Annotated in this window: 58 protein-coding genes (2 of these 58 running past the window's edge); 21 read left to right on the top strand and 37 right to left on the bottom strand. The window is 65.0% G+C overall.

Going from position 1 to position 55896, the window contains the following annotated elements:
* Together P5704_012095 and yrfG are read right to left on the bottom strand one after the other, a co-directional pair.
* On the bottom strand, positions 1–1970 hold the 5' portion of the coding sequence (locus P5704_012095) for a PAS domain-containing protein (GenBank protein ID WOF76828.1). Its footprint begins 592 nt before the window's first position; only the first 1970 of its 2562 coding nucleotides appear in the window; its start codon is at positions 1968–1970; its stop codon lies beyond the left edge, outside the window.
* A gap of 169 nt (positions 1971–2139) precedes the next feature.
* A complete protein-coding gene (gene yrfG / locus P5704_012090; GenBank protein WOF76827.1) occupies positions 2140–2820 on the bottom strand; it encodes a GMP/IMP nucleotidase in 681 nt (226 codons plus the stop codon).
* 118 nt (positions 2821–2938) lie between these two features.
* Here yrfG and nudE point away from each other — a divergent pair, with 118 nt between their 5' ends.
* Positions 2939–3505: an ADP compounds hydrolase NudE gene (gene nudE / locus P5704_012085; protein ID WOF76826.1), complete on the top strand. Its 567-nt coding sequence runs from the start codon at positions 2939–2941 to the stop codon at positions 3503–3505.
* Positions 3502–4344, top strand: coding sequence for a 3'(2'),5'-bisphosphate nucleotidase CysQ (gene cysQ / locus P5704_012080; protein WOF76825.1), 843 nt, complete (start codon positions 3502–3504; stop codon positions 4342–4344). Before nudE ends, cysQ begins: the two co-directional genes overlap by 4 nt.
* A gap of 103 nt (positions 4345–4447) precedes the next feature.
* Here cysQ and P5704_012075 read toward each other — a convergent pair whose 3' ends face one another.
* Positions 4448–4900 (bottom strand): thioesterase domain-containing protein, encoded by a 453-nt coding sequence (locus P5704_012075; protein ID WOF76824.1) that lies wholly within the window; start codon positions 4898–4900, stop codon positions 4448–4450.
* Positions 4901–5083: 183 nt separating this feature from the next.
* Entirely contained in the window at positions 5084–5485 is a 402-nt protein-coding gene (locus tag P5704_012070; GenBank protein WOF76823.1) for a YkgJ family cysteine cluster protein, read from the bottom strand.
* A 203-nt stretch (positions 5486–5688) separates the two neighbouring features.
* On the opposite strand from P5704_012070, the gene P5704_012065 reads away from it, so the two are divergent.
* The 5 genes from P5704_012065 to P5704_012045 all read left to right on the top strand — a co-directional run bounded on the left by P5704_012065 (position 5689) and on the right by P5704_012045 (position 10835).
* Entirely contained in the window at positions 5689–8139 is a 2451-nt protein-coding gene (locus P5704_012065; protein ID WOF76822.1) for a glycogen/starch/alpha-glucan phosphorylase, read from the top strand.
* A 183-nt stretch (positions 8140–8322) separates the two neighbouring features.
* Positions 8323–9333 (top strand): class 1 fructose-bisphosphatase, encoded by a 1011-nt coding sequence (locus P5704_012060; protein ID WOF76821.1) that lies wholly within the window; start codon positions 8323–8325, stop codon positions 9331–9333.
* A gap of 3 nt (positions 9334–9336) precedes the next feature.
* Positions 9337–9939, top strand: coding sequence for a DUF924 family protein (locus tag P5704_012055; protein ID WOF76820.1), 603 nt, complete (start codon positions 9337–9339; stop codon positions 9937–9939).
* Between the two features lie 77 nt (positions 9940–10016).
* Positions 10017–10271 (top strand): outer membrane protein assembly factor BamE, encoded by a 255-nt coding sequence (locus tag P5704_012050; protein ID WOF76819.1) that lies wholly within the window; start codon positions 10017–10019, stop codon positions 10269–10271.
* A gap of 27 nt (positions 10272–10298) precedes the next feature.
* A complete protein-coding gene (locus P5704_012045) occupies positions 10299–10835 on the top strand; it encodes a lipocalin family protein (protein WOF76818.1) in 537 nt (178 codons plus the stop codon).
* Positions 10836–10848: 13 nt separating this feature from the next.
* On the opposite strand, the gene P5704_012040 is transcribed toward P5704_012045, so the two are convergent.
* Positions 10849–11274: a hypothetical protein gene (locus P5704_012040; GenBank protein WOF76817.1), complete on the bottom strand. Its 426-nt coding sequence runs from the start codon at positions 11272–11274 to the stop codon at positions 10849–10851.
* A gap of 78 nt (positions 11275–11352) precedes the next feature.
* Here P5704_012040 and pip point away from each other — a divergent pair, with 78 nt between their 5' ends.
* Entirely contained in the window at positions 11353–12324 is a 972-nt protein-coding gene (pip, locus tag P5704_012035; GenBank protein WOF76816.1) for a prolyl aminopeptidase, read from the top strand.
* Positions 12325–12339: 15 nt separating this feature from the next.
* The gene (dtd, locus tag P5704_012030) at positions 12340–12777 is read left to right on the top strand and encodes a D-aminoacyl-tRNA deacylase (protein ID WOF76815.1); all 438 of its coding nucleotides are present in this window, start codon (positions 12340–12342) and stop codon (positions 12775–12777) included.
* 10 nt (positions 12778–12787) lie between these two features.
* On the opposite strand, the gene P5704_012025 is transcribed toward dtd, so the two are convergent.
* The 10 genes from P5704_012025 to ubiE form a co-directional block, all read right to left on the bottom strand.
* Complete coding sequence (locus tag P5704_012025; protein ID WOF76814.1) at positions 12788–13207, bottom strand: UPF0158 family protein; 420 nt, start codon at positions 13205–13207, stop codon at positions 12788–12790.
* A gap of 171 nt (positions 13208–13378) precedes the next feature.
* On the bottom strand, positions 13379–14086 hold the full coding sequence (locus tag P5704_012020) for a 16S rRNA (uracil(1498)-N(3))-methyltransferase (GenBank protein WOF76813.1): 708 nt from the start codon (positions 14084–14086) through the stop codon (positions 13379–13381).
* Entirely contained in the window at positions 14083–14886 is an 804-nt protein-coding gene (gene tatC, locus P5704_012015) for a twin-arginine translocase subunit TatC (protein WOF76812.1), read from the bottom strand. Before tatC ends, P5704_012020 begins: the two co-directional genes overlap by 4 nt.
* Positions 14883–15305: a Sec-independent protein translocase protein TatB gene (gene tatB, locus P5704_012010; protein ID WOF76811.1), complete on the bottom strand. Its 423-nt coding sequence runs from the start codon at positions 15303–15305 to the stop codon at positions 14883–14885. Before tatB ends, tatC begins: the two co-directional genes overlap by 4 nt.
* Before the next feature lie 71 nt (positions 15306–15376).
* Positions 15377–15610: a twin-arginine translocase TatA/TatE family subunit gene (tatA, locus tag P5704_012005; GenBank protein WOF76810.1), complete on the bottom strand. Its 234-nt coding sequence runs from the start codon at positions 15608–15610 to the stop codon at positions 15377–15379.
* 20 nt (positions 15611–15630) lie between these two features.
* A complete protein-coding gene (locus P5704_012000) occupies positions 15631–15963 on the bottom strand; it encodes a phosphoribosyl-ATP diphosphatase (GenBank protein WOF76809.1) in 333 nt (110 codons plus the stop codon).
* Complete coding sequence (gene hisI, locus P5704_011995; protein WOF76808.1) at positions 15956–16351, bottom strand: phosphoribosyl-AMP cyclohydrolase; 396 nt, start codon at positions 16349–16351, stop codon at positions 15956–15958. Before hisI ends, P5704_012000 begins: the two co-directional genes overlap by 8 nt.
* A 49-nt stretch (positions 16352–16400) precedes the next feature.
* Entirely contained in the window at positions 16401–18011 is a 1611-nt protein-coding gene (gene ubiB / locus P5704_011990; protein WOF76807.1) for a ubiquinone biosynthesis regulatory protein kinase UbiB, read from the bottom strand.
* On the bottom strand, positions 18008–18631 hold the full coding sequence (locus P5704_011985) for an SCP2 sterol-binding domain-containing protein (GenBank protein ID WOF76806.1): 624 nt from the start codon (positions 18629–18631) through the stop codon (positions 18008–18010). Before P5704_011985 ends, ubiB begins: the two co-directional genes overlap by 4 nt.
* A complete protein-coding gene (gene ubiE / locus P5704_011980) occupies positions 18631–19401 on the bottom strand; it encodes a bifunctional demethylmenaquinone methyltransferase/2-methoxy-6-polyprenyl-1,4-benzoquinol methylase UbiE (protein ID WOF76805.1) in 771 nt (256 codons plus the stop codon). The genes P5704_011985 and ubiE overlap by 1 nt, the downstream gene beginning before the upstream one ends.
* A gap of 182 nt (positions 19402–19583) precedes the next feature.
* Between ubiE and P5704_011975 the strand changes: the two genes are divergently transcribed.
* The gene (locus tag P5704_011975) at positions 19584–19859 is read left to right on the top strand and encodes a polyhydroxyalkanoic acid system family protein (protein ID WOF76804.1); all 276 of its coding nucleotides are present in this window, start codon (positions 19584–19586) and stop codon (positions 19857–19859) included.
* Positions 19860–19895: 36 nt separating this feature from the next.
* On the opposite strand, the gene P5704_011970 is transcribed toward P5704_011975, so the two are convergent.
* From P5704_011970 to P5704_011945, 6 genes are all read right to left on the bottom strand, one after another.
* A complete protein-coding gene (locus P5704_011970; protein WOF81136.1) occupies positions 19896–21827 on the bottom strand; it encodes a methyl-accepting chemotaxis protein in 1932 nt (643 codons plus the stop codon).
* Positions 21828–22110: 283 nt separating this feature from the next.
* Complete coding sequence (locus tag P5704_011965; protein ID WOF81135.1) at positions 22111–22485, bottom strand: DUF971 domain-containing protein; 375 nt, start codon at positions 22483–22485, stop codon at positions 22111–22113.
* An 84-nt stretch (positions 22486–22569) separates the two neighbouring features.
* Positions 22570–23913, bottom strand: coding sequence for an ATP-dependent protease ATPase subunit HslU (gene hslU / locus P5704_011960; GenBank protein ID WOF81134.1), 1344 nt, complete (start codon positions 23911–23913; stop codon positions 22570–22572).
* A gap of 27 nt (positions 23914–23940) precedes the next feature.
* Positions 23941–24477: an ATP-dependent protease subunit HslV gene (gene hslV / locus P5704_011955; protein WOF81133.1), complete on the bottom strand. Its 537-nt coding sequence runs from the start codon at positions 24475–24477 to the stop codon at positions 23941–23943.
* A gap of 121 nt (positions 24478–24598) precedes the next feature.
* Positions 24599–26971: an FdhF/YdeP family oxidoreductase gene (locus tag P5704_011950; protein ID WOF81132.1), complete on the bottom strand. Its 2373-nt coding sequence runs from the start codon at positions 26969–26971 to the stop codon at positions 24599–24601.
* A 91-nt stretch (positions 26972–27062) separates the two neighbouring features.
* Positions 27063–27545 carry a tRNA (cytidine(34)-2'-O)-methyltransferase gene (locus P5704_011945; GenBank protein WOF81131.1) on the bottom strand — a complete coding sequence of 161 codons (483 nt, stop codon included), beginning with the start codon at positions 27543–27545 and terminating at the stop codon, positions 27063–27065.
* On the opposite strand from P5704_011945, the gene P5704_011940 reads away from it, so the two are divergent.
* Positions 27544–27993 (top strand): hypothetical protein, encoded by a 450-nt coding sequence (locus tag P5704_011940; GenBank protein ID WOF81130.1) that lies wholly within the window; start codon positions 27544–27546, stop codon positions 27991–27993. The two genes, P5704_011945 and P5704_011940, sit on opposite strands and share 2 nt — an antisense overlap.
* A gap of 61 nt (positions 27994–28054) precedes the next feature.
* Here the strand turns inward: P5704_011940 and ntrC are convergent, their stop codons facing one another.
* The 5 genes from ntrC to glnA all read right to left on the bottom strand — a co-directional run bounded on the left by ntrC (position 28055) and on the right by glnA (position 33485).
* Entirely contained in the window at positions 28055–29491 is a 1437-nt protein-coding gene (gene ntrC, locus P5704_011935; protein WOF81129.1) for a nitrogen regulation protein NR(I), read from the bottom strand.
* Complete coding sequence (glnL, locus tag P5704_011930; GenBank protein WOF81128.1) at positions 29488–30570, bottom strand: nitrogen regulation protein NR(II); 1083 nt, start codon at positions 30568–30570, stop codon at positions 29488–29490. Before glnL ends, ntrC begins: the two co-directional genes overlap by 4 nt.
* A gap of 169 nt (positions 30571–30739) precedes the next feature.
* The gene (locus P5704_011925) at positions 30740–31369 is read right to left on the bottom strand and encodes a DUF4124 domain-containing protein (protein ID WOF81127.1); all 630 of its coding nucleotides are present in this window, start codon (positions 31367–31369) and stop codon (positions 30740–30742) included.
* A complete protein-coding gene (locus P5704_011920) occupies positions 31366–31914 on the bottom strand; it encodes a DUF4124 domain-containing protein (protein WOF81126.1) in 549 nt (182 codons plus the stop codon). The genes P5704_011925 and P5704_011920 overlap by 4 nt, the downstream gene beginning before the upstream one ends.
* 164 nt (positions 31915–32078) lie before the next feature.
* Positions 32079–33485 carry a glutamate--ammonia ligase gene (gene glnA, locus P5704_011915; GenBank protein ID WOF81125.1) on the bottom strand — a complete coding sequence of 469 codons (1407 nt, stop codon included), beginning with the start codon at positions 33483–33485 and terminating at the stop codon, positions 32079–32081.
* Between the two features lie 339 nt (positions 33486–33824).
* On the opposite strand from glnA, the gene thiI reads away from it, so the two are divergent.
* Positions 33825–35279 carry a tRNA uracil 4-sulfurtransferase ThiI gene (gene thiI / locus P5704_011910; protein WOF81124.1) on the top strand — a complete coding sequence of 485 codons (1455 nt, stop codon included), beginning with the start codon at positions 33825–33827 and terminating at the stop codon, positions 35277–35279.
* Between the two features lie 167 nt (positions 35280–35446).
* Positions 35447–37267: a translational GTPase TypA gene (gene typA, locus P5704_011905; GenBank protein ID WOF81123.1), complete on the top strand. Its 1821-nt coding sequence runs from the start codon at positions 35447–35449 to the stop codon at positions 37265–37267.
* Between the two features lie 151 nt (positions 37268–37418).
* Here typA and P5704_011900 read toward each other — a convergent pair whose 3' ends face one another.
* Entirely contained in the window at positions 37419–38732 is a 1314-nt protein-coding gene (locus P5704_011900; protein WOF81122.1) for a 2-hydroxycarboxylate transporter family protein, read from the bottom strand.
* Between the two features lie 247 nt (positions 38733–38979).
* Here P5704_011900 and dcuS point away from each other — a divergent pair, with 247 nt between their 5' ends.
* The 3 genes from dcuS (at position 38980) to P5704_011885 (ending at position 41772) form a co-directional block, all read left to right on the top strand.
* A complete protein-coding gene (gene dcuS / locus P5704_011895; GenBank protein WOF81121.1) occupies positions 38980–40587 on the top strand; it encodes a DcuS/MalK family sensor histidine kinase in 1608 nt (535 codons plus the stop codon).
* Positions 40584–41309, top strand: a complete 726-nt coding sequence (locus P5704_011890; GenBank protein WOF81120.1) for a response regulator — start codon at positions 40584–40586, stop codon at positions 41307–41309. Before dcuS ends, P5704_011890 begins: the two co-directional genes overlap by 4 nt.
* A 70-nt stretch (positions 41310–41379) precedes the next feature.
* On the top strand, positions 41380–41772 hold the full coding sequence (locus P5704_011885) for a DUF4143 domain-containing protein (GenBank protein WOF81119.1): 393 nt from the start codon (positions 41380–41382) through the stop codon (positions 41770–41772).
* A 465-nt stretch (positions 41773–42237) separates the two neighbouring features.
* Here P5704_011885 and P5704_011880 read toward each other — a convergent pair whose 3' ends face one another.
* Genes P5704_011880 through P5704_011860 form a run of 5 tightly spaced genes read right to left on the bottom strand, consistent with a single transcriptional unit; the run spans position 42238 to position 46522 of the window.
* A complete protein-coding gene (locus tag P5704_011880; GenBank protein ID WOF81118.1) occupies positions 42238–43749 on the bottom strand; it encodes a 5-methyltetrahydropteroyltriglutamate--homocysteine methyltransferase in 1512 nt (503 codons plus the stop codon).
* Between the two features lie 15 nt (positions 43750–43764).
* Complete coding sequence (locus P5704_011875; protein ID WOF81117.1) at positions 43765–45318, bottom strand: hypothetical protein; 1554 nt, start codon at positions 45316–45318, stop codon at positions 43765–43767.
* 35 nt (positions 45319–45353) lie between these two features.
* Entirely contained in the window at positions 45354–45872 is a 519-nt protein-coding gene (locus P5704_011870) for a hypothetical protein (GenBank protein ID WOF81116.1), read from the bottom strand.
* Positions 45873–45898: 26 nt separating this feature from the next.
* Positions 45899–46261 carry a DsrE family protein gene (locus P5704_011865; GenBank protein WOF81115.1) on the bottom strand — a complete coding sequence of 121 codons (363 nt, stop codon included), beginning with the start codon at positions 46259–46261 and terminating at the stop codon, positions 45899–45901.
* 21 nt (positions 46262–46282) lie between these two features.
* Positions 46283–46522, bottom strand: a complete 240-nt coding sequence (locus tag P5704_011860; GenBank protein WOF81114.1) for a sulfurtransferase TusA family protein — start codon at positions 46520–46522, stop codon at positions 46283–46285.
* A 340-nt stretch (positions 46523–46862) separates the two neighbouring features.
* On the opposite strand from P5704_011860, the gene P5704_011855 reads away from it, so the two are divergent.
* Positions 46863–47588: a TetR/AcrR family transcriptional regulator gene (locus tag P5704_011855; GenBank protein ID WOF81113.1), complete on the top strand. Its 726-nt coding sequence runs from the start codon at positions 46863–46865 to the stop codon at positions 47586–47588.
* A 42-nt stretch (positions 47589–47630) separates the two neighbouring features.
* Here the strand turns inward: P5704_011855 and P5704_011850 are convergent, their stop codons facing one another.
* The 5 genes from P5704_011850 to P5704_011830 form a co-directional block, all read right to left on the bottom strand.
* On the bottom strand, positions 47631–47837 hold the full coding sequence (locus tag P5704_011850) for a hypothetical protein (protein ID WOF81112.1): 207 nt from the start codon (positions 47835–47837) through the stop codon (positions 47631–47633).
* A 54-nt stretch (positions 47838–47891) separates the two neighbouring features.
* Positions 47892–48338 (bottom strand): DUF2147 domain-containing protein, encoded by a 447-nt coding sequence (locus P5704_011845; GenBank protein ID WOF81111.1) that lies wholly within the window; start codon positions 48336–48338, stop codon positions 47892–47894.
* 104 nt (positions 48339–48442) lie between these two features.
* Positions 48443–49393, bottom strand: a complete 951-nt coding sequence (locus tag P5704_011840) for an alpha/beta hydrolase-fold protein (protein WOF81110.1) — start codon at positions 49391–49393, stop codon at positions 48443–48445.
* On the bottom strand, positions 49390–49707 hold the full coding sequence (locus P5704_011835) for a DUF2218 domain-containing protein (GenBank protein WOF81109.1): 318 nt from the start codon (positions 49705–49707) through the stop codon (positions 49390–49392). The genes P5704_011840 and P5704_011835 overlap by 4 nt, the downstream gene beginning before the upstream one ends.
* 54 nt (positions 49708–49761) lie before the next feature.
* A complete protein-coding gene (locus P5704_011830; protein ID WOF81108.1) occupies positions 49762–51900 on the bottom strand; it encodes a TonB-dependent siderophore receptor in 2139 nt (712 codons plus the stop codon).
* Between the two features lie 172 nt (positions 51901–52072).
* Here P5704_011830 and P5704_011825 point away from each other — a divergent pair, with 172 nt between their 5' ends.
* The 4 genes from P5704_011825 to P5704_011810 form a co-directional block, all read left to right on the top strand.
* On the top strand, positions 52073–53041 hold the full coding sequence (locus P5704_011825; protein WOF81107.1) for an AraC family transcriptional regulator: 969 nt from the start codon (positions 52073–52075) through the stop codon (positions 53039–53041).
* Positions 53042–53262: 221 nt separating this feature from the next.
* Positions 53263–54027: a transporter substrate-binding domain-containing protein gene (locus P5704_011820; GenBank protein WOF81106.1), complete on the top strand. Its 765-nt coding sequence runs from the start codon at positions 53263–53265 to the stop codon at positions 54025–54027.
* Positions 54024–55364, top strand: coding sequence for a diguanylate cyclase (locus tag P5704_011815; protein WOF81105.1), 1341 nt, complete (start codon positions 54024–54026; stop codon positions 55362–55364). The genes P5704_011820 and P5704_011815 overlap by 4 nt, the downstream gene beginning before the upstream one ends.
* Before the next feature lie 15 nt (positions 55365–55379).
* A protein-coding gene (locus P5704_011810) for a transporter substrate-binding domain-containing protein (GenBank protein ID WOF81104.1) crosses the window boundary here: on the top strand, positions 55380–55896 show its 5' portion. The gene runs 215 nt beyond the window's last position; the window shows 517 of its 732 coding nt (coding positions 1–517); it begins with the start codon at positions 55380–55382; its stop codon lies beyond the right edge, outside the window.

Here is a 55896-nt window from a genome sequence, read left to right as displayed (position 1 = left end):
CTGGCCAGTACCTTGGGACTCATGCCGCAGCCACTGTCGGTCAAGCAGAGGATGACGTAGCGCCCTGCAGCCAGATCGCCCACATCGCCTTGCCTGTGCAGTTCGACATTGCGGGTCTCCAGCAGCAGGGTGCCGCCGTCGGGCATTGCATCGCGGGCGTTGATGACCAGGTTGAGCAGCGCGCTTTCCAGTTGGTTTTCGTCGCTGGAAACCGGCCACAGACCTTGCTGCAACTGATTGCGGATGTGGATGTGGCTGCCCAGCGTGCGACTGAGCAGGTCGTGCATGGACTCGATCAGCTGGTTCAGCTCGACGCGCTTGAGATTCAGCGGCTGGCGCCGGGCGAAGGCGAGCAGGCGATGGGTCAGTGCCGCGGCGCGATTGGCCGAAGTGACCGCGGCATCGATGAAACGCTGGGTTTCGCCGTGGCGGCCGGACTGGATGTAGCGCTGGATCAGGTCCAGGCCGCCGATGATGCCGGTCAGCATGTTGTTGAAGTCGTGGGCGATGCCGCCGGTCAGCTGGCCCACCGCTTCCATCTTCTGCGCCTGACGCAACGCTTCCTGCGCCTGTTCGCGGCTGGCCATCTCCTTGAGCAGGCGTTCGTAGACTTCCGCCAGGGCCTGGGTGCGCTCCTGGATGCGGCTTTCCAGCGTCTCGTTGAGTTCGCGCAGAGCCTGTTCGGCGCGCCAGCGCTCGGTGACATCCAGCGCCATGACGAAGAAGCCGAGCACGTTGCCCTGGCCGTCGCGGCGCGGCAGGTAGTGCACCAGCATGCGTCGGGACTGGCCGTCATGGTGCGGGCTATGGGCCTCGAAGGTGACGTCGCGGCCGGCGAGGGCGTCACGGATGCTCGCCTGGCGCTCGGCATAGCCGCGTTCACCGAGCACTTCGCGGGCGGTCTTGCCCAGCAGCCATTCGGTCGAGTGGCCGAACCAGTCGGAGTAGTAGCGATTGTTGAAGCGAAAGCGTTCCTCGGCGTCGACGTAGCCGATCAGTATCGGCAGCGCGTCGGTGATCATCTTGAGCTCGGCTTCGCTCTGGCGCAGGGCATCTTCGCTGGCCTGTTGTCCGGTGATGTTCATCACCGCGCCGGGGAAGCGCTGTGGCCAGCCCTGTTCGTCGCAATGACAGCGGCCGCGCGCCAGCGCCCAACGGGTGACGCCATCGTCGCTGCGCAGCCTGTAGCGCTCGTCGAGCGTGCCGCGCTCGACGATACAGCGCTCCAGCGCGGCACGCAGGCGTGGCACGTCGTCGGGGTGGACATGATCGAAGAAAGCTTCGCTGCTCAGGCCGTTCGGCCCGGACTGGGCGACCGGCAGGATGCGGGAAAGCTCCGCGCCCGCCGGGATTTCGCTGCTCTGGATGGCCCAGTCCCAGATGCCGATCAGGTCGCTGGCCTCGAGTGCCAGCTGCAGGCGCTGTTCGCTGGAACGGTGTACCTCGGCGCTGAGCTTGTAGTGCAGAGCGGTCTGCGACAGGCGGGTTTCGGTGCGCACGCGTTCGCTGGTTTCGCTGAGGCACAGCAGCAGGCCGCCGATGCCGTGCGAGGCGTTGCGAATCGGGCTCAGGGCGAGGTCGAACCAGGCTTCCACCGGAACGCCATCGCGTTCGATGACCAGTTGCTGATTGCGCAGCACCCGTGGCTCGCCGCGGCGGGCGGTGTCGCAGGCCGGTTCCAGCAGGGTCCAGGTTGCACCCCAGCGGCGGCAGGCGGGTTGGCCGAGTTCGGCCGGGTGGCGATCGCCGATCAGTGCGGCGTGGGCGTCGTTGTACAGCTGCAGCGCCTGGTCGCCCCAGAGGACGCACATCGGCAGGGGCGCTTCGAGGATGGTGTCCAGCAGCAGCCGCAGCGAAGCCGGCCAGGTGTCAGGGGTTCCGAGCGCAGTCGCGCCCCAGTCATGCCGGCGAATTCGCTCGCTCATCTCGCTGTGACTATGGGGCCAGAATTCGGCGCCTACTGCTGCCATGTTGCTTCCTATCGATCATCCGTGGGCGAACTACGAGCGGCAAGGCATGTACTGCGCACCGCTGCGCTGTTTCGATGCATGCCGGCCCGGGCTCGTCCTGAGCCGGTTCCCGCCGACGGCAACTGTTGCGTAGTGTAAAGCTTCCGAGGCTCGAAGGCAGCGCCAGCCGTCACGCTGGATCACCGTGCAGATTGCGGATCAGGTCGAGGTAATCGTCAACCGCAGCGAATTCCTCGGTGTCCTTCGGCGTGCGGCGGCTGTCCGGCTCGCGTACCGCCAGCAGATGCGCGACGCCGAAGCGCTGCGCACTGCGCAGGATCGGCAGGCTATCGTCGATGAACAAGGCGCGTGCGGGTTCGAACTCCAGGTCCTGACGCAGCGCATGCCAGAACTGCGGCTCCTCCTTCGGATAGCCATAGTCGTGGGAACTGATCAGCCGGTCGAACCAGGGCGCCAGCTCGATCTTCTCCAGCTTCAGCGACAACGAGTCGCGGTGCGCATTGGTGATCAGCACCACGCGCTTGCCGGCCTGGCGCAGGGCAGCGAGAAATTCGTCGGCACCGGGCCGCAGGGCGATCAGCTCGGCGATCTCGCGTTTCATCTCGCGGATCGGCAGGTTGAGTTCGCGGGTCCAGTAGTCCAGGCAATACCAGGTGAGCTTGCCGACGTGCTCGTTGAACAGCGGCGCCAGTTCCAGCTCGGCCATGGCGCGGCTGATGCCGTGCAGCTCGGCGTAGCGTTGTGGCAGCAGTTCGAGCCAGAAATGGTTGTCGAAATGGAGATCCAGCAGCGTGCCGTCCATGTCGAGCAGAACGGTATCGATGTCGGACCAGGGTAGGGTGGCGGTCATGTGCGGGCTCGCGTCGCGGTGTATGGACGGGTCGGTGTCGGTCAACTGGTCGCAAAGCGCTCACGGCCAGCGCAGAAAGCCGGGTTATGATAGCCGCTCGCGTTTCCAGGAGTTTCCCATGCGCCAGAAACCCACCGTGCTAGCCCGTGAGATCGTCGCCAGCAGCCGACTGTTCCGTGTCGAGGAGCTGCAGCTGCGTTTTTCCAATGGTGTCGAGCGCACCTATGAACGCCTGGTCGGCAAGGGCAGCGGCTACGGCGCGGTGATGATCGTGGCGCTGGCCGATGCGGAGAATGCGCTGCTGGTCGAGGAATACTGCGGCGGCACCGACACCTATGAGCTGTCGCTGCCCAAGGGGCTGATCGAGCCGGGCGAAGACGTGCTCGAAGCGGCCAACCGCGAGCTCAAGGAGGAGGCCGGCTTCGGTGCGCGGCGCCTGGAGCTGCTCACCGAGCTGTCGTTGTCGCCCGGTTACATGAGCCAGAAGATTCAGGTAGTGCTGGCGCGCGATCTGTATCCGGAGCAGCTGCCCGGCGACGAGCCGGAGCCGATGCGGCTCGACAAGGTCAACCTGCGCGAGCTGTCCAGTCTGGTGCAGCATCCGCAATTCAGCGAGGGGCGCGCATTGGCCGCGCTGTACCTGGCCAAGGATCTGCTGACCCAGCGTGGAGAGTTCGGCCAATGAGTCATCCCTATCTGTCGTCGGTCATCGACCTGGTGCGTCAGGCGGGCGAGGCGATCCTGCCGCACTGGCGCAGCGAGCTGGATGTCCAGACCAAGACCGATGAATCGCCGGTGACCGTCGCCGATATGGCGGCGCATCAGGTGTTGGTGGATGGCCTGATGGCGTTGGATAGCGCCATCCCGGTGCTGTCCGAGGAGGATTGCGAGGTGCCGCTGAGCGAGCGCGGCGGCTGGACGCGCTGGTGGCTGGTCGATCCGCTGGACGGCACCAAGGAGTTCATCGCCGGCAGCGAGGAGTTCACGGTCAACGTCGCGCTGATCGAGGCGGGCAAGGTGCGCTTCGGTGTGGTCGGCATTCCGGCGTCCGGCCGCTGTTACTACGGCGGCGAGGATTTCGGCGCTTGGCGCAGCGAGCTGTCCGGCGCGACTCAGCCGCTGCGCGTGCGCCAGCAGCCGGAGGGAGTGTTCACCGTGGTCGCCAGCCGGCGCCACAGCAGCCCGGCGCAGGAGCAGCTGTTGAGCCGTCTGGGCGAACGTTTTGGCGAGCTGGCGCTGGCGAATGTCGGCAGTTCGCTGAAATTCTGTCTGCTGGCCGAAGGTGCTGCGGATTGCTACCCCCGCCTGGCGCCGACCTCGCAGTGGGATACCGCGGCCGCGCAGGGGGTGCTGGAAGGTGCCGGTGGCGAGGTGCTGGAGGTCAGTGGTGCGGCGCTGCGCTATGACGCGCGGGAAGGCTATCTGAACCCGTCTTTTCTGGCGCTGCCCAGAGGCGTCGACTGGCGTGACGGACTGATCGGTATCGCGCGAGGCAGTGAAAGCAGCTTGAAGCCGGAAGCTTGAAGCTGGAAGGAAAAGCTTGGCGGATATCGGTGATGAGCCGAACGCTTTTCAGGCTTCAGGCTTCAGGCTTCAGGCTTCAGGCTTCAGGCTTCAGGCTTCAGGCTTATTTATGCAACACGAACTGCCCGGTGAAGCGAACCGCGTCACGGCCGTCGGCCGCCAGAATGCGGCTTTTCAGCTCCAGGCGCGAGCGGCCGCGGCGACGATAGATCGATTCGAAGCGCTCCCAGGCCTCGGGGCTCGGTGCCGAGCAGATGGCGATCGCGTCGTCCACCACCGGCAGCGGATACTCGATCTGCCCTTCGTGGATGACGATGTGCCCATCCTCAATGCCCGCCTCGCGCAGCCGCAGATGCAGCCAGCCCCAGCCTGCCAGCACCGAAGCGCAATACAGACTGCCGCCGAACATGCTGCTCTTGTGGTTGATGTTCGGCTGCAGCGGTACCTGCAGGCGCAACTCGTGGTTTTCCCACTGCTCGACGCGCAGCCCGAGCGAGCGGGTCAGCGGAATGTCGTGATGGAGGATGGCTTCCAGGTAGCGACTATCGCGGCTCATGCCGGGGAGGTTCCTAAACGTTACGAAGATACAGACAGACGCCAAGCATGACTCCTGAGTCACGCTTTGGCCAGTCCGTTCAGGCTATTCGTGGCGACGAATCCGAGCCACGCCGCGCTGCTGTCTGCAGTGTTCCGCATCGGTGCTGGCGGGCAGGTCGGCGTTGTCGGATGGTGCGCCGTGTCAGCCGGCGGTTTTGCTTCGATAGGCGCAATAACCAGGGCGCGGGCCGATGCGCGGATGGTTGCGGCAGGTGTCCGGGCGCTTGGCATAGACCGTGCAAAGCCGGGTCTTGCGGTCCAGATAGAGACAGTCGCCATTGGTCAGGCGGGTCAGCGTGAAGATCTCGTGCTTGTGATTGAAGTGCTCGACGATGCCTGCCTTGCTCAGGCGCTTGGCGATGTTCTTCGCCGGCTCGTCGCGCTCGAAGGCATCGACCAGCTCGAGCCGGATCAGGTCGTCGATGCGTACCTCCACCGGCAGGGTGCAGCAGGTCGCATGGCAGTCGCGGCACAGGCCGGCGCTGTAGCGCACCCAGGTTTCCAGGCGTTCCGGGTCGGCGGAGGCGATCAGTCTTGTCTTCACGGGCAGTCTTCGGTGCGTTCGGGCGCGCGGATCATAGCGAGTCGCGCGGCGATTGCCAGCGTCTTCCGACGACGGCGACCGGACGGGCGGTAGCGCAGATGTAAAGGAAACCTGCAACGCTTTTTCTGGAATGTCTAATGGAGGTGAACGGGCATGGCTGCCGCGAGTCCCTCTTGTGTGTCTTCGCTAACCGAGGTCTGTCCATGACGCAGGAAACAGCCATTGCCACCGCCGAAGAAGTTGCCGCTTTCCGTGAGCGGGTGTTGCGCAAGCTCACCTACTCGGTGGGCAAGGATCCGGAGAACGCCTCCGATTACGACTGGTTCCATGCGGTTGCCCTGGCCACCCGCGACAGCACCATCGACCGCTGGATGGATTGCACGCGCAAGGCCTACACCAGCGGTCAGAAACGGGTGTACTACCTCTCGCTGGAATTTCTCATCGGCCGCCTGCTGGTCGACAGCCTGAGCAACCTCGGCCTGTTCGACGTGGCGCGTGAAGCGCTCGCCGGGCTCGACGTGGATATCGAACGCATCCGCCTGCTGGAGCCGGATGCGGCGCTTGGCAATGGCGGTCTCGGCCGGCTCGCGGCCTGCTTCATGGAGAGCATGGCGACCCTCGGCGTGGTCTCCCACGGCTACGGCATCCGCTATGACCACGGTCTGTTCCGCCAGGCCATCGTCGATGGCTGGCAGCACGAACAGACCGAGACCTGGCTGGATTTCGGCAACCCCTGGGAGTTCGAGCGTTCCGAGGTGAAGTATCTGATCGGCTTCGGCGGCAGCGTCACGGCGGCCACCAATGAGAAAGGCGAAGTTCAGCATTTCTGGCATTGGGCCGAAGGGGTACGCGCGATTGCCTATGACACCCCCATCGTCGGTTGGCGTGGCGCCGGGGTGAACACCCTGCGCCTCTGGCGTGCGCGGCCGGAGGCGGATTTCCATCTGGCGCGCTTCAATGCCGGTGACCACATCGGTGCGGCAGCAGAAGAGGCCCGCGCCGAAAGCATTTCCCGCGTGCTCTATCCGGCCGACAGCACCGAGGCCGGGCAGGAGTTGCGCCTGCGCCAGGAATACTTCTTCGTCGCCGCCTCGCTGCAGGACCTGCTGCGCCGCCACATCAAGCAGCGCGGCTCGCTGGACAGCCTGCCCGAGTACAACGCCATCCAGCTCAACGACACCCATCCGGCGATTGCCGTGGCCGAGCTGATGCGGCTGCTGGTCGACGTGCACAGCTACGAGTGGCAGCACGCCTGGCGGCTGACCACGGCGACGCTATCGTACACCAACCACACGCTGCTGCCCGAAGCGCTGGAAACCTGGCCGGTAGGCCTGATGGAGCGCCTGCTGCCGCGGCACATGCAGATCATCTACCTGATCAACGCCCACCATCTCGACCAGCTGCGCGAACGCGGCGTCCACGATGCCGAGCTGCTGCGCTCGGTATCGCTGATCGAGGAAGACCATGGTCGCCGGGTACGCATGGGCAATCTGGCATTCCTCGGTTCGCACAGCACCAACGGCGTATCCGGGCTGCACACCCAGCTGATGCGCAAGACCGTGTTCACCGATCTGCACAGCCTTTATCCGCAGCGGATCAACAGCAAGACCAACGGCATCACCTTCCGCCGCTGGCTCTACCAGGCCAATCCGCAGCTGACCCAGCTGTTGGTGGAGCATCTCGGCGAGGCAGTGCTCGATGAGCCGGAAACCCGCCTGCGCGAGCTCGAACCCTTTGCCGAACAGGCCGCGTTTCGCCAGCGCTTCGCCGAGCAGCGGCTGGCCAACAAGCGCCATCTGGCCAATGTGATCCAGGAGCGCCTGGGCATCAGCGTAGACCCGACCGCGCTGTTCGACGTGCACGTCAAGCGCATCCACGAATACAAGCGCCAGTTGCTCAACCTGCTGCACACCGTCGCGCTGTATCAGGCCATTCGCTCCGATCCGGGCGGCAACTGGGTGCCGCGGGTGAAGATCTTCGCCGGCAAGGCGGCGGCGAGCTATCACCAGGCCAAGCTGATCATCAAGCTGACCAACGACATCGCCAACACCATCAATGCCGACCCCACCGTGCGCGGCCTGCTCAAGGTGGTGTTCCTGCCCAACTACAACGTCAGCCTGGCCGAGGACATCATCCCGGCTGCGGACCTGTCGGAGCAGATTTCCACCGCCGGCCTGGAGGCCTCGGGTACCAGCAACATGAAGTTCGCCCTCAACGGAGCGCTGACCATCGGCACGCTGGACGGCGCCAACGTGGAGATGAGCGAGCAGATCGGCCTGGAGCACATGTTCATCTTCGGTCTCACCGCGCAGCAGGTGAATGTGCGCAAGCAGGCCAACGAGTACAACGCCGAAGCCATCATCGGCGCTTCGCCGCGGCTCAGCGAAGTGCTCTCGGCGATTCGTGGCGGTGCTTTCTCGCCAGGCGATCCGGGCCGCTACACCGGGCTGGTGGATGGCATCAGCTGGCACGACACCTTCATGGTCTGCGCCGATTTCGAGGCCTACTGGCAGGCGCAGCTGGATGTCGAGGAGTGCTGGCGTGATCCGGCACGCTGGTGGCGTTCCTCCGTGCTGAACACCGCCCGCACCGGCTGGTTCTCGTCGGACCGCACCATTCGCGAGTACGCCCGGGAGATCTGGCAAGTGCTGTGATGGCGGGCGCGCCGGAGGGTCAGCCGCCGGCGCGCAGCCGCAAATGGCGAGGGCTGCCGGCCGTGCTGGCAATCTGGCTGCCGCTTCGCTGAACTCTGCAGGGGGCGGACCTGTCTGAGGGGAGTTAGTTTTCCTACGGCCTGCTAAACTGCGCGGGTTTATCCTTCCTCCGGAGTCATTTCCATGTCACGCGTAACCCTCAGTCGCTACCTCATCGAGCAGACTCGCAGTAACAACACGCCTGCCGATCTGCGTTTTCTCATCGAGGTCGTGGCACGAGCGTGCAAGGAAATCAGCCACGCGGTCTCCAAGGGCGCCCTCGGCGGCGTGCTGGGTAGCGCCGACAGCGAGAACATCCAGGGCGAAGTGCAGAAGAAGCTCGACGTGCTCTCCAACGAAATCCTGCTGGAGGCCAACGAGTGGGGCGGTCACCTGGCCGGCATGGCGTCCGAGGAAATGGACAACGCCTACCAGATTCCCGGCAAGTACCCCAAGGGCGCCTACCTGCTGGTCTTCGACCCGCTGGATGGCTCGAGCAACATCGACGTCAACGTCTCGGTCGGTACCATCTTCTCCGTATTGCGCTGCCCGGATGCCTGCTTCAGCCAGAATGACGCACTCGGAGAAGAGGCCTTCCTGCAGCCGGGCACCAAGCAGGTTGCCGCCGGCTACGCCATCTACGGCCCGCAGACCATGCTGATTCTGACCCTGGGCCACGGCGTGATGGGCTTCACCCTGGATCGTGAGCTGGGCAGCTTCGTGCTCACTCACGAGAACCTCAGCGTTCCGCAGAGCACCGCCGAATTCGCCATCAACATGTCCAACCAGCGCCACTGGGAAGAGCCGGTCAAGCGCTACGTCGGCGAGCTGCTGGCCGGCAAGGAAGGCCCGCTGGGCAAGAACTACAACATGCGCTGGATCGCCTCGATGGTGGCCGACGTGCATCGCATCCTCACCCGCGGCGGCCTGTTCATGTACCCGCGCGACAACCGCGACCCTTCCATGGCCGGCAAGCTGCGCCTGATGTACGAAGCCAACCCGATGGCGATGATCGTCGAGCAGGCCGGCGGCGCCGCCACCAACGGTACGCAGCGCATTCTGGAAATCCAGCCGGAGTCCTTGCACCAGCGCGTGCCGGTGTTCCTCGGCTCGAAGGAAGAAGTCGAGCGCGTCACCGGCTACCACCAGGGCTGACCGATGCAGGCGCCCTGGCAGGACTTGCTCCACTGGTGGTTCGGCCAGGGCACCAGCGCCAGCGAGATCGCGGCTGAAAAGCAGCAACTCTGGTTTGGCTACCGCGCAGAACAGGACGACGAGGCGCGCCAGCGCTTCGGCGCACTGGCCGAACAGGCCATGAACGGCGAGCTGCAGGATTGGGCCGAATTGCCCGAGGGCTGGCTCGCGCTGGTGTTGCTGCTCGATCAGTTGCCGCGCATGATCCATCGCGACACGCCGAAGGCGTTCGCCGGCGACGAGCGTGCCCAGCAACTGGTGCGCGATGGCCTGGCCCACGGCGGCGACATGCTGCTGGCGCCGATCCAGCGCGTATTCATCTACCTGGTGCTGGAGCACGCGGAGAATCTGGCAACCCAGGATCTGGCCGTCGCACAGTTCACCGCCTTGCGCGACATTGCCGACGAGGCGGAACAACCGCTGTACGTCGGCTTTCTCGACTATGCCGAGCGCCACCGTGAGGTGATCTCCCGCTTCGGCCGCTTCCCGCATCGCAATGCAATTCTCGGCCGCGAAACCAGCGACGCCGAGCGACTATTTCTGGAGCAGCCGGGCTCGTCCTTCTGAGCGCGGATGCCATTTCAGGCCAACGCTCCGCGGCACCGTTACCGCCGGGCCTTGAGCCTTCAAGCAAGGAGCTCGATATGCCATTGCGTCCCCCATTGCTGATTGCCTGCGCCGCCCTGCTGGCTGCCTGCAGTCCGATCACCCAGGAAAACTTCGCCAAGCTCAAGCCCGGCATGGAACGGATAGAAGTCGAGCAGCTGCTTGGCAAACCCTCCGAATGCGCCGGAGCACTGGGTATGTCGAGCTGCACCTGGGGCGAGAAGAATCGCTTCATCAGCGTCCAGTTCGCGGGCGACAAGGTGATGATGTTTTCCGGCAAGGGGCTGAAATAACCGCTGATGTAACTCAGGAGATATCCCATGCGTGCGAGTGCCGTTGCCCTGCTGTGCCTGATGCTGTTGAGCGGCTGCGCAGGAGGTGGGCGCGAACAGCCTCCTGAGACGGTCGGCGAGGTCGACCTTCAGCGCTATCAGGGAACCTGGTACGAGCTGGCGCGCTTGCCGATGTTCTTTCAGCGCAATTGCATACGCTCCGAAGCGAATTACCAGTTGCAGGCCGATGGCAGCGTGGCGGTGACCAACCGTTGCGAAACAGAAGACGGCGACTGGCAGGAAGCCAAAGGCGAAGCGGTGCCGCAGGAAGCCGGTATTACCGATCGGCTGTGGGTGCGCTTCGACAACTGGTTCAGCCGGCTCTTTCCCGGTCTGACCAAGGACCACTACTGGGTGCTCTATCTGGACGAGGGCTATAGCACTGCGCTGGTCGGCAGCCCGGATCGCAAGTATCTCTGGCTGCTTGCGCGGGACACCGAGGTCGACCAGGCGACCCGCGATCGCCTGCTCTCCGAGGCCGAGCGGCACGGTTATGACACCAGCGAACTGATCTGGCGCCAGTAATCGTTTGGCCTGCTCAGTCCCATTCCAGACGCGCCAGCTGCCATTCGCCTCGCTCCTGGCGCCACTCGAGTCTGACCTGATAATGTCCCGCCTGCTGCGGCAGGAGTGATTCGGCGCCGGCGAGCGTCACCTGTGCCTCGGTATGGCCGCGATCGGGATAGGTCGGATCGACCCAGCTGCGCTGGCTGAGGGCGATTACCCGGACATTGCGATGGCGCAGGAACATCAGCGTTGCCGTGCGCCGCGCCCATTCCCGATGGTACTGTCGCTGCGCCTGGAAATCTGCGTGCAGCAGTTCCATCAGGTCGCCGACCTGCTTGTTCTCCAGGGTCGTCTGCAACTGCTCGGCGGCCTGCTGCAGCGCCGCTTCCGGGTCGTCCCGGCCGCAGCCGGCCAGGGTCATTAATAGCGCCAGTGCCGCTATTTTCCATGCTGACATGCTCAACTCCGTGAACCTCGTTATGATGCCGCTAACGTCATGGGGGCCAGCCGGCCCGCCGCAGATCAGGAGTGTGCCATGCAGACCTTGTATCCGGAGATCAAACCCTACGCCCGACACGAGCTGGCGGTGGAAGAACCGCATGTGCTCTATGTCGACGAGAGTGGGTCGCCGGATGGTCTGCCCGTATTGTTCGTCCATGGTGGTCCCGGCGGCGGCTGCGATGCCCTCAGCCGCCGCTTCTTCGATCCGACCCTGTACCGCATCATCACCTTCGATCAGCGTGGCTGCGGACGTTCGACGCCCCATGCCAGCCTGGAGAACAACACCACCGCACATCTGATCGCCGACATGCAGCGCATCCGCGAGCATCTGGGCATCGACAAGTGGGTGCTGTTTGGTGGTTCCTGGGGCTCGACGCTCTCCCTGGCCTACGCGCAGCGCTATCCCGAGCATGTGCATGCGCTGATCCTGCGAGGGATATTCCTCTGCCGTCCGCAGGACCTCGCCTGGTTCTATCAGGAAGGCGCCAGCCGGCTCTTCCCGGACTACTGGCAGGACTTCCTCTCGCCGATTCCGCTGGAGGAACGCGACGATCTGATGCAAGCGTTCTACCGCCGTCTCACCGGCAACGACCAGATCGCCCAGATGCACGCCGCCAAGGCGTGGTCCTGCTGGGAGGGTCGCACCGCCACGCTGCGGCCGAATCACAACGTGGTCGAGCGCTTCACCGATGCGCACCGGGCGCTGTCGATGGCGCGCATCGAATGCCACTATTTCGTCAATCAGGCCTTTCTCGAGCCGGATCAGCTCTTGCGCGACATGCCGAAGATCGCCCACCTGCCGGGCATCATCGTGCACGGCCGCTACGACGCCATCTGCCCGCTGGACAATGCCTGGGCGCTGCACCAGGCGTGGCCGAACAGCGAGTTGCAGATCATCCGCGACGCCGGACACTCGGCGGCGGAACTGGGCATTACCGATGCGCTGGTACGGGCGACCGGTGAGATCGCCCATCGCCTGCTCGATCTGCCGCCGGCAGACGCCTGAGGGAGCCGCCTAGCGATGAAAGCGTTGATCCAGCGTGTCCGTCAGGCACGGGTCGAGGTCGCGGGTGAGGTGGTCGGTGCCATCGATCAGGGTTTGCTGGTGCTGGTGGGCGTCGAGCGCGAAGACGATCATGCCCGTGCCGACAAGCTGTTGCACAAGCTGCTCAACTACCGGGTCTTCAGCGATGAGCAGGGCAAAATGAATCGTTCGCTGAAGGACATCGACGGTGGTCTGCTGCTGGTATCGCAGTTCACCCTGGCGGCCGATACCCGCAGCGGGCTGCGGCCGAGTTTCTCCAGTGCCGCACCGCCGGCGCACGGCGAAGCGCTCTACGACTACCTGCTGGCTCAGGCACGCCAGCAGCATCCACAGGTGGCCTGCGGGCGTTTCGGCGCCGAGATGCAGGTGCACCTGGTCAACGACGGACCGGTGACCTTTCTCCTCGAAAGCTGACGCGTGCGACTCAGTGCCGGACCGGTTCCAGATCGTTGTCGCGCAGCCAGCTGATCGCGTACTCGCGCAGCTGTACGGTCTGGTAGTCCAGCCAGGCCTCTCTCACCGCAGGGAAATCCTCCAGCTTGAAGTCGAAGGTGCGCAACGGCTTGCGCCCCTTGAGTGCGTTGCTCAGCACCGCATGGGCGATGGGGTCGTGCTGGGTGAAGAGAAACGCCTCGCGCATTGCAACGGATTGCGCGAGTTCCAGCGGCTCGATGTGCAGATAGCGATCCTGCTGCACGTCGTATTTCTCCATGACACCGGGGGCTGGCTCGCTGGGGAAAACGGCGCGAATGGCGCCGCTTTCCAGGTCCAGGTAGTACTCGGCGCTGTCGCGTCCCTCCAGGGCGTACTCCAGACGGTACATGTCGATGGTCAATGGTCGCATGGCAAGAACGGCTCTTTTAGGGTCGTTGAGGTGTCGAGGCCGCAGCGCAGGCGCGCTGAAGCGTGAGCAGTCCTAATCTGTGACTCCCTTGCACCGGGTGGGTGCGTTACGTTCATCGGGGCGCATCGGTCAGGCGGCGAGCGGTGAAGGTGGTGCGTCAGCCGTTCAGGCTCAGAACAGCCTGGCCAGCAGGGCGCTGACCGCCGTTTCCACGCGCAGGATGCGCTCGCCCAACTGGACCGGCTGCAGGCCGGCCGCGGCGAGTTTTTCCACCTCGTAGGGTATCCAGCCGCCTTCCGGGCCGATCGCCAGGGTGACGGGCTCGGCCAGCGCCCGCGGGCAGTGGGGAAACTCGCCAGGGTGGCCGACCAGCCCGAGGGTACCGGCCGCGAGCTGAGGCAGGCGATCCTCGACGAAGGGCTTGAAACGCTTCTCGATGATGACGTCCGGCAGTACGGTGTCGCGCGCCTGTTCCAGGCCGAGGATCAGCTGCTCGTGGATGGCGGCAGGTTCGAGGAATGGCGTCTGCCAGAAGCTTTTCTCGACGCGGTAGCTGTTGAGCAGCACCAACCGCGGCACGCCCATGGCGGCCACGGTCTGCAGCACGCGGCGCAGCATCTTCGGCCGCGGCAGCGCCAGTAGCAGGGTCACCGGCAGCTTCGCCGGCGGCGGCTGGTCGAAGCTGACCTGCAGCTCTGCCTCGTGGGCGTCCAGGCGCAGGAGCTGACCGCTGCCCATCTTGCCGCCTACCTGGCCGACTCTGAGCTGCTCGCCCGCCTCGGCGCGATGGACCTGCTGCAGGTGAGTCAGGCGCCGGTCACGCAGCAACACACGGTCATCGCCGATGAAATCGGCCGTATCGAGCAGCAGCAGGTTCACGGACGCGGCGCGGGGGGCTGGTCGCTGGCTTCTGCAGGGTCTTGCTCGGCATCGCCGCGGAAGTGCTCCTCGCGCTTTCGGATCATGCTGCCGCAGATCACGCCGGCTTCGAACAGCAGCCACATGGGCACGGCCAACAGCGACTGCGAGAATACATCCGGCGGTGTCAGCACCATGCCGACGGCGAAGCAGCCGACGATCACATAGGGGCGGCTCTTGCGCAGGGTGGCAACGTCGACGATACCGACCCAGATCAGCAGAAAGGTCGCCACCGGAATCTCGAATGCCACGCCGAAGGCGAAGAACAGCGTGAGCACGAAGTCCAGGTACTGGCCGATATCCGTCATCATCGCCACGCCTTCCGGCGTCACACTGGCGAAGAAGCCGAACATGATCGGGAACACGACGAAATAGGCGAAGGCCATGCCGGCGTAGAACAGGAAGATGCTCGACACCAGCAGTGGCACGGCGATGCGCTTCTCGTGCTTGTACAGGCCGGGGGCGATGAAGCCCCAGATCTGGTGCAGGATGATCGGCATCGAGAGGAACAGCGCCACCATCAGCGTCAGCTTGAACGGCGTGAGGAACGGCGAGGCGACGCCGGTGGCGATCATGGTCGCGCCTTCGGGCAGGTAGGCGCGCAGCGGGGCGGCGACCAGCGCATAGATCTGCTGGGAGAAGTAGAACAGGCCACCGAACAGCAGGCCGATGGCCACGACGCAGCGCAGCAGGCGCTTACGCAGCTCGGTCAGGTGGGCGACCAGCGGCATTTCCTGATCGTCGATGGAAGACTGGCTCATGGTTCGGGCGATCTGTCGGGGCGGGGGGTAGCTGCAGGTTCAGCAACAGGTGTGGATGGCGGCAGTTCCGGGCTGGGGTTGGGCGTAACGGCGGCGGTACTGTTCGCAGTGTCGCTAGCCTTGTTTTCGATCGGCGGCGGCGGTGTGGCGGTGCTCGAGCTGGCGGTCGACGACGGCGGCATGATGCTTTGCTTCATTTCCCGTTCCAGGTCGAGGATGCGCTCGTTGTGCAGCTGGCGACGGATCTCGTCGGCACCGATCTCGCGCTCCACCTCGGCCTTGATGTTGCTGAAGCTGCGTTTCAGCCGGCCAACCCACAGTCCCGTGGTGCGCACCGCACCAGGCAGGCGTTCCGGACCGAGCACCATCAATGCCACCAGGCCGACCAGTAGCAGTTCGGTGAAACCGATATCGAACATCAGGACGTGCTCACATCAATAGGGAGATCGGCCGGGCAGCGAAGGTCGCCGCTCGGCCGCATGGAACGTTATCACTGGTCTTTCTTGGTCGGTTCTTCGACCTTGCGCGCCTGCGCGTCGATGGTCTGGTTCTGCTTGTCTTCGACGCCGGGCTTTTCCTCGTCGGTGCCCATGGATTTGCGGAAGCCCTTGATCGCATCACCGAGATCGGAGCCCAGGCCTTTGAGGCGCTTGGTGCCGAACAGCATGATGACGATGAGCAGGATGATCAGTAGTTGCCAGACGCTGATGCCGCCAAAACCCATGGTGTTATCTCCGATGTGTATCAGGTTTGCGGACGCGCGGCCTTTTCCGCGTGTCCGGAGAGACCGAAGCGCCGGTCCAGTTCATCCAGTACGGCCTGGGGGTGCTGGCCGAGGGCGGCGAGCATGACCAGGCTGTGGAACCAGAGGTCAGCGGTTTCGTAGATCAGGTCGCTGGCGTCGCCACTGACGGCGGCGTCCTTGGCAGCGAGTATGGTTTCCACCGATTCCTCGCCGACCTTCTCGAGAATCTTGTTCAGGCCCTTGTGGTACAGGCTGGCCACGTAGGAGCTGTCCGGCGCCGCGCCCTTGCGGGCTTCCAGCACCTCGGCCAGACGGGTCAGGGTGTCACTCATGCTTGTGCTCCGCATAGATGGCGTGCGGGTCCTTGAGGACCGGCTCGACGACCTTCCAGGCGCCGTTTTCGAACACGCGGTAGAAGCAGCTTTCGCGCCCGGTGTGACAGGCGATGCCGCCGATCTGTTCGACCATCAGGATGATCACGTCGGCGTCGCAGTCCAGGCGCAGCTCGTGCAGCCGCTGCACGTGGCCGGACTCCTCGCCCTTGCGCCACAGCCGGTTGCGCGAACGCGACCAGTAGATGGCGCGGTTTTCCTGTGCGGTCAGCGTCAGCGCTTCGCGATTCATCCAGGCCATCATCAGCACGCGGCCGGTCTTGTGGTCCTGGGCGATCGCCGGCACCAGACCGTCGGCGTTCCAGTTGATTTCGTCCAGCCAGTTCATCGGATTCTCCGCTCAATGGGCCAAGTGTGCCAGCCTGCACCAGGGATGGCTATCGGCGCACCACGATGAAGATGCCGGCCACCAGCATCACCCACGCCGGCCAGGCGGTTACGGCGGTCAGGCTGTCGGCGCTGGCGGCCAGGATCGCACCGCTGCCGAGCAATAGCGCACCGATCAGCCGCAGCGGCCAGCCGTGGTGACGCTCGCGCCAGGGCGGCGGTGGGTTGTTCGCATGCGGGTGCGCCATGCGCTCGAGCAGCTCGCGGGTCATGTTGGCCAGGTGCGGCAGTTGTTCGATCTGCGCGTGCACGTTCTTGATCAGCTGCTTGGGGCTCATGCGCTCGCGCATCCAGCGCTCGAGATAAGGCTGGCCGGTGCTCCAGAGGTCGAGATCGGGGTACAGCTCGCGGCCGAGGCCTTCGATGTTGAGCAGGGTCTTCTGCAGCAATACCAGCTGCGGCTGCACTTCCATGTTGAAGCGCCGCGCCACCTGGAACAGGCGCACCAGCAACTGGCCGAAGGAGATGTCCTTCAGCGGCTTCTCGAAGATCGGTTCGCAGACGGTGCGGATCGCCGCCTCGAATTCGTTGACCTTGGTCTCCGCCGGCACCCAGCCCGAGTCGATGTGCAGCTGCGCCACCTTGCGGTAGTCGCGCTTGAAGAAGGCCATCAGGTTGCGCGCCAGGTAATCCTGGTCCTCGGGTGTCAGGCTGCCGACGATGCCGAAATCCACCGCGATGTACTGCGGGCTCCAGGGCTGATGGGTGCTGACGAAGATGTTGCCGGGGTGCATGTCGGCATGGAAGAAACTGTCGCGGAACACCTGGGTGAAGAATATCTCCACGCCGCGCTCGGCCAGCTGGCGCATGTCGGTGTTCTGCCGTGTCAGTCCGGCCATGTCGGTCACCGGCACGCCGTAGATGCGTTCCATCACCAGCACCTGCGGGCGGCAGTAGTCCCAGTAGACCTGCGGCACGTAAAGCAGCGCCGAGCCTTCGAAGTTGCGCTTGAGCTGGCTGGCGTTGGCCGCTTCGCGCAGCAGGTCGAGCTCGTCGTAAATGGTCTTGGCGTAGTCGTCGACCACTTCCACCAGGTGCAGGCGGCGCGCGTCGATGGAAATGCGCTCGGCGGTTTTGGCCAGCATGAACAGCCAGGCCAGATCCTGGCTGATGATCGGCCGGAGGTTCGGGCGCACCACCTTGACTACCACTTCCTCGCCGGAACGCAGCTTGGCCGCATGCACCTGCGCCACCGATGCGGAGGCCAGCGGCTTGCTGTCGAAACGGGCGAAGATTTCCCCTACCGGTGCGCCCAGCTGGCGCTCGATCAGTGCTGTGGCGACGGCTGAATCGAAGGGCGGCACACGGTCCTGGAGCATCGCCAGCTCTTCGGCGATATCCAGCGGCAGCAGATCGCGACGGGTAGAGAGGATCTGCCCGAACTTGATGAAGATCGGCCCCAACCCTTCCAGTGCCAGACGCAGGCGTGCGCCGCGCGACAGCTCGCTGTGGCGTCGCGGAATCCAGCGCCAGGGCAGCAGATAGCTGGTGGCGCGCAACCACCAGGGCATCGGCAGGTCGAGAATGATGTCATCGAGGCGGTAGCGGATCACCACCAGCAGGATGCGAAACAGGCGGCGTGCGGCGGCGAACAGCTTCATTCGGGGCGATCTGGATTCAGGTTGAGGGCGAGGCGCTCGATGCGGGCTTCGAGTCGGTCGAGGGCAAGTTTCATGTCATCCAGCTCGTCGAAACGCGTCTGGGCTTCGGCTTGGCCGACCAGCGCGCGGGATTCTTCGCTGAGGTAGTCGGCAAGGTCCTGACGTAGCGAGTCAGCGCTGTCGCGTGCCCAGTCCACTGGGCTGCGCAGGCTGGAACCGAGCAGCTGTGCGCCGACCGGGCCGAGCCAGCGGGAAATTTCGTATTCCCAGTCCAGTTCCAGATCCTGCAGCACTTCGGCGAGGTTCATCAGCAGGCCGCTGTCGCCATCGATCTCGACCTCGGGGCCATGCAGCACGGCGGTCTTGTTGCGGCTGACGGCCAGGCGCAAGAGGCTGCGCGCCGGCGCACGCAGGCGGCAGTCGGCATCCGCGCCCCAGTTGCTGGCCAGGCGCAGGCCTTCGTCGTCGGCAAGGATGAACAGCCGCCAGGCCGGCGCCGTACAGTCGATCTCGATGATCCGTCCGCTCAGGCGTGCCAGTCGCGGCAATGCCGTGGGATCCAGGCGCAGGATGCGATTGATGCCACGTTCGGCACCGGCCAGCAGGGCAGCGCGCAGCATCAGGGTTTGATGCCGCGGTGCAGGGCGACGATGCCGCCGGTCATGTTGTGGTAGCTGACGCGCTCGAAACCGGCGGTCTCCATCATGCCTTTGAGCGTTTCCTGATCCGGATGCATGCGGATCGACTCGGCCAGGTAGCGATAGCTGTCGGCGTCGTTGGTGATCAGCTTGCCCATCATCGGCAGCAGGCTGAACGAGTAGGCGTCGTAGGCCTTGGAGAACAGCTGGTTGGTCGGTTTGGAGAATTCCAGTACCAGCAGGCGGCCGCCCGGCTTGAGCACGCGCAGCATGGAGGCGATGGCCTCTTCCTTGTGAGTGACGTTGCGCAGGCCGAAGGCGATGGTGACCACGTCGAAGTGGTTATCCGGGAAGGGCAGCTTCTCGGCATCGGCCTGAACGAACTTGACGTTGCCGGCCACGCCCTTGTCCAGCAGCTTGTCGCGACCGACCTTGAGCATAGAGGCGTTGATGTCGGCCAGTACCACCTCGCCGGTGGGGCCGACGATGCGCGAGAACTGGCGGGTCAGGTCACCGGTGCCGCCGGCGATGTCCAGTATGCGATTGCCGTGGCGGGCGCCGGACAGCTCGATGGTGAAGCGCTTCCACAGCCGATGCACGCCACCGGACATCAGGTCGTTCATCAGGTCGTACTTGGCGGCCACGGAGTGGAACACCTCGGCCACCTTCTGCGCCTTCTGGCTTTCCGGCACGTTCTTGTAGCCGAAATGGGTGGTCGGTTCTGCGTCATGCGCTTTGCGAGGGTCGGTCATGTCACTTTCGCCGGAAAGAATGTGCCGGCATTCTAAACCCAAAAGCAGCTGGAAGCTTGAAGCCTGAAGCTGGAAGAAAAAGCTTGAGCGGCGTGAGCCACTGCCCCGCACACCGGCTTCCAGCTTCCAGCTTCCAGCTGCTGCTATAGTGCGCGCCCTTTCGGGCGCAGTCAGGAGTTCTCATGGCCCAGATTCTCGTCGAACGTACCCACAATCTTGGCCGCGAGGCCGCACGCGAGAAGGCCGATGCACTGGCCGCACGCCTGGCTCGCGAGTTCGGCGTGAGCTGTCAGTGGCAGGGCGATGTGCTGGCGGTCAAGCGCAGCGGCGCGGACGGACGCATCGAAGTCTACGAAGACCGCGTCAAGGTGCTGCTCAATCTCGGCCTGCTGCTCTCGGCCATGGGCGGCAGCATTCAGGGGCAGATCGAGAGGGTACTGGACAAGGCCCTGGCCTGACGGCGGCGCAGGGCCACGCGGCCCTGCGCCTGGTGGTCAGAGGCGGAAGCGGCCGATCTGTTGCTGAAGCGCGTTGCCCAGCTGGGCCAGTTCGGTACTGGCGCGCGCCGTCTCGTCGCTGGCGGTGGCGGTCTGTAGGGAAATGTCGCGCACGCTTACCACGCTGCGGTTGATCTCCTCGGCTACCGCGCTCTGCTGCTCGGCAGCTGCCGCGATCTGCTGGTTCATGCTCTGGATGGTCGACACGGTACGGGCGATGACGCTCAGGGCGTCTCCGGCCCGGCGGGTCAGCTCGACCGTGCTGTCGCTCAGCTGCTGGTTGTCGCGCATCAGTTGACTTGCGCTCTGGGCACTGTTCTGCAGGGTGCCGATCAGCTTCTCGATCTCCTCGGTCGATTGCTGGGTGCGTTGCGCCAGGGCGCGCACCTCGTCGGCCACCACGGCGAAACCACGGCCGGCTTCGCCAGCCCGCGCCGCCTCGATGGCGGCGTTGAGCGCCAGCAGATTGGTCTGCTCGGCGACCGCCTTGATCACGTCCAGCACGCTGCCGATGGCATCGCTGTCGCGGCGTAGATGCTCCATCGCCTCGCCGGTGTTGGCGACCTGCATCGCCATGCGCTCGATCTGGGCGACGGCATCGCCTGCCAGCTTCTCGCCCTGCACCGCCTGCTGGTCGGCCTCGGCGGTGGCCTGCGCAGCATCGACCGCGTTGCGCGCCACTTCCTGAACGGTGGCGGCCATCTCGTTCACCGCCGTAGCCACCTGATCGGTCTCCTGGCGCTGATCGTTGACCCCGGCGCTGGTCTGCTCGGTGACGGCGGACAGCTCCTCGGCAGCGGCGGCGATCTGCGTCGAGCTGTCGCCGATGCTGCCGATCAGCTTACGCAGGCTCTGGCGCATGTCCTGCATGGCGCTTTCCAGCTGGCCCAGCTCGTCACGGCGATGCGCGTTGTCCTGGCCGGAGAGGTCGCCGTCGGCGATGCGTCGGGCCATGGCCAGGGTGTGGCGCAACGGCAGGATGATCTGTCGGGCAATGAACCAGGCCGCGAGCACGCCGAGCAGTGCACTGGCGAGGGCGGTCAGCATCGTCTGGATGCGTGCCTGCTGCGTTTCGCCGAGCATCTTGGTCTGCTGGTTGTGGTAGAGCTTACCGTTGATCTCGAGCAGCCCGCCGATCTCAGTGGACAGCGCCGTGCGGGCCTGGATGGTCGCGTCCATGCCGACCTTGAAGGTTTCGATCGCCGCACGGTAGCGCTGCAAGGCGCTGGCCATGCGGTCGAGGTGGCTGTGCTGATCGGCGGGTAGCAAACCACGCAGCAGATCGGCCTGTTCGCGCGAGCGATCGAGACCGGCATAGGCGAGCTGCGCAGACTCTTCGGTGTGCTGGAAGATGTAGCCACGCACCAGGTAGCGGCTCTCCAGCACACGCCGGGTGAGTTCCGCGAGGGTGCGGGCTTGCTGCACGACGAGAGGATCGTCGGCGGACTGTTCGAGCGCCTGGTAGATCTGATTTTCCAGTTCGCCGAGTGCCTTCAAGGCCTCGCCGGCGCTGCTGACCATCACGCCCCGACTCTGCTCGCGGCTTTCGCGGGCCTGCTTCAGCTCCTGGAAGCTGCGCTCGATCCGCTCGGCATGCTGGAGCGCGGCGGCGATGTCGCGCTGATCTTCGGCGGCGGTCAGGGTGGTGCGGATGTCCTGCAGGTGGTCGCGGACCTCGGCTATCTTGCCGGTCACCTGCTGGGCGTGGGCGTCGCTGCCGCTTTGTTCGAACAGCGTGCGTGCGGTATCCACGGCATAGGAGGCCTCCTGGACTTGGGACAGGCGGGTCTGCTTCTGGTTGCGCTCCAGCAGCCCGTTCAGGCTGGTGACGGTGATGGCGGCAACCAGGAGTGTCAGCAGGACAATGAAGCCGAAGCCCAGGCCAAGCTTGCGCGTCACGGCCAGGTCGGTGAAAAAACGGGAGAACATGTGTAAACGCTCCAGAAAGTCGAGGCAGGCTCAGTCGCGAAAGCACTGCAGCGAGGCGTCTTGTGCCGGGGCGCCGCAATAGCGGCGCGTAAGTGTCCCTGCACTTAGCGGCCGACTTCGAAGGTTTCTTGAGCGCGTGGGCTGCACGCCTGTCGCTTTTCGACCGCGGGGTCGCCCCGTGGTCGTATGGGGCTGGATGTGAAGCAGAGCGCGGCGCCTGCCGGCTGCGTCAGGCACTGGTGATCCGCGCGAGAGCGGGTGCGCAAGACCCCGCCGCGTGGGTTCAGAGCATCAACTTGACCACGGACTCATCGGGATCGCGGGATTTACCAGCTTTCTTCAACGCCTCCAGATAGTCCTCCCACAACGCCTGCCGATTCAGTGCCAGGCGCTCCAGATAGTCCCAGGTGAACAGACCGCTGTCGTGGCCGTCGCTGAAGGTCAGCTTCAGCGCGTATTGACCGGCGGGCTCGATCTGCTCCAGGCCGACGTTCAGCTTGCCGGTCTGCAGCACCGGATTGCCGTGACCCTGCACCTCCGCCGAGGGTGAATGCACGCGCAGGAATTCGGCGGACAGCACATGGCGCTCGTCGCTGCCGTATTCCAGCTCCAGGGTTTTCGACGCCTTGTGCAACTTGATGGCGGTGGGGATGCGCATGGGTCAGCTCCAAGCCCCAAGCTGCAAGCGACAAGTGAAGCAGGACCTGCTTGCGGCTTGTAGCTTGCGGCTCGAGGCTGCTTTTTAAAGAATGTACCGCGACAGGTCTTCGTCCTGCGCCAGCTCGCCGAGGTGCTCGTTGACGTAGGCGGCATCGATGCGGATCGCCTCGCCGTCCTGCTTGGCGGCGATATCGGCAGCGCTGAAGGAAACCTCCTCCAGCAGACGCTCGAGCAGCGTGTGCAGGCGACGGGCGCCGATGTTCTCGGTCTTCTCGTTGACCTGCCAGGCGATCTCGGCGATGCGCTTGATGCCATCTTCGAGGAATTCGACGTGCAGGCCTTCGGTCTTCAGCAGTTCACGGTACTGCTCTGTGAGCGCGGCATGTGGCTCGGTGAGGATGCGTTCGAAGTCTTCCGGCGACAGCGCTTTGAGTTCGACCCGAATCGGCAGACGACCCTGCAGTTCCGGCACCAGGTCGCTGGGCTTGGACAGGTGGAAGGCGCCGGAGGCGATGAACAGGATGTGGTCGGTCTTGACCATGCCGAGCTTGGTGTTGACCGTGCTGCCTTCGATCAACGGCAGCAGGTCGCGCTGCACACCCTCGCGGGAAACGTCGGCACCGCTGGTGTTGCCGCGCTTGGCGACCTTGTCGATCTCGTCGATGAAGACGATGCCGTGCTGCTCGACCGCTTCCAGCGCGCGGGCCTTGAGGTCTTCTTCGTTGACTAGGCGTGCGGCTTCCTCGTCGCGGATCAGCTTGAAGGCTTCCTTGATCTTCAGCTTGCGGCTCTTCTTCTTGCCTTTGCCCATGTTGGCGAAGAGGTTCTGCAGCTGGTTGGTCATTTCCTCCATGCCGGGCGGGGCCATGATTTCCACGCCGGCCGGGCTTTCGGCGACCTCGATGTCGATTTCCTTGTCGTCCAGCTGGCCTTCGCGCAGGCGCTTGCGGAACAGCTGGCGGGTGTTCGAATCGCCGGATTGCACCGGCTCCTCGGAGAAGCCCACCGGTCGCGCCGGCGGCAGCAGGGCGTCGAGGATGCGTTCTTCAGCGGCATCTTCGGCGCGGTGGCGCATCTTGTGCACCTCCTGCTCGCGCAGCATTTTCAAGGCTGCATCGGCCAAGTCGCGGATGATCGATTCGACATCACGGCCGACATAGCCGACCTCGGTGAACTTGGTCGCTTCGACCTTGAGGAAGGGCGCATTGGCCAGCTTGGCCAGGCGTCGGGCGATCTCGGTCTTGCCGACGCCGGTCGGGCCGATCATCAGGATGTTCTTCGGCGTGACTTCCTGGCGCAGCTCGGCCGGCAGCTGCATGCGCCGCCAGCGGTTGCGCAGGGCGATGGCCACGGCGCGCTTGGCGTCGTCCTGGCCGATGATGTGGCGGTTGAGTTCGTGGACGATCTCGCGGGGCGTCATGGACATGGTGCGGTACTCCGGAACGACAGGCGATCAGATCGCGCTGTCGAGTTCCTCGATGGTCAGATTCTGGTTGGTGAACACGCAGATGCTGCCGGCGATGTTCAACGCTGTCTCGGCGATTTCCTGGGCCGACATATCGTCGCCGGCTTTGAGCAGCAGTGCCTTGGCCGCGGCCTGGGCGAAACCGCCGCCGGAGCCCATGGCGATCAGGTCGTCCTCGGGCTGCACCACGTCGCCATTGCCGGTGATGATCAGCGAGGCATCCTTGTTGGCCACCGCGAGCATGGCTTCCAGGCGACTGAGGGAGCGGTCGGTGCGCCAGTCCTTGGCCAGCTCGACGGCGGCGCGGACCAGATGCCCCTGATGTTTCTCCAGCTGCCCTTCGAAGCGTTCGAAGAGGGTGAAGGCATCGGCGGTGGCGCCGGCGAAGCCCGCCAGAACCTGACCGTGATAGAGGCGGCGGACCTTCTTGGCGTTGCCTTTCATGACGGTGTTGCCCAGGGAAACCTGGCCGTCGCCGCCCATGACGACTTTGCCGTTGCGGCGCACTGAAACGATGGTGGTCAAAGGAAAATCTCCACACTGCGGGGCAATGACTGCCCGAATGCGGTTGATATGGGGGACCGCTGCCGGCTTTTCAACGGCTGTCGGCGAGGTTCATCGACAGCCGTGCTTCTGCACGAGGCGCTCAGGCAGGCCCGGGTTGTTCGCTGCGCTGCGGGCGACTGGGCTGGCGCGGCACGTCGCCGGCAACCGCGGCGGCGATCAGCTTGCGCAGGCGCACCGGAATCGACTTGGCCGCCGGCACCTTGCTGCGTTCGGCATGGTGCCAGACCGGCAGCAGCGCGTTGCATTCTGGGTAATAGCCGGCGCAGCAGCCTTCGGGGATGTTGTACGGCGTGACCCGCAACGGGCTGACCGCGCGGTGCACGCCATCGTCGACCACGGTGATCGCCTCGATGCGGTCGCCTTCGGCCAGGCCGAGGCGGACGATGTCGTTACGGTTCATCAGGATCACCGCACGGGTGCCATGGATGCCGCGAAAGCGGTCGTCGTAGCCGTAGACGGTGGTGTTGAACTGGTCGTTGCTGCGCAGCGTCATCATCTGCAGCACGTCGTGCTGCTCGTGGCCATCCTCTTCGGTATCAGGATCGGCAGCCAGCGATGGCGGGTTGATGAAGTTGGCCTTGCCGGACTCGGTATCCCAGCGTCGCTGGCTGGCACCGAGCGGGCGGTGGAAGCCGCCGGGCTCCATCATGCGCACGTTGAAGTCGTGGAAGATCTCCGGGTAGCTCTCGGCAATGGCGTCGCGTATCAGGCTGTAGTCCGCGACCCAGGCGTCCCAGTCGAGCATCGGGTTGGGCGCCAGCGTCGCCTTGGCCAGTCGCGCGATGATTGCCGGTTCCGATAGCAACAGTTCGCCGGCCGGCTCGGCGGCGCCGCGCCAGGCGCGAATGCAGCCGGTGCTGTCCTCGGTGGTGTGGCGTTGTTCGCCGGTGGCCTGACGGTCGATCTCGGTACGCCCCAGGCAGGGCAGGATGTAGGACACCGCGCCGGTGATCAGGTGGTTGCGATTGAGCTTGGTCGATACCTGAACCGACAGCCGCAGTCTGCGCCAGGCCGGCTCCATCTGCAGGGTGTCGGGAATGGCACGGACGAAGTTGCCGCCCAGGCCGATAAAACCGCAGATGCTGCCGTCGAGAATGCCTTCGCAGGCCTCCACGGTGTTCACGCCGTCATCGCCCGGTGGCTCGAAGCCGAACTGCCGGCGCAGGTGGTCCGCCGGCACCTTCGCCGCTTTTTCAGTGATGCCGACGGTGCGCTGGCCCTGCACGTTGGAGTGACCGCGCACTGGCAGGATGCCCGCGCCTTCCTTGCCGATGTTGCCGCGCAACAGCAGCAGGTTGACCAGCATCTGGATGGTCTGCACGCCGTAGCGGTGCTGGGTCAGGCCCATGCCATAAGGCGCGATCACCCGTTCGCAGCGTGCATAGACGGTCGCTGCCGCTTCCAGCGCCGCGCGGCTGAGCCCCGAGCGGCGTTCCAGCTGTGCCCAGCTGTAGCTGCGGATGCGCTGTTCGAAATCCTCGAAGCCATGGGTGTGCTGCTCGATGAAGGCCACGTCGAGCACCCGCTTACGACCCCCGGCAATGGCCTGGTCGTCCATTTCGAACAGCGCCTTGCACATGCCGGCGATGGCGGCCATGTCACCGCCGATGGCCAACTGGTGGTACTGGGTGCTGATCACTGTGCTGTCCGGCGTGAGCATTTCGCGCGGTGATTGCGGATTGGTGAAGCGCTCGAGCCCGCGCTCGCGCAGCGGGTTGAAGGTGACGATCTGCGCGCCGCGCTCGCGGGCTTCCTGCAGCTGGTGCAACATTCGCGGGCTGGAGGTGCCGGTGTTGTGGCCGAAGAAAAACAGCCCGTCGGTGTGTGCGAAATCGTTCAGGGTGACGGTCGCCACCGGTACACCGATGCTCTCCGGCAGCGCCACCGAGGTGCTCTCGTGGCACATGTTGGAGCTGTCGGGCAGGTTGTTGGTGCCGTACATCCGTGCCAGCAGCGCATACATGTAGGCCGTCTCCAGCGCCGCGCGCCCGGACATGTAGAACACCACCTGATCGGGATCGGCCATGGCTCTGAGTTCGGTAGCGATCTCAGCGAAAGCCTCATCCCAGCTGACCGGTTGGTAGTGGTCGCTGGCGGCGTCGTAGCGCAGCGGATGGGTCAGCCGGCCCTGCTGCTCGAGGTCGTAGTCGCTCCAGTTGAGCAGCTCGCTGACGCTGTGCCTGGCGAAGAATTCCGGGTCGCAGCGCAACGAGGTGTTTTCCCAGGCCGTTGCCTTGGCGCCGTTCTCGCAGAAGGACAGCGGTCGCGAAGGGTGTGGCTTGGCCCAGGCGCAACTGACGCAGGCGAAACCGTCGATCGGCTTGTTCTGCTTGAGCAGCAGGCCGATGCCGGTCGGTGAGACGCGCTCACGGAGCAGGATGTTGGCGACGGAGTAGGCTGATCCCCAGCCGCCGGCGGGCGCACGGTAGGGCCTGAACTTGGTCTGGGACACGTCGTTTCTCCTGCTGCCAAGGGAGCTTGTCTGTTTACGACGAGGACCGCTGCGGATCGTTCGGGACCTTTTGTCACAAGATTGTGCCGGCTCACTGCATGGCGAAGCCGTGCTGGCGCCAGGCCTCGTACACCGCGACGGCCACGGTGTTGGACAGGTTCAGGCTGCGGCTGTCGGGGCGCATCGGCAGGCGCAGGCGCTGCTCGTTGGGCAGGGCATCACGGATCTCCGGAGGCAGGCCGCGGCTCTCCGGGCCGAACAGCAGCGCGTCGCCGCGTCGATAGGACACTTCATGAAACGGCTGCGAGCCCTTGGTGGTAAAGGCGAACAGGCGCGGGCCCTCGGGATTCGCGGCGTCGATGCCGATTCGCTCCAGGCAACTTGGCAGATCGGGGTAGCGCTCCAGCGTGGCGTACTCGTGGTAATCGAGGCCGGCGCGGCGCAGGCGCTTGTCGTCCAGCTCGTAGCCCAGTGGCTCGATCAGGTGCAGGTGACAGCCGGTATTGGCGCAGAGCCTGATAATGTTGCCGGTATTGGGCGGAATTTCCGGTTGGAACAGGATCACGTGAAACATGCGCAGCACCGAGGTTGAGAATCGGCGGCATTCTACCGGGGAGCAGGACCCGATGCCGCGGTTGCGCCGGCGCTTTTTCGGCTCGCTGGTGCTGATCGGTCTGTTGATCGGGCTGATGATCGGCCGGCTCACCGCGCCGGGGCCGCTCCAGCTCGAAGCGGTGGAGACGCAGCCGCAAGGTCTTTCGTTGCAATTCGACCGCGAGCCCGAGGTGTATGACGAGCACCTCGAAGGGGCGTTCGCCCTGCTGTTCCAGGCCGAGGGCGAGCCGCAATCCGGGCAACTGCAGATAGACGGCATGCCGGTGGCCTGGCGCGTGCAGCAGACCGGGAAGGGCCTGTTGCTGCATCTGGTGGCCGCACGGCGGCTGCAGGGGCAATGGCATGGCGAACGCCACGATGGCGGCTGGCGTATCGCCGTGCAGGTGACGCCCTTGGCAGGGCGCTGAAAACGATGAATCCCGCCAAGTGCGGGGTTCATCGTTACGCTCGGTTTGGTGTCATCCGTGTTCAGCTATCGTCGCCGTCATCGTCATCGCTGCCATCGACGCGCATGCCCAGCTCCTTGATCTTGCGCGTCAGGGTGTTGCGACCCCAGCCAAGCAGCAGGGCGGCGTCGCGGCGGCGGCCGGCGGTGTGCTTGAGCGCGGTCTCGATCATGATGCGCTCGAAGGCCGGCACTGCCTCGTCGAGCAGGTTGCTCTGGCCGCGCGCCAAGGCTTGATCGGACCAGTTGCGCAGCGCCTGTTCCCAGTTGTGCGCGGGCTGCGCCTCGGCCTGCTGATTGAGCAGCTCCGGCGGCAAATCGTCGATGTGCACTTCGCGTCCGGAGGCCATTACCGTGATCCAGCGGCAGGTGTTCTCCAGCTGGCGCACGTTGCCCGGCCAGGGCAGGTGCTGCAGGTATTCCTTGGTTTCCGGCTTGAGCACCTTGGTTTCCACCGAGAGCTCCTGCGCGGCGCTGGCGAGGAAGTGTTCGGCGAGCGCCGGGATGTCCTCGCGGCGATCGGACAGGCGCGGAATGTGGATGCGGATGACGTTCAGGCGGTGGAACAGGTCCTCGCGGAACTTGCCGGCCTGCACCAGGGTTTCCAGGTCCTGATGGGTGGCGGCGATGATGCGCACGTCGACCCGCACCGGCGTATGACCGCCGACCCGGTAGAACTCGCCATCGGCCAGTACCCGCAGCAGACGGGTCTGGGTATCGGCCGGCATGTCGCCGATCTCGTCGAGGAAAAGGGTGCCGCCGTCGGCTTGTTCGAAGCGGCCGCGGCGCTGGTTGGCCGCGCCAGTGAAGGCGCCTTTCTCGTGGCCGAACAGCTCGGACTCCATCAGGTCCTTGGGGATCGCCGCCATGTTCAGCGCGATGAACGGCGAGGCCGAACGCGGGCTGTGGCGGTGCAGGGCATGGGCGACCAGCTCCTTGCCGGTACCAGATTCGCCGTTGATCAGCACGGTGATGTTGGAGTGGCTGAGGCGGCCGATGGCGCGGAACACCTCCTGCATCGCCGGTGCCTCGCCGATGATTTCCGGCGTGTGATGGCGGTTGGCCGGCTGCTGCTGGTTCTGCTGCTCCTGGGCGTGCTGGTTGGCGCGCTTGACCAGCGACACGGCGTCGTCGACGTCGAACGGCTTGGGCAGGTACTCGAAGGCGCCGCCCTGGTAGGAAGCCACCGCGCTATCCAGGTCCGAGTGCGCGGTCATGATGATCACCGGCAGGCGCGGATACTGCTCGCGGATCTGCGAGAGCATGTCCAGACCGCTGAGGCCGGGCATGCGGATGTCGGAGATGATCACATCCGGCTGCTGGCGGGCGAGGCGTGCCAGCACACCGTCGGCGCTGTCGAAGCTCTGCGTGGCCATGCCTTCCTGTTGCAGGGCCTTTTCCAGGACCCAGCGGATGGAGCGGTCGTCGTCGACGATCCAGACGTTTTCGCTTCGGCTCATGCTGTCGGGGCTCCTTGTTCGAGCGGCAGGAAGATCGAGAACGCGGTGTGCCCGGGGTGGCTCTCGCATTCGATCAGGCCCTGGTGCTGACTGATGATGTTCTGGGTGATGGCCAGGCCCAGTCCCGTTCCGTCCGGGCGGCCGCTGACCATCGGATAGAAGAGCGTGTTCTGCAGTTCGGCGGGGATGCCCGGGCCGTTGTCGATGATCTCGATGCGCGCCACCAGACGATGACGGATATGGCCGATGGTGAACTGGCGCAGTGTGCGGGTGCGCAGGGTGAGGCGGCCGAGGCCCAGTTCGTTCTGCCCGGCCAGCGCCTGCATGGCGTTGCGCATGATATTGAGCACGGCCTGGATCATCTGTTCATGGTCCATCAGGACTTCGGGAATGCTCGGGTCGTAATCGCGCACCAAAATGATGCTTCCCTGGCATTCCGCCTCGATCAGGCTGGCTACATGTTCGAGCACTTCGTGAATGTTGGTCATCGACAGCGACGGCAGCTTGTTCGAGCCGAGCATGCGGTCGACCAGATTGCGCAGGCGGTCGGCCTCTTCGATGATGACTTCGGTGTAGTCCTTCAGATGTTCTTCGGGCAGCTCGCGGGCCAGCAGTTGTGCCGCGCCACGAATGCCGCCCAGCGGATTCTTGATCTCGTGGGCCAGGCCGCGCACCAGCATCTTGGTGGTTTCCTGCTTGGACAGCTGGGCCTCTTCCTTGGTAATGCGCAACAGTCGGTCGCGCGGCAGCACTTCCAGCAGCAGCATGGTTTCCTGGCGGGTCAGCACCGGGGTCACCGCGTAGTCCACGGTCAATGATTGGCCGGTGGCGGAGGTCAGGGTGGCTTCGCGCTTGGTGAACGGATGGGCTTCTTCGACCGCCTGGCGCAGGGCTGCCAGGGCTTCCGGCGACTCGGTGAACAGTTCGCTGATGAACTGCCCGTGGCTGCGTTGACCGCTGACGGCCAGCAGCATTTCGGCAGCCGGGTTCATGTACTCCAGGCGCAGGCGCGAGTTGAGCAACAGCGTCGCGGTAGTCAGATTCTCGATCAGCAGGCGTTGCAGGGCTTCGTTGATCATGGCGGGTCTGCGTCCGGAAGTTCAGGCAGGAAATGCAAGAACCAAACCAAGCGCGCCATTGCGGCGCGGATCGGCGTGATGCTGCAGCCCTACGGGCTGTCCGGTGACCCAAATTGGTGACGAGCGATCCGCTCACCTGATGGGCGCACCAAACAGGTGCACCGCATGATCATAGAAAGGGCACGAAGGGGATGTCGCGTTTTTCCGCCGGCTTGTCCTTCAGCGGGCATTCCGGGCGGACGCCGTAATCGGCTTTCTTGCACGGATTGACCATGCGTCGCTGGGCCAGCGAGGTGCGGATCAGATGGAAGGGCTGGTTCGCGGTGCGCTGCAGGACGCGCTCCTGTTCATCGACGACGGCCACGGCCAGCTGATGGGTGCCGCGATCGACATTGCTCAAGGCGAAGGAAGTCTGCTCGCCCACTGCGCCGAACGGTTGGTCGTCGAGCAGCACCTGATAGGCGTGACCGGGTTGCAGCGCCGGCTCGGTCTGCAGCGTGACGCTGACGTTGCCGGCATTGTTGCGGATCGCCTCATCTGCTGCCGGGCTGAGGATGCGCAGCTGATAGCGGATGGTCGCGGCCTTCGGCGCTGCCGGCTCCGTAGCGCGTGCGGTCGGCATCGGCGGCGCAGGCATGCTGTTGGAGGGCTTGAGACGCACCTCTTCGGCCGCCTCGCCGGCCGGACGATCGGTGAAGACCCGATTGCCCTCGGCGTCGACATAGGAGTAGACGCCGGCAAGACAGGGCAGGGCGGCCGCCAGCAGTGCGACGGCCAGGATCTGCCGCAGAGTGATCAAGGGGCGGGCCTCGGAGGCTTCGGCCGCAATGCCGGACTGGAGGTATTCACCCGTTGCACGGTGAACAGCTCCGGCTGACTGCGCTGGATGACCTGTTCGCCGCTCAGCACCTCGATGTGCAGGCGGTGCTCGCCACGCTCGACATTGTTCAATTGCAGGGAGGTGGCAGCGCTGGCGGCAGCCTGAGGAATGCCGTCGAGCACGAAACGCAAGCTGTGGCCGGGCCGTAGCGGCGGCTCCAACAGCGCGCTGACGACGAAGGTGCCGTTGTTGGCGCGCAGAGCTTCTTCATCGGGAATCCCGCTCAGCATCAGCGTCTGGTAAGGGGCTTGCTGCGTCTGTTGGCTGTCCGGCAGCGGCGGTGGCGGTTCGGGCGTACGGATATTCACGGTGTTGGCCGGCGGCAGGTCGACGGTATCGGCCTGGACACCTTCCGGTGGCTGATTGGTGAACACCGTATTGCCTTGTGCATCGGTGTACTTGTAGATCTCGGCGAAGGCCGGAAGGCTGAGAATGAACAGCAGGCTGAACAGTGCGCTACGCATGGGAGGCTCCGCGGAGTTGGACTGCCAAAGCCTTGCACCGCACAGAGTTGCAGGCAAGCACGATCGGTGCGAATTGCGAGGCGTGACAAGCTGCACGGATTGCCGTCGCCGGGCAGAAACGCAGAAGGCCACCCTAGGGTGGCCTTCCTGTCACGCGAGCTGGATCAGACGCTGTAGTACAGGTCGTATTCCAGCGGGTGCACGAAAGTGCGCACCTTGATCTCTTCCTCGGACTTCAGCTCGATGTAGGCATCGATGAATTCGTCGGAGAACACGCCGCCCTTGGTCAGGAAGGCACGGCCCTTGTCCAGCTCTTCCAGGGCTTCCTTCAGGCTGCCGCACACCTGCGGGATCAGCTTGCCTTCTTCCGGCGGCAGGTCGTACAGGTTCTTGTCGGCCGCATCGCCAGGGTGGATCTTGTTCTGGATGCCGTCCAGGCCAGCCATCAGCAGTGCAGCGAAGCACAGGTAAGGGTTGGCAGCCGGGTCCGGGAAGCGTGCTTCGATACGACGGGCTTTCGGGCTGGAAACGTACGGAATACGGATCGAGGCGGAACGGTTGCGGGCCGAGTAGGCCAGCATGACCGGTGCTTCGAAGCCCGGGACCAGACGCTTGTAGGAGTTGGTCGACGGGTTGGTGAAACCGTTCAGCGCCTTGCCGTGCTTGATGATGCCGCCGATGAAGTACAGGGCGGTCTCGGACAGGCCGGCATAGCCTTCGCCAGCGAAGGTGTTCTTGCCATCCTTGGAGATGGACATGTGTACGTGCATACCCGAACCGTTGTCGCCATACAGCGGCTTCGGCATGAAGGTCGCGGTCTTGCCATAGGCGTCGGCGACGTTGTGTACGCAGTACTTCAGGGTCTGAACTTCGTCAGCCTTGGCCACCAGGGTGTTGAACTTCACGCCGATCTCGTTCTGACCGGCGGTAGCCACTTCGTGGTGGTGCACCTCGACGACCAGGCCCATCTCTTCCATGGCGTTGCACATGGCGGTACGGATTTCGTGGTCGTGGTCGCACGGCGGAACCGGGAAGTAGCCGCCCTTGACAGCCGGACGGTGGCCCTTGTTGCCGCCTTCGACGTCCTGGTCGGTCATCCAGGAACCTTGCTCGGAGTAGATCTTGAACATCGAGCCGGAGATGTCCGACTTGAACTTGACCTGGTCGAAGATGAAGAACTCCGGCTCCGGGCCTACGAATACGGTGTCACCGATGCCGGTGGACTTGAGGAATTCCTCGGCGCGCTTGGCGATGGAGCGCGGGTCGCGGTCGTAGCCCTGCATGGTGCTCGGCTCGACGATGTCGCAGACCAGGATCAGGGTCGGCTCTTCGGTGAACGGGTCGAGAACGGCGGTTTCGTCGACCGGCATCAGGATCATGTCGGAGGCTTCGATGCCTTTCCAGCCATGGATGGAGGAGCCGTCGAACATCTTGCCGTGCTCGAAGAAGTCTTCATCCTGGGCATCACGAGCCGGAACGGTGACGTGGTGCTGCTTGCCTTTGGTATCGGTGAAGCGCAGATCAATCCACTTCACATCGTAATCTTTGATCAGTTGAAGCGACTTCGACATGGTGTTCTCCAAGTGGTGGAAGCGTGACAGTGAGCTTCCGAATCAGGGTGAAGCCGGGCGGCGATGTTCCGCCAAGGCGACCTGCCTCACAAGGGAGCAAATTGCATGCCAGTGCTCTTTCTTGGGACTGCAGGCCGCTAGCAGCGATGCCGCAGTGTTTGCGCGCCTCAAAGCGTAGCCGCTGCGATGAATCGGTGCGCGGTGTTGGTGCGTTTTGATTGTGGTGTGCATCTTTTTGGTGCGATCCGCTGCATTTGAAGAAAGCGATTAAATGTTGAGCAGTTTCCGCTATACTCCGCGCCCCTCTTTTCCTGCCACGTCGGCGCCCGCGCTGTTTCCATGAAGCTGATCGTCAAGGTTTTCCCCGAAATCACCATCAAGAGCCCGCCGGTGCGCAAGGGCTTCATTCGCCAGTTGGCGAAGAACATTCGCACCGTGCTGCGCGAGCTCGATCCCGACCTGCGGGTCGAGGGCGTGTGGGACAACATCGAGGTGGAAACCGCGCTGGCCGAGCCGAAGGCGCTGCGCGAGATGATCGAGCGCCTGCGCTGCACCCCCGGTATCGCCCATTGCCTGGAGGTGCACGAGTACCCGCTGGGCGATCTCGATGACATCGTCGCCAAGTGCAAGGCGCACTACGCCGAGCGCCTGCCGGGCAAGATCTTCGCCGTGCGATGCAAGCGTGCCGGCAAGCATCCATTCAGCTCCATGGACGTCGAGCGCCACGTTGGCAGCCAGCTGCGCCAGCAGTGCGCCGCCGCCGGTATTTCGCTGAAAGCACCGGAAGTCGAAGTGCGCATGGAGATCCGCGACCAGCGCCTGTTCGTCGTGCACGAGCAGCATGACGGCATCGGCGGCTACCCGCTGGGTGCGCTGGAGCAGACCCTGGTATTGATGTCCGGTGGTTTCGATTCCACTGTCGCCGCCTATCAGATGATGCGCCGCGGGCTGATGACGCATTTCTGCTTCTTCAATCTCGGCGGCCGCGCGCACGAGCTGGGCGTAATGGAAGTCGCTCATTATCTGTGGAAGAAATACGGCAGCTCGCACCGCGTGCTGTTCATCAGCGTGCCGTTCGAGGAAGTGGTCGGCGAGATCCTGCAGAAGGTCGACAACAGCCAGATGGGCGTGGTGCTCAAGCGCATGATGCTGCGCGTCTCGACGCAGATCGCCGAGCGCCTGCACATCGATGCGCTGGTCACCGGCGAGGCGATCTCTCAGGTCTCCAGCCAGACCCTGCCGAACCTCTCGGTGATCGACTCGGCCACCGACATGCTGGTGCTGCGGCCGCTGATCGCCAGCCACAAGCAGGACATCATCGACACCGCCTTCGAGATCGGCACCGCCGAGTTCGCCAAGAACATGCCCGAGTACTGCGGCGTGATCTCGGTGAACCCGACCACCAAGGCCAAGCGCTACCGCATCGAGCACGAAGAAAAGCAGTTCGACATGGCTATCCTCGAACGTGCGCTGGCCAATGCCCGGCAGGTTGCCATCGACCGCGTGATCGACGAACTGGGCCAGGATTTGCAGGTGGAAGAAGTGGTCGAACCGAGCGCCGGCCAGGTCATCCTCGACATTCGTCACCCCGACAGTGCCGAGGACGAACCGCTCGAGCTGCCGGGCATCGAAGTTCAGACGCTGCCGTTCTATGCACTGAACAACCGATTCAAGGAGCTGGATGAAAACCGCCAGTACCTGCTGTATTGCGACAAAGGTGTCATGAGCCGCCTGCATGCTCACCATCTGCTGAGCGAGGGGCATGTAAATGTTCGCGTCTATCGTCCGGCCTGACGCATCGGTGAAACAGCCGGGGCTATTGGGTGGCAGCATTCGCCACCGCCCTCCCGACCGCTGCTGATCGCAAGGCCCCAGTAGTAACCAATCGGACAGCCTGACGTCGTCCGGACTATTCCCAGCTTCCAGCCCGAGCTCGAAGCCATCTACAGAGAAACGAATCAGTGATCGAGAATCTACGCAACATCGCCATCATCGCCCACGTCGACCATGGCAAGACCACCCTCGTCGACAAACTGCTGCGCCTGTCCGGCACCCTGGACCGCAAGGAGCTGGAGAACGAGCGCGTGATGGACTCCAACGACCAGGAAAAGGAACGTGGTATCACCATCCTGGCCAAGAACACCGCGCTGAAGTGGAACGGCTACAACATCAACATCGTCGACACCCCCGGCCACGCCGACTTCGGCGGTGAAGTCGAGCGCGTGATGAGCATGGTCGACTCCGTGCTGCTGGTGGTCGACGCCCAGGACGGCCCCATGCCGCAGACCCGCTTCGTGACCCAGAAGGCGTTCAAGGCCGGCCTGCGTCCGATCGTCGTGGTGAACAAGATCGACCGTCCGGGCGCGCGTCCGGACTGGGTCATCGACCAGATCTTCGACCTGTTCGACAACCTCGGCGCCACCGACGAGCAGCTGGACTTCCCGATCGTCTACGCCAGTGCCCTGAACGGCATCGCCGGCATGGACCACGAGAAGATGGACGACAACATGGATGCTCTGTTCCAGGCCATCATCGACCACGTCCCGGCTCCGAAGGTCGACCTCGACGGTCCGTTCCAGATGCAGATCTCGCAGCTGGACTACAACAGCTTCCTCGGCGTGATCGGCATTGGCCGCATCGCCCGCGGCACCATCAAGGCCAACAGCCCGGTGACCGCCATCGGCGCCGACGGCAAGAAGCGCAACGGCCGTATCCTCAAGATCATGGGCCACTCCGGCCTGCAGCGCGTTGAAGTGCAGGAAGCCGAAGCCGGCGACATCGTCTGCGTATCCGGCATGGACGAGCTGTACATCTCCGACACCCTGTGCGACCAGAGCGCCGTCGAGGCGCTGCCGCCGCTGACCGTCGACCAGCCGACCGTGAGCATGACCTTCCAGGTCAACGACTCGCCGTTCGCCGGCAAGGAAGGCAAGTTCGTCACCAGCCGCAACATCAAGGACCGTCTGGACAAGGAACTGCTGCACAACGTCGCCCTGCGCGTCGAGCCGGGCGACAGCCCCGAGAAGTTCAAGGTTTCCGGTCGTGGCGAGCTGCACCTGTCGGTGCTGATCGAAACCATGCGCCGCGAAGGCTTCGAGCTGGCCGTAGGCCGTCCAGAAGTGGTGATCATCGAGAACGAGGACGGCGAGAAGCAGGAGCCGTACGAGAACGTCACCATCGACATCGAAGAGCAGCACCAGGGCCCGGTGATGGAGCAGATGGGTCTGCGCAAGGGCGACCTGAGCAACATGGTTCCCGATGGCAAGGGCCGGGTACGCCTGGAATACACCATCCCGGCGCGTGGCCTGATCGGTTTCCGTAACAACTTCCTGACCCTGACGTCGGGTTCGGGCATCCTGACCTCGACCTTCAGTCACTACGGCCCGATCAAGGCCGGCGAAGTGAGCAACCGCCAGAACGGCGTGCTGGTCTCGATGGCCACCGGTACCGCGCTGACCTACTCGCTGGAAACCCTGCAGGCACGCGGCAAGCTGTTCCTGGCCCCGGGCGACGAGATCTACGAAGGCCAGCTGTGCGGCATCAACAGCCGTGACAACGACCTGGTGCTCAACCCCACCAAGGGCAAGAAGCTCGACAACATGCGCGCTTCCGGCAAGGACGAGGTCATCGCCCTGGTGCCGCCGATCAAGTTCACCCTCGAGCAGGCGCTGGAATTCATCGCCGACGACGAGCTGGTGGAAGTGACGCCGAAGTCGATCCGTCTGCGCAAGAAGTACCTCAACGAGAACGACCGCAAGCGCTTCGAGCGCAGCAAGGTCTGATCGCTTCGCGATAAAACAAGGGCGCCTTCGGGCGCCCTTGTTTTATGTGGTGTTACCTGGCGCGTTTTACTGTACCGGGGTAGGCGGCAGGGTTTGCGCTGGGGGTGCCGTGAACACGGGTGGATTCTTGCTCGCCTTGCCCAACTTTGGCTCACACGAAGAACAGCGGCACCACCACGCTGGAGATCAGCAGGATCAGCGCGCCACCCAGGCGCGAAGAAATCTGCGCGAAGGGCATCAGCGACATGCGGCGCGCGGCGGACAGCACCGCGACATCGCCGGTGCCGCCCATGTTGGCCATGCAGAGGCCGGCGGTGATCGCCGATTCGATCGGGTAGAAGCCCACCAGCTTGCCCACCAGGCCTGCGCCGAACGCCGCACCGGCGACCACGGCGAAAACAATCAGCACATAGGTCAGCGAGATGGCGTCGATCACCTGGCCGAGGTCGGTGAAGGCCACGCCGATGCCGAACAGCAGGGCGAAGGTCCAGTTGCGCGCGACGAAGCGGAACCACTGCGAGGCGGCGTCGTTGATCGACTCCGGCACCAGGTTGCTGATCTTGAGCAGCGCCACCAGCACGATCATCATGGCGTAGGGATGCAGCGGCACGAATTCGCCAAGAATCTGCCCGGCGACGAAGAAACACAGCGCTGCGACCAGGCCGACACCCAGCGCCGGCAGAGTGATCGCGCCTTCCTTCTCGTTGACGTCCACGCCCGGCATCATCTGGCCGTTGCCAGTCAGCGACGGATAGCGGTTGCCGAGGCCGTTGAGCAGACCGGCGATGATGATCGCGAAGACGTTGCCCAGCGCCAGGGCCGGCACCAGGATCGAGATGTAATAGCTCGCCGGTTGGCCGAGCAGCTGCTCGTAGATCTGGCTCATCGGTACCGCGCCGGCACCCATGCCGCCGCCCATGATCGGCATGGCGATGACCACTACCGCATCCTGCGGCGAGAAACCCAGCAGCGTCCCCACGGCCATGGCGAACAGCGCGGCGAACAGCACCGAGCAGAGCAGTGGCAGGGCGTAGCGCGAGCCGACCTTGACCAGCACCTTGGCGTCCATGCCGAGGATGCTGCCGGTGATCAGCGCGGCGATATAGAAGTCGAGGAAGCCGCCGCTCTTCATGAAGCTGGCGATGTCATCGGCCATGGCGGTCGGCAACCAGCCGAAATAGACCATCGCCGCGGCACCGAACAGCGCCAGGATCGCGCCGCCGCCGAGATAGGTCTTGACGACGGGCAGGCGGTCGCCGGCGAAGCCGAGCAGCTCACCGAGCAACATCATCACCAGCAGCGCGCCGATCATGCCGCTGGGCAGCGTGTCGGTAGCGATGGCGGCGGCCATGACGAGCAGGGCGATGGCGAACAGTGGCAACGGCAGGTTGAAGATGCGTTGGGACAGCAGGGGAATGTTCGGGCTGCCTTCAGGCACGGCAGCGTTCAGCGTGGTCCGATTCATTGTTGTACTCCTTCGAACGTGGCGGCCAGGCGGCGCACGTACGGGCGATGTTTGCGAATACGCGGTCGGACAACCGCGCCGGGGCTACCTTAAGCAGAGATGCTTCGCGGCCAATGTTTGACGAAGTTAAAAAACCATTACGAAACTAAAAAAAGTGGAGCCGAGCTTGACCCTGGAGCGCCGGGCTGGCTCGATCCGGCCCTCTAGCGCGGCGCGTCGAGCGTCCGCTCATACGGGAGTGATGGCTGTGCGCTTGCGCCTGAATACGCTGATCTCGCTGCTGGTCGCCGTCATGGTGGTGCTGGCGCTGGCGCTCGCCCTCTGGCTGTTCAACGTACAGCTGCAGGACACCCTCGAAGAGGGGCAGGCCTCGCGAGTGACCAACCTGGCGCAGAGCGTGGCCGCACGCGCGGACGTGCAGCGAGCGCTGGCCAGCCCGGATGTCGACTTCAGTCCCGACAACCCGCTGCAGCGGGAGATCGACGGCCTGCGCCAGCGCCTGGGCGTGGACTTCATCGTGGTGATGGAGCTGCACGCCCTGCGCCTGACTCACCCGGAACCAGCGCGCATCGGTCAAACCTTTCGCGGTGACGATGAAGGCCCGGCGCTGGCCGGCGAGACCTATGCTTCGCGTGCCGATGGCAGCCTGGGACGCAGCATTCGTGGTTTCGCTCCGGTGCTGAATGGCGAGGGGGCGGCGATCGGTGCCGTCTCGGTGGGTGTCACCCTGGCTTCGCTCGGCGAACGGCTCGAGGCTCATCAACGCGACGTGGTGCTCGGTGTACTGGCGCTGATGCTGCTCACCGCGCTCGGTGCGCACCTGCTGGCGCGCTATATCAAGCGCGTGCTGCTGGGGTTGGAGCCCTACGAGATCACCTGGCTGGTGGAAGAGCGCCAGGCCATGCTGGCCTCGGTGCGCGAAGGCGTTCTGGCGGTCGACGACCAGGCGCGCATCACCCTGGTCAACCCCGCCGCCGAGCGCCTGCTGGCCAGCACCGGCCTCGGCAAGCCACCGCTGGGCCGGCCGGTCGCCGAATACCTGCCGAACAGTGGCTTGCCCGAGGTACTGGCCAGCGCGACCGAACAGCGGGATCGTGAGTTCAGCCTCAACGGCCGGGCGATCCTCGCCAATCGTGCGCCGATCCGTCATCAGGGGCGGGTGATCGGTGCCATCGCGACCTTCCGCGACAAGAGCGAAGTCAACGCGCTGGCCGAACAGCTGACCGGTGTCAGTCGCTATGCCGAGGCACTACGGGCGGCGACTCACGAATTCAAGAACAAGCTGCACGTGCTGCTTGGCCTTGCACAGATGGGTGATCTGGATGCGCTGCGCGCCTATCTGCGCGACCTTGCCGATCATCAGCTGGCGCCGGCGACATCGCTGGTCGAGGGGATCGGTGAGCCGGTGCTGGCGGGTTTTCTGCTCGGCAAGCAGAGCGAGGCCCGCGAGCGCGGCATCGACTTTGAAGTGGATGTCGAACACCCGGTGCCGGCCGCCACGCCCGAGCAGATCCATGGGCTGGTGACCATCCTCGGCAACCTGCTGGAGAACGCCTTCGAAGCGGTGGCCGAAAAGGACGAGCGACGGGTCAACCTGACGCTGGACTACGACGAAGCGCTGCTCTCGCTGCACGTGCAGGACAGCGGTGGCGGAATCGAAGCCGCAGTGCGCGAGCAGATATTCCTGCGCGGCGTATCCACCAAGGGCGAGCGGCGCGGCATCGGCCTGGCGGCGGTGCAGGAACAGGTCGAGGCCTGGGGCGGCAGTCTGGCGGTGTATTCCGAAGCTGGCCGTGGCAGCCTGTTCGAGGTCGAATTGCCCTATCGGAGTGCCGTGGGAGACGTCGAATCATGAAAGCCGCCATGCGCGTGCTGATCGTCGAGGACGATCCGATGGTCATGCGCCTGAACGTCGAGTACCTGGCCCGGCTCGAAGGCGTCGAGCTGGTCGGCCAGTGCGAGAGCGTGCCGGCCGCGCTCGAGTTGCTGGAGCGTGAAGCGGTGGACTTGCTGCTGCTCGACGTCTACCTGCGCAACCGCTCCGGGCTGGAGGTGCTGCGCCATCTGCGTGCGCAGGACCGCAACACCGAGGCGGTGCTGATCACCGCCGCGTCGGAAATCGAGACCGTGCGCGTGGCGCAGCGCCTCGGTGCGCGGGATTACCTGGTCAAGCCGTTCAGCTTCGAGCGCTTCCGCGATGCGGTGGAGGCCTGTCGCCGTGCCCGCGAGGCGCTTTCCCGTCTGCCGGATCAACTCGGTCAAGGCGATATCGACCGGCTGTTCAGCCAACCGCCCGCCGCCGAGCTGCGCCGGCCCGGCGACTTGCCCAAGGGGTTGACGCCGGCATCGCTGACGCAAGTGGTGCAGGCGATCCTGGCGCTGGACGAGGACAGCTTCACCAGCGAAACCCTGCTGCCGGCGACCGGCATGTCGCGCGTGTCGGTACGCAAGTACCTCAAGCATCTGAGCGACGCCCAGCTGCTGGAAGAGTCCTTTCACTACGGGCAGATCGGCCGGCCCTCGTTTCGCTATCGCTGCCTGGACCGCGCTGCGTTGCAGCGGTTGGTGCAGGGCTAGGGGCTGCTGCAGAAGACGGCTCGTGCAGTGCGCCGATGATGTCGCCGAGCAGCCGGTGTAGCGCGTTGCGATGCCCCATGGCGCCGCTGGAGGGTCGCCCAAGCTGTTTCTCTCCGATTACGGTCTGATGGCGCACCTGCAAGGACTGGGCGAAACCGCTCTGAAGACTGGGCTGGGCCTGCCCGGCGATCTGGTGGAAGTCTTCGTGTTCGCCGAACTGGCCAAGCACCAGAGCTGGGCCGAGCAGCGCACGACTCTGATGCACTGGCGCACCTCCACGGGCGTGGAGGTGGACTTCGTACTGGAAAATCGCCGCAACGAACTGATCGGCATCGAAGTGAAAGCCGCCGCCACCCTCACCTCGAAGGACTTCAATGGCTTTCGCCACCTGCGCGAAACAAGTCCAAAGCAGTTCAAGCGCGGCATTCTGTTTTATACCGTGAACAGTTGTGCCGTTAGATAAGGAACTGGTGGCGGTGCCGATGGGGATGTTGTGGGCGGGAGGGTAACTCCGACGGAGGCTTACGGCGGTAATGGCTGTCGAATGAGCTGGGATTGCATGTGAGGTCGAAATCTCCGCGCAATCGCCTCATCGCATCGTTCAGTGCTGCATCGGCGTCGGCGTTCTGTTCCAGGCTGGTCCCTGGTTCCAGGCCATCGAGGCCAAAGGTCGGTATTACGTGGGGCGTGTGCGTAATCGCGATCTCTATCGCGACGAGAAAGGTCAATGGCAACCGATCAAACAAGGCAACATCAGGTGCCGGGGCGGGGTGTGAAACAGCTCGACCACGGCCGTCGTCGAGAAGATTCGCATAGGGTGGGTGAAGGCTGTCGGGTGGACAAGACAAGGAAAGCGCAACGCATCCGCCAGCCCCGTTGAGCGGCTCACATGAAGAAAGCCCCCGGCTTTGCCGGGAGCTACTGGCTTTCAGCGTACCCGCCGAGCGGCCTCGGCGATGGCGGTGAGCTTGTCCTGGGCGGAACCGGTGCAGCAGATCGGGTTGTCGGCGAAGGTGGCGAAACCGCAGTCCGGATGCAGCAGCACGCGTTCGCGGCCGAACAGCTCGACGGCGTGGCGGATGCGTGCCTCGATGGCGTCGAGCGGGTCGGTCTGCGGGTCCTTCTGGTTGATCACGCCGACGCCGATGCGGGCGTCCTGCGGCAGTCGTTCGAGGATCTCCATCTCGCCGGCGCGCGGTGTGCACATCTCCAGCAGGTAGGCACCGACGCGAACCTGGGCGAGGGTGTCCACCAGCGGCAGGTAGCTGCCGGCCAGCGCCACGCGCTCGTCGGGCGTCCAGTTGCCGCGGCAGACGTGCAGCGCGGTGCGCGCCCGTGGGAAGCCGTCCAGCACGGCGTTCAGCAGGTCGCGGGCGAAGCCCAGTTCGTGGGCCGGGCCGAGCGATTCGGACAGGGCGCCGCACATGAAGGAGCGCTTGTTCTTGGCGCCGGCGAACACCACCTCGGAGAGCACCGGTTCGTCGAACTGGACGAGCGCCGCGCCGGCGTCCATCAGTTCGGCGAGTTCCTCGCGCAGCATGCGGACGATGTCCTCGGCCAGCGCCTCGCGGCTCTCGTAGGCCTGGTCGGAGATGCATTCCATCCACATGGTTCGGGCCAGCAGGTAGGGGCCGGGCAGCGCCACCTTTACCGGCTTGTCGGTCAGGCTGCGGGCGAAGTCGACCTCGTGGGCGACCAGCGGCCGCGAGCGCCCCAGCTTGCCGAACAGCGCCGGGTGGCGTACCTCGCCGGCGGGAATGTCCAGGGCGCGCAGCTCGGCCTCGAACTCCTCGGGATCGTCCACCAGCGGCAGCAGGTCGGTGAGCGGGATGAGCTGGCAATTGTCCAGCCGGCTGGCGACGAAGCTGGCATAGCTGTCGCGGCGCTGCTCGCCGTCGGTGACCACGTCGACGCCGGCCTTCTCCTGGGCGGCGATCGCCAGGCGCACCGCGTCGTCGGCGGTTTCCTGGAAGGCCGTCTCGGACAGCCGGCCTTCGACGTGGGCGTGCATCGCCTCGATCATCCAGCGCGGCCGCGGCCAGGAGCCGACGCCCATCACCGCCAGTTCCGGAATCGTCGGCGGCGCCACCGGCACGCGCGGCGCGCGGGGCTGGGCGCCGGTCGCCTGCGCCGAAACCGGCGCCATCGTTGGCGCCGAGGGCGCACGCTCGCGCTCGGCCAGCGCGCCCTTGCAGACCAGGAAGGAGCGCTGGCGCTGCTGCTTGGTCCAGGACACCAGCTCGTTGCCGGTGAGCCGGCACCAGGCGGGCAGATCCTCGTCCACGGAGATTTCCGTGGAGCGGATTTCCAGCAGGCCGCCACGCGGCAGCGGGTCGATGTGCTTGCGGATCAGCAGCAGCAGGCCATTACCGCAGTCGAGGTCGCCGCCGTCGAAGGAGACGTCCGGCTGCTGGCTGTGCTGGGCGATGGGATCGGTCATGGCATTTCTCCGGAATCAGGCCTGGCGCTGGCGACGGCCGAGCTCGAAGCCAATGGCGCCGGCCGCCAGCCCCATGACCAGCACGGCGATCATCAGGGCGGTGGAGGAGGTCCCCTCGGCGGTCGGTTGCGGTTGCGGTTGCGGCGCAGGCGCCATCGCGGGGCGCTGGCCTTCAGGCAGCAATGTGGACTCCAGGCGCGCGGCGCTGTCGTAGGTGGTCGCCAGCAGCGTGCGGCCCACGTCCTTGAGGATGGCCTGGCCGGCGACGCGTCCCTGGCCGAGCACCAGGTCGACGTTGCCCACGTCCGGGCCGCCGAGGTTGATCGAGCGGTTGCCCTGGGCGTCCTCGACGTGCCAGGCGCTGACGCTGCTGCCGGAGGCGGCGTCCACGGCGACCTTGAAGTAGCCCTCGGGGCCGTCGAAGGCGGCGCCGGGCCTGATGCGGATCTCGTCCTTGTTCACCAGCATGAAGCCGAAGTTGTGCCCGGTCGGGCAGCCGACCGGGTAGACGGCGAAGCGCGGGTCGCGCGCGTAGTCGCTGCCGTAGGACAGGCTGAAGGCCTTGTCGTAGACCTTCAGGTTGGCCTTGCCGCCGTCGAACGCGTTCGGCCAGGGCGACAGGAAGGCCACCATGTCGCCGTCCTCGAAGACCAGCGCCTTGCGCGCCTGGGTATCCTCGATCAGGCGGTCGGCCTGGACCGGCCCGAGGGTCCTGCTGGTCGTCACCTTGCCCTGGTCGAGCAGTTCGAGGGTGACGGTGCCGGCGGCTTCGTCCACTGCCGCGACGCGCAGGCTGCGGCTGCCCAGCGGCCAGGTGTCGCCTACCGCGGCGAGGCCGGCATGCACGCGCTCGTCGGCGAACAGCAGCCGGTCCATGCGTACCCCGGACAGCCAGTCGAAGACCATCTGCCGGGGCGACACCTCGCGGGCCTGCCCCTGGTTGTACAGTTGGGCGAAACGCTTGCCCCACCAGCCGCTCTCGGTTTCCGACAGCACCGGCGCGCCGAACGCCCACTCCCAGTCGGTGCCGGCGATGGTGCGCACGTGCAGCGTGTGGTTGGCCATCCGCTCGTGGCCGACCGTGGCGTAGTAGTGGTAGACCTGCCCGCCGACCACCGTGCTGCCGCCGGCGGGAAGGGTGACGTTCTCCTTCACTTCGATGGACATGTCGTAGTCGATGTAGGTGGGCAACCGGCCCAGCACCGGGACCTGCTCGCCGCGCAACGCCACCTCGCCGCCCCAGGTGTCCTCCAGATAGGCCAGCCCGCCGGGCGGGATCAGCACTTCGCCGTTCTCCACCCGGCTCTGGCGGATGAACACGGCGTCGTACTTGAGCGGCTTGCGGCCGAAGTCGTCCTGTACCGCGCGGCCCTGGGGCAGGCCGGGCAGCCCCGGCACGTAGGCCGGCTTCACCCCGCGCTCGGAGAGCAGCGCGAAAGGCGGCGGCGCCTTCTGCTCGGAAGCGATGGGATGGGCCAGCGGCCAGTCGGGCCTGGCCGGCGTGAGCACTTTGGAGTAATCCGTGGCGAATGCCGGGGCGCTGGCGAAGGAGGCGAGGGCGCTCCGCATGTCCTGGTTGTCCTTGTACGTGCAGAAGGTGGGGATCAGGCCTGGGCCTGCGGGGCCGTCGGCAGCGGGCAACTGCCGGCCCGGCGCGCCAGGAACAGCGTGCCCCAACCGGTCAGCAACAGCGTGTTGAGAAACAGCAACCACTTGGGTACACCGACCAGGAAGCTGCCGGCGATGCCCAGCCCGACCACCGAGAGCACCGGCGCCAGGCAACCGATGCACAGCGCCGAGAAAGCCAGCAGACCGCCACCGGCGGCCAACCCCGCAGCCGCAGTGCCGCCACGCCGGCCGGCACGCAAGGCGAAGGCGGCGAAGGCCGCCGCCAGGCCCAGGGTGCCGGCGCTGAAGTATTCCTGCTTGCGGAAAAAGCTGATCGCAAAGGCTTCGCTGCGCGGGTAGGTAAGGGCGCCCGAAGAGACGAACTCCTCAGGGAGAAAACCGCATTCCTCCGCCGCGGCGACGCTCTCGGGCATGCGGAACACCGCGAAGGACACCGCCACATAGCCCAGCACGGCGATGAGAAAGACAGTGGCCATCAGGCGTACGGAAATCATCGGCCTTCTCCTGCGGGGGTTCGACGTCAGTAACTGATCGAGGGCGCACCTTCGCCCATGAACTCGACCAGCTTGGCGCCGCCGACGATCTTCGCCCCGGCGACCAGGTTGTCCTCGTCCAGGCTGCGCTTCTTGAAGCACGGCGAGCAGACGTAGATGACCCCGCCGGCAGCCGCGAAATTGCTCATCAGCTCCTTGAGCGGCGCGAAGCCTTCTTCGTGGATGTCGTCGGCATAACCGGCCTGCGACAGGCGGACGCCTTCGGTGGAGAGGAAGACCACGGTGTCCTTGTCCGAGGCGACCGCGGCGTTGGCGATGACGAAACCGACGGTGGCCTTGTCGGTGTCATCCTTGGCGCAACTGATGGAAACGACGAATTTACCGGGCATGGCAATGCTCCTTGGTTGGGATCAGGTCCAGTCCGTGCGCGAACGTATCCAGAAGCTGTGGCTCTGGGGATCGTGACGGAGCAGTTCGTTGCGGGTCATGCGGCACCAGGCGGGCAGGTCCGCCGGGGCGCTGGCATCGTAGGCGATGACGCGGACCACTTGGCCGGGAAGGCTCTTCAGGTGCATGCGCAGGCGCATCACCAGTTCGCCGCAGCCCATGTCAGCGGCGTCGAAGGTGGTGGCGGTCGCGAGTTCATCCATGTTCACTTCCAAAAGGGGGAGGCCGGCAGGAGGCAACGGGTGCGACCGTCCGGGCGACGTCGAATCGGGGAGAGCGGATGCGCGGCGAGGGACGCCTGCGGAGGAATCGCGAAGAGGAGCGAGCCCACACGGGGCATGACGCTCGGAGCGGAACCACTCGCAATCAGCGTAGCAAGGGAGGAGGGGGCGTCAAGGCGATGGGGGCGTACTGCTGGACAGGTCTTCGCCCTCGCCGACTATTGGCTGTATTTGTGACGTCGAGACCGCCGATGCGGCTGTCTTTTGCTGACCATAGTTATTTATAATCAATGTCAGTTCATGTATTGAGGATTGCTGAGCAATGCCTTCACGGATCATGGCTTCTCCCCTTGCTGCTCCATCCGGGCCGGCAGCGAAGAAGCGGCCCACGGCGAAAGCGCCGGGCGGCAAGCCGCAGGCCCCTAAACCAATCGGGCTGCGCGAACGCCACAAGCAGGACAAGCTGCACCGCATCAAGACCGCGGCACGCAGCGTGTTCATCTCGAAGGGCTATGACGGTGCCACGACGCGGGAGATCGCGCAGCTTGCGGATGTATCGCACGCCACGGTCTTCCTCTACGCGCAGGACAAGCGCGATCTTCTTTTTCTCGTGTTCAACGAGGATATGGACGATGTGCTCGCCAAATCCTCGGCCGCGGTCAAGAAGCCCGGTCCGTTGGTAGACAGGCTGCTGCGTTGGTACGAGCCATTCCTGCGCTTTTTCAGCACAGAGGCGCCCATCGGCCTCCTGAAGATGCACGATCGCGGCAATGTGGACATAGGCCCCACGCCCCAGAGCGTGAGCGTGGAGAGGCGAAAGGAGATCGTGCAGCGCGAGCTGAGCGGTCTTTTCGAGGCTGCGGTGCGATCCGGTGAACTCGCCAGCACCGTCGACCCCATCCTCGCGACACGGGTCGTCCGCTCGGTGTTCTACGGAGAGCTGGACCTGTGGATGCGCTCGTATCCACATCCGAGCATGGCGCGAGGCCTGCATGACCTTCGGGCGGCCCTGACGCTGATCATCTCGGGCATGCTTCCGCGGCAGTAGGCTGCCTTCCCACTCCGGTCCACTGCCGGGCCGATCTTGTCCTCAATGCCGAACGTCGATCAGCGCCTCGGCATTGTCCCTGCGCACCCTGTCGACGAGTGTCGCCAGCAGGTCGTGTTCGTCGCTCGCGCCGGCCAGCCGGGTATCGGCGGCCGCCAGAGGACAGAGAACGAGCAGCATCGCCAGGCAGAATGCGTGGCGATACCGGGGGCTCGATGAGCGCAGGAGGCGCTGGGCAAGTGAATGCATGCAGGGTTCGACCCTGGCCTGGCGCCACCGTGCAATCCCGGATGCCGAGCGAGGTTACTGGCGAATCCAGGTCTGCGTGCGGCCCAGCGCCTCGATGCCGATGTAGCCGCGGACTTCCAGCTGGTCGCCGCCTTCGAGCAGCTTGGCCTTGGCGCGGTAGGTCTTGCCCTTGGCCGGGTCGAGGATGGTGCCGTCGCTCCAGGCCTGATCGCCGTTCGGCTTGAGGTCCCAGAGAATGGTCATGCCGGTGATCGGCTGATCCTTGCGCTCACCCTCGCAGGCACTGCACAGCGGGTTGGGACCCCGGTCCGATGACAGAATCTCCGCCACCTTGCCGCTCAGCGTGCCGTCAGTGGCCTGCTGGATTTCGACGATGGACTTGGGCTTGCCGGTTTCGTCATCGATGGTCTGCCAGCGACCGGCGGGCGATTCGGCGGCGAAGGCCAGTGACGAGAGCGAGAGTGGCAGGGCCAGCAGCAAAGCGTTGAACAAAGGGCGCATGGTGTCTCCAGTGATGGAAAAGGCAGCGCCGACTCTAGCACCGGGCCTTTGCCTGCGCTGGCCCTGGCCGGCTGACCGGTCGGTTCTCGTCGCTTTCGCCATCCTCAGTCGTCCTGATCGCGGGATGGCTGGCGCCCGATGGCGGCCGCCAACGCCAGTGCCACGACCGAGCTGTGTGCGGCATTGGTGCCGTGGTTGGCTCCTGGGAACAGCTGGAATTCGCTGTGCAGGCCCTGGCTGGACAGCCGCTGCAGACGCTCGACCAGATCCCGGGCATTGCCGACCATGCGCCGCTCGGCCATATGGCGCTGGCGCGGGTCGTCCATGGCGGCATCCGCTGCGGGCTGTTCGGCACCGCCGGCGGTGACCAGCAGGCGCGCGCCGACGGGCTGGTCCGCGAGCTGCCGTTCGAATGCGGCGAGCGTGCGCTCGACGTAGCCCTTGTACCACCAGATCGACGGGCTGGCGGCGACATAGCCCTGAAACGCCTGCGGCTTGCTGAGCAGGGTGTAGAGGGTGAACAGGCCGCCGTAGGAATGGCCGAACAGGGTCTGCCGTTGGGCGTCGATCGGGTAGCGCTGGGCGATCAGTGGTTTGAGTTCGTGCTCGATAAAGGCCAGAAAGTCATCGGCACCGCCCGATGGCGGCGGTTCGCGGCCCGGCAGGCGTTGGCGATCCTCGGCTTTGGGCGTGTAATCCTCGGCGCGCGCCTTGAAGTCGTACAGGGCCCCGCCGGGGTAGCCGATGCCGACCACCAGCACCGAATCACGCAGGCTTGGGTCGGGCCGATCCTCCAAGGCCTGAGCCTGGATCGCCAGCCCCGGAAACAGGGCGTTGCCATCCAGCACATAGAGCACGGGATAGCCTCCCGGCGGTGGCGCGTGCCGCGGCTGGGAAACGAAGATGCGGTAGTCCTTGCCGGTGCGTTGCGAATGCAGGTCACGCTGGCTGCTGTGCGGCAGCTGAACCGGCTGCCAGCCGGCTTCTTCCCCGGCGTATGCCTGTATGGCGGCAAGCCCCAGACCGGCCAGCAGGGCCAGCAGGGCGCCTTTCATGGCTCGACCTGCCCGTGGCTTGGCGGCAGTGGCCCGTCCAGCCAGTTCACCTTCAGTGCTTCGTCGCCGGAGAAGCGGTGGAGGTGGTCGTCGATGACGAAGCGCAGGCGCTTTTCCGCTTCGCCGGCCTCGGCCTGACAGTCGATCAGCAGCTGCTCGTGATCGGCGAGCATCCGGCACCGGCCGAAGGCGAATTCGACCTGCGCCTGGTGCTCATCCAGCTGGACCTCGGCCTTGTGCGCGAAGTGTTTGCACAGCCGTGTCATGTTGCGCGACGCGCGGGGTGTCGCCACCTGGGCATGAAACTGGGGCATGGTGATCTCCGAAAGTCAGCCGCCGACGCGTGCGTGCGCCGGCGGCTTGGTGGGTCAGAACTCGTAGCGGGCGCCCAGCATGAAGCTGCGCGACGGGCCGTAGAAATTGAAGGTGCCGACGCTGCCGACCCGCGAGTAGTACTTGCGGTCGAGCAGGTTGTTCACGTCGAAGGTGCCGGTCAGCTTGTCGGTGATCGGATAGGACAGCTTGGCATCCACCACTGCATAACCCGGTGCGCTGAGCCGCGGGCTGCCGGCGCGCTCGATGTGGAAGTCGCTCATCGCGGTCACGCCGCCGCCGATGCCCAGACCGCGCAGGGTACCGCCGGGCAGGGTGTACTTGGTCCACAGCGAGGCCTGGTGCTGTGGCATCAGCGCGAACAGTGCGTTGTCGTCGCCGGCCAGGTTCTCGGTCTTCATGTAGGTGTAACCGGCCAGCACTTCCCAGTCGGGCGTCAGGTAGCCGCTGATTTCCAGTTCACCACCGCGGATGCGGGTCTTGCCGGTGGCCTCGTAGACGCCGCTGATCGGTGCGCCGCTGTCATCGATGGCGCCGGCCGCGCGGTTCTCGTCGGTGAGCTGGAAGGCGGTGATGCGCGCGTTCAGGTCGCCGCCGTAATAGCTGCCCTTGATGCCCACCTCGTATTGCTCGCCTTCGCGCGGGTCGATGATGCGGCCGTCGGCGCCGGCCTCGCTCTGCGGCTTGAATACCTGCGAGTAGCTGGCGTAGAGCGAGTGCTGGTCATCCAGATCGAACACTAGGCCGCCGTAGGGTGTGACATAGCCGGATTCGCGCACATCCTGCGTGGCGCTGCTGTTCTCGCCTTCGAAGCTGCTGACGCGGGCGCCACCGATCAGCGCCAGGCGCTCGATGGGGCGGAAGGTCAGCTTGGCGTAGAGGCCGGCTTCGCGCTCCTCGGTTTCGGTCGGTGTGCCAAAGGTGATGTTCGGCTTGCTGATGTCACCCGGCCGATAGCTGGCGACGTCGATGCCGCCAAGATTGCCACGGGCTTCCGCGGTTTCGGTCTCGTAGCGCTTGAAGTCGCTGCCGATGACGAATTCGCTGACCTGCCCGAGCAGCTCGAACGGCTGGCTGTAGTTGGCATCGACGGCGAGGGTGTCCTGCTCCAGATCGCGGGCGGTGTAGGCCAGGCTGGTGGCGCCGCTGTTCACGTTGCGCGCGCTGAAGGCATAGAGGTAATCGGTCGCGCGCCTGGAGCCACGCACCGCGACGCGACCATAGCCGCCATTGTCGAAGCGATGGGTCAGCTCGGCGACGACGTCGGTGCTGCGGCTGTCGAAATCGCCCCAGTCGGCACCCAGGTAGGTCGAGCGGCTGAAGTCTTCCAGGCTGCCGTCGATGGCCGCCGGATAGCCGTTGTGCGGGAGAATGTCCTTGGTCTGGTGGATCAGTCCGAAGGACATGACGGTGGCGTCGGAGAGGTCGATGTCCAGCGCGCCGTAGAGGCTCTCGCTGGTGTTGGTGTTGTAGTCGACCTCGCCGTTGGTATCGGCGCGGGAGATGACCGTACGGCCGCGCACGTGCCCCTGCTCATCGACCGGGCCGGACAGGTCGGCTTCCAGGTAATTGGTGTCCCAGCTGCCGTAGCGCCCGGTCAGGCTGCCCTGGAATTCGCGGGTCGGGCGCTTGCGCACCATGTTGACGATACCGCCCATCTCGCTGGTGCTGTTGAACAGGCCGGACGGCCCGCGCATGACCTCGACCCGATCGAACGGCGACAGCGACGGCAGCGTGCCGTTGATGCTGGCCATCGGCGCGGGCAGGCCATCGATGTTGAACTCGTCGTACTCGTAGCCGCGGGCATAGATCGACGAGCGACCGCTGTCGTTGCTCAGGGTGCGCAGACCGGTGGAGTACTTGGCCAGGTCATCCAGGTTCACGAACTGGCGGTCGCGGATGTAATCGCTGGTGTAGACGCTGATCGACTGCGGAATGTCGCGCAGCTCGGCCGGTGTCTTGGTGCCGACGGTGGCGGCCGGCACGGTGTAGCCGCCGCTCTGCTCCGAAGACGGCATGTCGTACAGGCGGTTGCCTTCAACGGTGATGCTCTCCAGCTGCACCGGTTCGGCCTGGGCGGCTACGCTCTGCGCCAGGGCGCTCAACGGAAACGGAGCGAGCAGGCCGGCGAGTAGCAATGGTCTGAGGCTTGAGGTGCGGAGAATTCTGTCCATGGGCGGCTCCTGTCGCAGCGACGGTAGCGAGTTGGCAAACGTTCGCACTGCTTAATGATAATGATTTGCATCAAAAGATGTCGGCGCGTAGTCTGCCACTCAGCCGCTTCGCGAACCTTTGCGGGGCCGAACATTTGCTTTGCAATCCCGTCAGTTCGAGGCGCTGCGCTGCATGAATCAAGCTGATCACATCATTCGTGGCGATGAGCTGCCGGCCATGAGCAGGCCGGGGCTGCGCCTGCCCAACGAGGATGACGACCGTCTGTTCTACGGCCGGGTGAAGTGGGCGCAGCTGCGTGATGGCCTGTCGCTGCACTGGTCCGATTGCGAAGAGCTGCAGGATTTCGTCACCGAAAACGTGGTCGGCCCGCGGGTGTCGTTCGTGCTCTTTCTGCAGGGCCAGAGCCGGGTCAGCTACGGCGACCTGTCCTTGACGCTCGGTCATCCGGCGTCGCAGCGAACGCCCGAGGGCGTGGCGGTTTCGATGAACGAGCCAGTGCTGTTCCGCCGCCAGGCACGCCGTGGCAGTCATATCCGCAAGCTGGTGGTGAGCCTGACGCCGGACTGGTTCGAAGGGCGCGGGGAGGGTCTCGGCTCGAGCGATGGCGCGATCCGCCGCTTCATGAATAGCCACCTGGCGCCGCGCATCTGGAAGCCTTCGGCGCGGCTGCTGGCGCTGGCCGACCAGATGCTCAACCCGCCGGGCTACGACACGCTGCTTCAGGGGCTGTACTTGGAAAGCCGCGCACTGGATATCGCCTGCGAAGCGCTGACCAGCCTGGGTGATGGCTCGGCGTCGGCGCAACGGGGCCTGCGCCCACAGGAGTACCGCCGCGTGCAGCGCCTCCTCGCACTACTCGACAGCGGTGAGGCGGACGACTGGGCGCTGGAGCGCATCGCCCGGGAGGTGGGCATCAATGCCACCACGCTGCAGCGGCAGTTTCGCCTGTTCAAGGGCGTGACCGTGTTCGAGTACCAGCGTGCCCGCCGGCTGCAGCTGGCGCGCGAGGCGCTGGAACGCGAAGGTACCAGCGTCAACGAGGCCGCCTGGCGCGCCGGCTACAACAGCCCCGCCAACTTCGCCACGGCTTTCAAGCGCCAGTTCGGCATCAGCCCGCGGCAGGTACGGGCCCGGGTCTGAGCTGGCTGGAACTGAGCCGGAGCGATCGATCTCGCGTAACTGCCTTGATCGACTAAGGCCATTCGTCGGTTTGCCGCGCCGTTAGCCCGTCGCCACGGATCAGAGGTTGAAGTTTCCTGGCCGAGCGCCGAAAAAGAAGCATCGCTCGACGGGCAACTGCTGTTCCTTGCCGTCACGCTTCGATTCGTTGCCCGGTGCCATGCGCCGTGGGGGACTGCCTCATGAAAACGTCGCTGGCTCGCCTTTGCAGGCTGCTGCTCGCCCTTGTGCTGTGCTGGGCGCCACTGGCGATGGCGGGGCGCGTCATAACCGCGGTCACCGAAGAGCTGCCGCCCTACAACATGACCGTCGACGGCGAGCTGACCGGCATGGCCACCGAGGTGGTGAAGGCGGTACTGGAGGAGGCCGGCGAAGACGTACGCATCCGTTCGATGCCTTGGGCCCGTGCCTATGACATCGCGTTGAACAACGAGAACGTGCTGATCTATTCCGTCGCCCGCACGCCGCAGCGCGAGCCGTTGTTCAAGTGGGTCGGGGTAATTGCGCCCACCCGCTGGTACCTGTTCTCGCTGCCCGGCACCGAGTTCAACCTGAAAACCCTGGACGATGCCCGGCAGTACCAGATCGCCACGGTCAAGGCGGATGTCGGCGAGCAGTACCTGATCGACAAAGGCTTCGCCGTCGGCCGCAACCTGCAGTCGAGCAACAAGTACGAGCACAACTACCAGAAACTCAAGGCGGGACGCGTGGATCTGTGGATATCCAACGAGCTCAATGCCCATTACCTGGTGCGTCAAGCCAGTGGTGATCCGAACGAGGTGGCGGTGCCGCAGCTGAGCCTGGACGACCTTGGCGGTGCGGATGGCCTGTGCATGGCGTTCAGTCGCGATACGTCGGATGAGGTCGTCGAGCGTTTTCGCCAGGCGCTGGCGCGCGTGCGGGCCGATGGGCGCTACGATGCGATTGTCGCGAAATGGCTGAAATGAGCGACGACTCGACCACCACGATCAGCGAGCCGGTGCCGCGGCCGGTGGGTTCGCTCGGCCGCCGGCTGGTGTTGGCCACCCTCGGTTTCTGCCTGCTGTTCACCCTCGCCACCGTTGGGCTGCGGACCTGGACCGCCTGGCAGAACAACCTGGCGGAGATGAACGCCGAGTTGGCACTGATCGATCAGGTGTTTCGCAGCACCCTGTCCAAGGCGATCTGGGAAATGGACGGTGACTCCCTGCATTCGCAGCTCGACAGCGTGGTGCAGGCCGCCCCCATCGGCCGCGTCGAGCTGCGGATCATCCGTGCCGGCCGCGAGCCGGAACTGGTTCAGCGGCAACGGGGTGAGCAGCCGGCCCAGCACCGCGCGCCACGCCTGCAGCATCAGCTGAGCTACGAACCTTACGCCGGCGCCAGTGAAACGGTGGGCGAACTGGCGCTCGAGGGCAACGAAGAACTGCTCTGGGAGCGCATGCTCGCCGAGGTCTACGACATCGTCATCACCCAGGTCATTCAGTCGCTGTTGCTGGCCGGGCTGATCATGTGGATGTTCAACCGCACGGTCACCCTGCACGTGCGGCGTATTGCCCGTCACCTGACCCGGCTGACGCCGGACAATCTGGATCGCAGCCTGCGCCTCGATCGTTCGCCGAAGCGGCACGACGAACTGAGCCTGCTGGAAGGCGGGGTCAACAGCCTGCAGGCGAAACTCTCGGCCTATCTCGAGCGCCAGCACCAGGATGAGCTGGCCTTGGCGGCGCACCGGGACCGCCTTGCCGAGCTGGTCGAAGAGCGCACCGCCGAACTGCGCGCGGCCAATGTGCAACTGGAAGAGCTGTCGCGCAGCGATCCGCTTACCGGGCTGGCCAACCGTCGCCAATTCGACGAGATCAAGGAGATCGAATTCCGCCGTGCCCTGCGTCAGGACCAGCCGCTGGCGGTACTGATGTGCGACGTGGATTTCTTCAAGCGCTACAACGACCACTACGGCCACGCCCAGGGCGACCAGTGCCTGCGGATGGTCGCCGACACCTTGCAGTCCGTGTTTGCCCGCGCCGGCGAGGTGGTCGCGCGGCTCGGCGGCGAGGAGTTCGTCGTGCTGCTGCCCGGCGTCGATGCCGAGGCCGCGCGGCGGGCGGCAGTACGCCTGCAGCAACGCCTGGCCGAGCGCGAGCTGCCCCACGAAGCTTCCGCCGTTTCACCCTACGTGACCTTCAGCATCGGCCTGGCCGTGCTCGAGCCGGACACCATGGACCAATTCGACCAACTGCTGCACCGCGCGGACGAGGCCCTCTACCGGGCCAAGACCCACGGTCGCAACTGCATTTCCGCCTGATCGCATGAGGACTGCATGATGCATCCGTTTGCCTGGACCGCTTTCTTCCTTGCGTTGCTCGGCACCCCTATGGCCGACGCCGGTCCGCTGCGCGTGGTGACCGAGGACACCGCCTACAGCTATCTGGAGAACGGCAAGGTGGCCGGCACGGCCAGCCGGGTCGTGGAGGCCACCCTGCAGCGCGCCGGGCTCAACGACTATCAGATCAGCCTCTACCCCTGGGCGCGGGCATATGACATGGCCCTGCGCGAGCCCGGCGTGCTGATCTACCTGATCGCACGTACAAGCGAGCGTGAGGCGTTGTTTCGCTGGGTCGGCGAGATCATGCGCATCGACTACCACTTCTACAAACTCAGCGAGCGGGACGATATCCAGGTGCCGGACCTGGAGGCGGCCAAGGTCTACCGGATCGGCGTCATGCGCGAGGACGTCCGGCATCAGTACCTGCAGGCCAACGGCTTCAGCAAGATCGTGGTGAGCGCGCACAACAGCGACAACTTCAAGCGTCTGATCAACGGCCAGGTCGACCTGG

Source organism: Pseudomonas sp. FeN3W, from assembly GCA_030263805.2.
Classification (GTDB): Bacteria; Pseudomonadota; Gammaproteobacteria; order Pseudomonadales; family Pseudomonadaceae; genus Stutzerimonas; species Stutzerimonas stutzeri_G.
The sequence above is the reverse complement of the archived record's forward strand: the minus strand, read 5'-3'. Positions and strand labels throughout refer to the sequence as shown.

Coding starts and splice junctions, on each gene's coding strand:
- yrfG (WOF76827.1), bottom strand. CDS start 2,820: ATGACCGCCACCCTACCCTGGTCCGACATCGATACCGTTCTGCTCGAC.
- nudE (WOF76826.1), top strand. CDS start 2,939: ATGCGCCAGAAACCCACCGTGCTAGCCCGTGAGATCGTCGCCAGCAGC.
- cysQ (WOF76825.1), top strand. CDS start 3,502: ATGAGTCATCCCTATCTGTCGTCGGTCATCGACCTGGTGCGTCAGGCG.
- P5704_012075 (WOF76824.1), bottom strand. CDS start 4,900: ATGAGCCGCGATAGTCGCTACCTGGAAGCCATCCTCCATCACGACATT.
- P5704_012065 (WOF76822.1), top strand. CDS start 5,689: ATGACGCAGGAAACAGCCATTGCCACCGCCGAAGAAGTTGCCGCTTTC.
- P5704_012060 (WOF76821.1), top strand. CDS start 8,323: ATGTCACGCGTAACCCTCAGTCGCTACCTCATCGAGCAGACTCGCAGT.
- P5704_012055 (WOF76820.1), top strand. CDS start 9,337: ATGCAGGCGCCCTGGCAGGACTTGCTCCACTGGTGGTTCGGCCAGGGC.
- P5704_012050 (WOF76819.1), top strand. CDS start 10,017: ATGCCATTGCGTCCCCCATTGCTGATTGCCTGCGCCGCCCTGCTGGCT.
- P5704_012045 (WOF76818.1), top strand. CDS start 10,299: ATGCGTGCGAGTGCCGTTGCCCTGCTGTGCCTGATGCTGTTGAGCGGC.
- P5704_012040 (WOF76817.1), bottom strand. CDS start 11,274: ATGTCAGCATGGAAAATAGCGGCACTGGCGCTATTAATGACCCTGGCC.
- pip (WOF76816.1), top strand. CDS start 11,353: ATGCAGACCTTGTATCCGGAGATCAAACCCTACGCCCGACACGAGCTG.
- dtd (WOF76815.1), top strand. CDS start 12,340: ATGAAAGCGTTGATCCAGCGTGTCCGTCAGGCACGGGTCGAGGTCGCG.
- P5704_012025 (WOF76814.1), bottom strand. CDS start 13,207: ATGCGACCATTGACCATCGACATGTACCGTCTGGAGTACGCCCTGGAG.
- tatC (WOF76812.1), bottom strand. CDS start 14,886: ATGAGCCAGTCTTCCATCGACGATCAGGAAATGCCGCTGGTCGCCCAC.
- tatB (WOF76811.1), bottom strand. CDS start 15,305: ATGTTCGATATCGGTTTCACCGAACTGCTACTGGTCGGCCTGGTGGCA.
- tatA (WOF76810.1), bottom strand. CDS start 15,610: ATGGGTTTTGGCGGCATCAGCGTCTGGCAACTACTGATCATCCTGCTC.
- P5704_012000 (WOF76809.1), bottom strand. CDS start 15,963: ATGAGTGACACCCTGACCCGTCTGGCCGAGGTGCTGGAAGCCCGCAAG.
- hisI (WOF76808.1), bottom strand. CDS start 16,351: ATGAACTGGCTGGACGAAATCAACTGGAACGCCGACGGTCTGGTGCCG.
- ubiB (WOF76807.1), bottom strand. CDS start 18,011: ATGAAGCTGTTCGCCGCCGCACGCCGCCTGTTTCGCATCCTGCTGGTG.
- P5704_011985 (WOF76806.1), bottom strand. CDS start 18,631: ATGCTGCGCGCTGCCCTGCTGGCCGGTGCCGAACGTGGCATCAATCGC.
- ubiE (WOF76805.1), bottom strand. CDS start 19,401: ATGACCGACCCTCGCAAAGCGCATGACGCAGAACCGACCACCCATTTC.
- P5704_011975 (WOF76804.1), top strand. CDS start 19,584: ATGGCCCAGATTCTCGTCGAACGTACCCACAATCTTGGCCGCGAGGCC.
- P5704_011970 (WOF81136.1), bottom strand. CDS start 21,827: ATGTTCTCCCGTTTTTTCACCGACCTGGCCGTGACGCGCAAGCTTGGC.
- P5704_011965 (WOF81135.1), bottom strand. CDS start 22,485: ATGCGCATCCCCACCGCCATCAAGTTGCACAAGGCGTCGAAAACCCTG.
- hslU (WOF81134.1), bottom strand. CDS start 23,913: ATGTCCATGACGCCCCGCGAGATCGTCCACGAACTCAACCGCCACATC.
- P5704_011940 (WOF81130.1), top strand. CDS start 27,544: ATGCGCAGCACCGAGGTTGAGAATCGGCGGCATTCTACCGGGGAGCAG.
- P5704_011945 (WOF81131.1), bottom strand. CDS start 27,545: ATGTTTCACGTGATCCTGTTCCAACCGGAAATTCCGCCCAATACCGGC.
- ntrC (WOF81129.1), bottom strand. CDS start 29,491: ATGAGCCGAAGCGAAAACGTCTGGATCGTCGACGACGACCGCTCCATC.
- glnL (WOF81128.1), bottom strand. CDS start 30,570: ATGATCAACGAAGCCCTGCAACGCCTGCTGATCGAGAATCTGACTACC.
- P5704_011920 (WOF81126.1), bottom strand. CDS start 31,914: ATGCGTAGCGCACTGTTCAGCCTGCTGTTCATTCTCAGCCTTCCGGCC.
- glnA (WOF81125.1), bottom strand. CDS start 33,485: ATGTCGAAGTCGCTTCAACTGATCAAAGATTACGATGTGAAGTGGATT.
- thiI (WOF81124.1), top strand. CDS start 33,825: ATGAAGCTGATCGTCAAGGTTTTCCCCGAAATCACCATCAAGAGCCCG.
- P5704_011900 (WOF81122.1), bottom strand. CDS start 38,732: ATGAATCGGACCACGCTGAACGCTGCCGTGCCTGAAGGCAGCCCGAAC.
- P5704_011890 (WOF81120.1), top strand. CDS start 40,584: ATGAAAGCCGCCATGCGCGTGCTGATCGTCGAGGACGATCCGATGGTC.
- P5704_011885 (WOF81119.1), top strand. CDS start 41,380: ATGCCCCATGGCGCCGCTGGAGGGTCGCCCAAGCTGTTTCTCTCCGAT.
- P5704_011880 (WOF81118.1), bottom strand. CDS start 43,749: ATGACCGATCCCATCGCCCAGCACAGCCAGCAGCCGGACGTCTCCTTC.
- P5704_011875 (WOF81117.1), bottom strand. CDS start 45,318: ATGCGGAGCGCCCTCGCCTCCTTCGCCAGCGCCCCGGCATTCGCCACG.
- P5704_011870 (WOF81116.1), bottom strand. CDS start 45,872: ATGATTTCCGTACGCCTGATGGCCACTGTCTTTCTCATCGCCGTGCTG.
- P5704_011865 (WOF81115.1), bottom strand. CDS start 46,261: ATGCCCGGTAAATTCGTCGTTTCCATCAGTTGCGCCAAGGATGACACC.
- P5704_011860 (WOF81114.1), bottom strand. CDS start 46,522: ATGGATGAACTCGCGACCGCCACCACCTTCGACGCCGCTGACATGGGC.
- P5704_011855 (WOF81113.1), top strand. CDS start 46,863: ATGCCTTCACGGATCATGGCTTCTCCCCTTGCTGCTCCATCCGGGCCG.
- P5704_011850 (WOF81112.1), bottom strand. CDS start 47,837: ATGCATTCACTTGCCCAGCGCCTCCTGCGCTCATCGAGCCCCCGGTAT.
- P5704_011845 (WOF81111.1), bottom strand. CDS start 48,338: ATGCGCCCTTTGTTCAACGCTTTGCTGCTGGCCCTGCCACTCTCGCTC.
- P5704_011840 (WOF81110.1), bottom strand. CDS start 49,393: ATGAAAGGCGCCCTGCTGGCCCTGCTGGCCGGTCTGGGGCTTGCCGCC.
- P5704_011835 (WOF81109.1), bottom strand. CDS start 49,707: ATGCCCCAGTTTCATGCCCAGGTGGCGACACCCCGCGCGTCGCGCAAC.
- P5704_011830 (WOF81108.1), bottom strand. CDS start 51,900: ATGGACAGAATTCTCCGCACCTCAAGCCTCAGACCATTGCTACTCGCC.
- P5704_011825 (WOF81107.1), top strand. CDS start 52,073: ATGAATCAAGCTGATCACATCATTCGTGGCGATGAGCTGCCGGCCATG.
- P5704_011820 (WOF81106.1), top strand. CDS start 53,263: ATGAAAACGTCGCTGGCTCGCCTTTGCAGGCTGCTGCTCGCCCTTGTG.
- P5704_011815 (WOF81105.1), top strand. CDS start 54,024: ATGAGCGACGACTCGACCACCACGATCAGCGAGCCGGTGCCGCGGCCG.